The organism is Bacteroides sp. 4_1_36 (assembly GCF_003466325.1).
GTDB lineage: Bacteria > Bacteroidota > Bacteroidia > Bacteroidales > Bacteroidaceae > Bacteroides > Bacteroides uniformis.
The window spans coordinates 57,672-115,342 of record NZ_QSOX01000011.1; the positions used below are offsets into that span (position 1 = coordinate 57,672).

Annotated in this window: 53 protein-coding genes (2 of these 53 cut by a window edge); 13 read left to right on the top strand and 40 right to left on the bottom strand. The window is 46.1% G+C overall.

The features are described 5' to 3' along the window. The 9 genes from DXD65_RS11980 to dnaK form a co-directional block, all read right to left on the bottom strand. Positions 1–118 carry the beginning of a hypothetical protein gene (locus tag DXD65_RS11980; RefSeq protein ID WP_032570071.1) on the bottom strand. It extends 545 nt beyond the left edge of the window, so only the first 118 of its 663 coding nucleotides appear in the window; its start codon is at positions 116–118; its stop codon lies beyond the left edge, outside the window. After that, positions 118–1,017, bottom strand: coding sequence for a relaxase/mobilization nuclease domain-containing protein (locus tag DXD65_RS11985; RefSeq protein WP_032572205.1), 900 nt, complete (start codon positions 1,015–1,017; stop codon positions 118–120). The genes DXD65_RS11980 and DXD65_RS11985 overlap by 1 nt, the downstream gene beginning before the upstream one ends. Continuing rightward, the gene (locus DXD65_RS11990) at positions 1,001–1,369 is read right to left on the bottom strand and encodes a MobC family plasmid mobilization relaxosome protein (RefSeq protein WP_032570105.1); all 369 of its coding nucleotides are present in this window, start codon (positions 1,367–1,369) and stop codon (positions 1,001–1,003) included. The genes DXD65_RS11985 and DXD65_RS11990 overlap by 17 nt, the downstream gene beginning before the upstream one ends. 101 nt (positions 1,370–1,470) lie before the next feature. Next, the gene (locus DXD65_RS11995; protein WP_117887669.1) at positions 1,471–3,273 is read right to left on the bottom strand and encodes a DUF3987 domain-containing protein; all 1,803 of its coding nucleotides are present in this window, start codon (positions 3,271–3,273) and stop codon (positions 1,471–1,473) included. Beyond that, positions 3,224–3,823, bottom strand: coding sequence for a BT4734/BF3469 family protein (locus DXD65_RS12000; RefSeq protein ID WP_032570066.1), 600 nt, complete (start codon positions 3,821–3,823; stop codon positions 3,224–3,226). The genes DXD65_RS11995 and DXD65_RS12000 overlap by 50 nt, the downstream gene beginning before the upstream one ends. Further along, entirely contained in the window at positions 3,820–4,173 is a 354-nt protein-coding gene (gene mads1 / locus DXD65_RS12005) for a methylation-associated defense system helix-turn-helix domain-containing protein MAD1 (protein WP_032570065.1), read from the bottom strand. The genes DXD65_RS12000 and mads1 overlap by 4 nt, the downstream gene beginning before the upstream one ends. Positions 4,174–4,484: 311 nt before the next feature. Further along, a complete protein-coding gene (locus DXD65_RS12010; protein WP_117740244.1) occupies positions 4,485–5,747 on the bottom strand; it encodes a site-specific integrase in 1,263 nt (420 codons plus the stop codon). After that, the gene (locus DXD65_RS12015) at positions 5,744–6,289 is read right to left on the bottom strand and encodes a helix-turn-helix domain-containing protein (protein ID WP_117740245.1); all 546 of its coding nucleotides are present in this window, start codon (positions 6,287–6,289) and stop codon (positions 5,744–5,746) included. The genes DXD65_RS12010 and DXD65_RS12015 overlap by 4 nt, the downstream gene beginning before the upstream one ends. A 203-nt stretch (positions 6,290–6,492) precedes the next feature. Beyond that, positions 6,493–8,412 carry a molecular chaperone DnaK gene (gene dnaK, locus DXD65_RS12025; RefSeq protein WP_005831748.1) on the bottom strand — a complete coding sequence of 640 codons (1,920 nt, stop codon included), beginning with the start codon at positions 8,410–8,412 and terminating at the stop codon, positions 6,493–6,495. Between the two features lie 445 nt (positions 8,413–8,857). Here dnaK and DXD65_RS12030 point away from each other — a divergent pair, with 445 nt between their 5' ends. Both DXD65_RS12030 and DXD65_RS12035 read left to right on the top strand, forming a co-directional pair. Then, complete coding sequence (locus tag DXD65_RS12030) at positions 8,858–10,258, top strand: MATE family efflux transporter (protein ID WP_057089578.1); 1,401 nt, start codon at positions 8,858–8,860, stop codon at positions 10,256–10,258. 53 nt (positions 10,259–10,311) lie between these two features. Continuing rightward, positions 10,312–10,887: a Crp/Fnr family transcriptional regulator gene (locus DXD65_RS12035; RefSeq protein ID WP_005831755.1), complete on the top strand. Its 576-nt coding sequence runs from the start codon at positions 10,312–10,314 to the stop codon at positions 10,885–10,887. A gap of 81 nt (positions 10,888–10,968) precedes the next feature. Here DXD65_RS12035 and DXD65_RS12040 read toward each other — a convergent pair whose 3' ends face one another. Then, the gene (locus DXD65_RS12040) at positions 10,969–11,760 is read right to left on the bottom strand and encodes an META domain-containing protein (protein ID WP_005831757.1); all 792 of its coding nucleotides are present in this window, start codon (positions 11,758–11,760) and stop codon (positions 10,969–10,971) included. A gap of 195 nt (positions 11,761–11,955) precedes the next feature. Here DXD65_RS12040 and DXD65_RS12045 point away from each other — a divergent pair, with 195 nt between their 5' ends. From DXD65_RS12045 to recA, 3 genes are read left to right on the top strand one after another with little or no spacing between them, the layout of a single operon-like run. Next, on the top strand, positions 11,956–13,149 hold the full coding sequence (locus tag DXD65_RS12045) for a saccharopine dehydrogenase family protein (RefSeq protein ID WP_005831761.1): 1,194 nt from the start codon (positions 11,956–11,958) through the stop codon (positions 13,147–13,149). Between the two features lie 52 nt (positions 13,150–13,201). Next, positions 13,202–13,648, top strand: a complete 447-nt coding sequence (gene bcp, locus DXD65_RS12050; RefSeq protein ID WP_005831763.1) for a thioredoxin-dependent thiol peroxidase — start codon at positions 13,202–13,204, stop codon at positions 13,646–13,648. 18 nt (positions 13,649–13,666) lie between these two features. After that, complete coding sequence (gene recA / locus DXD65_RS12055) at positions 13,667–14,704, top strand: recombinase RecA (RefSeq protein ID WP_005831765.1); 1,038 nt, start codon at positions 13,667–13,669, stop codon at positions 14,702–14,704. 67 nt (positions 14,705–14,771) lie between these two features. On the opposite strand, the gene DXD65_RS12060 is transcribed toward recA, so the two are convergent. From DXD65_RS12060 to DXD65_RS12075, 4 genes are all read right to left on the bottom strand, one after another. Next, positions 14,772–15,482: a DUF4252 domain-containing protein gene (locus DXD65_RS12060; RefSeq protein WP_005832692.1), complete on the bottom strand. Its 711-nt coding sequence runs from the start codon at positions 15,480–15,482 to the stop codon at positions 14,772–14,774. A 6-nt stretch (positions 15,483–15,488) separates the two neighbouring features. After that, positions 15,489–16,013, bottom strand: coding sequence for a hypothetical protein (locus DXD65_RS12065; protein ID WP_005832693.1), 525 nt, complete (start codon positions 16,011–16,013; stop codon positions 15,489–15,491). Beyond that, on the bottom strand, positions 15,994–16,509 hold the full coding sequence (locus DXD65_RS12070) for an RNA polymerase sigma factor (RefSeq protein WP_055288525.1): 516 nt from the start codon (positions 16,507–16,509) through the stop codon (positions 15,994–15,996). The genes DXD65_RS12065 and DXD65_RS12070 overlap by 20 nt, the downstream gene beginning before the upstream one ends. 128 nt (positions 16,510–16,637) lie before the next feature. Then, positions 16,638–16,982 carry a hypothetical protein gene (locus DXD65_RS12075; protein WP_008665423.1) on the bottom strand — a complete coding sequence of 115 codons (345 nt, stop codon included), beginning with the start codon at positions 16,980–16,982 and terminating at the stop codon, positions 16,638–16,640. Positions 16,983–17,142: 160 nt separating this feature from the next. Between DXD65_RS12075 and DXD65_RS12080 the strand changes: the two genes are divergently transcribed. Further along, positions 17,143–17,736 carry a hypothetical protein gene (locus tag DXD65_RS12080; RefSeq protein ID WP_117887670.1) on the top strand — a complete coding sequence of 198 codons (594 nt, stop codon included), beginning with the start codon at positions 17,143–17,145 and terminating at the stop codon, positions 17,734–17,736. A gap of 140 nt (positions 17,737–17,876) precedes the next feature. Here the strand turns inward: DXD65_RS12080 and DXD65_RS12090 are convergent, their stop codons facing one another. The 3 genes from DXD65_RS12090 to DXD65_RS12100 all read right to left on the bottom strand — a co-directional run bounded on the left by DXD65_RS12090 (position 17,877) and on the right by DXD65_RS12100 (position 20,511). Further along, positions 17,877–18,899: a YeiH family protein gene (locus tag DXD65_RS12090; RefSeq protein WP_117887671.1), complete on the bottom strand. Its 1,023-nt coding sequence runs from the start codon at positions 18,897–18,899 to the stop codon at positions 17,877–17,879. Between the two features lie 113 nt (positions 18,900–19,012). Beyond that, a complete protein-coding gene (locus DXD65_RS12095) occupies positions 19,013–19,900 on the bottom strand; it encodes a LysR family transcriptional regulator (protein ID WP_035448955.1) in 888 nt (295 codons plus the stop codon). Positions 19,901–19,914: 14 nt separating this feature from the next. Continuing rightward, the gene (locus DXD65_RS12100) at positions 19,915–20,511 is read right to left on the bottom strand and encodes a DUF6621 family protein (protein WP_008665415.1); all 597 of its coding nucleotides are present in this window, start codon (positions 20,509–20,511) and stop codon (positions 19,915–19,917) included. Between the two features lie 543 nt (positions 20,512–21,054). Between DXD65_RS12100 and clpB the strand changes: the two genes are divergently transcribed. After that, on the top strand, positions 21,055–23,649 hold the full coding sequence (gene clpB, locus DXD65_RS12105; RefSeq protein ID WP_117887672.1) for an ATP-dependent chaperone ClpB: 2,595 nt from the start codon (positions 21,055–21,057) through the stop codon (positions 23,647–23,649). A gap of 85 nt (positions 23,650–23,734) precedes the next feature. Here the strand turns inward: clpB and DXD65_RS12110 are convergent, their stop codons facing one another. The 5 genes from DXD65_RS12110 to nusB form a co-directional block, all read right to left on the bottom strand. Continuing rightward, entirely contained in the window at positions 23,735–24,166 is a 432-nt protein-coding gene (locus DXD65_RS12110) for a DUF5606 domain-containing protein (protein ID WP_005832700.1), read from the bottom strand. Between the two features lie 109 nt (positions 24,167–24,275). Continuing rightward, positions 24,276–24,884 carry a dephospho-CoA kinase gene (gene coaE / locus DXD65_RS12115; RefSeq protein ID WP_044469102.1) on the bottom strand — a complete coding sequence of 203 codons (609 nt, stop codon included), beginning with the start codon at positions 24,882–24,884 and terminating at the stop codon, positions 24,276–24,278. Then, entirely contained in the window at positions 24,874–25,890 is a 1,017-nt protein-coding gene (locus tag DXD65_RS12120; RefSeq protein WP_005831792.1) for a YbbR-like domain-containing protein, read from the bottom strand. Before DXD65_RS12120 ends, coaE begins: the two co-directional genes overlap by 11 nt. Before the next feature lie 15 nt (positions 25,891–25,905). Next, entirely contained in the window at positions 25,906–26,241 is a 336-nt protein-coding gene (gene yajC / locus DXD65_RS12125; RefSeq protein WP_005831794.1) for a preprotein translocase subunit YajC, read from the bottom strand. 38 nt (positions 26,242–26,279) lie between these two features. Continuing rightward, positions 26,280–27,206, bottom strand: coding sequence for a transcription antitermination factor NusB (gene nusB, locus DXD65_RS12130; RefSeq protein ID WP_005831796.1), 927 nt, complete (start codon positions 27,204–27,206; stop codon positions 26,280–26,282). A gap of 219 nt (positions 27,207–27,425) precedes the next feature. Here nusB and DXD65_RS12135 point away from each other — a divergent pair, with 219 nt between their 5' ends. From DXD65_RS12135 to DXD65_RS12155, 5 genes are all read left to right on the top strand, one after another. Continuing rightward, complete coding sequence (locus DXD65_RS12135; protein WP_005831798.1) at positions 27,426–27,833, top strand: PUR family DNA/RNA-binding protein; 408 nt, start codon at positions 27,426–27,428, stop codon at positions 27,831–27,833. A gap of 138 nt (positions 27,834–27,971) precedes the next feature. Then, positions 27,972–28,562, top strand: a complete 591-nt coding sequence (locus DXD65_RS12140; protein ID WP_005831799.1) for a 50S ribosomal protein L25/general stress protein Ctc — start codon at positions 27,972–27,974, stop codon at positions 28,560–28,562. A 261-nt stretch (positions 28,563–28,823) separates the two neighbouring features. Next, entirely contained in the window at positions 28,824–29,387 is a 564-nt protein-coding gene (pth, locus tag DXD65_RS12145) for an aminoacyl-tRNA hydrolase (protein ID WP_117887673.1), read from the top strand. After that, positions 29,384–29,803 carry an RNA-binding S4 domain-containing protein gene (locus DXD65_RS12150; protein ID WP_008665410.1) on the top strand — a complete coding sequence of 140 codons (420 nt, stop codon included), beginning with the start codon at positions 29,384–29,386 and terminating at the stop codon, positions 29,801–29,803. Before pth ends, DXD65_RS12150 begins: the two co-directional genes overlap by 4 nt. 16 nt (positions 29,804–29,819) lie before the next feature. After that, positions 29,820–30,806: a Gfo/Idh/MocA family protein gene (locus DXD65_RS12155; protein WP_117887674.1), complete on the top strand. Its 987-nt coding sequence runs from the start codon at positions 29,820–29,822 to the stop codon at positions 30,804–30,806. A 58-nt stretch (positions 30,807–30,864) separates the two neighbouring features. On the opposite strand, the gene DXD65_RS12160 is transcribed toward DXD65_RS12155, so the two are convergent. The 6 genes from DXD65_RS12160 to DXD65_RS12185 form a co-directional block, all read right to left on the bottom strand. Beyond that, the gene (locus DXD65_RS12160) at positions 30,865–33,138 is read right to left on the bottom strand and encodes a cation:proton antiporter (RefSeq protein WP_117887675.1); all 2,274 of its coding nucleotides are present in this window, start codon (positions 33,136–33,138) and stop codon (positions 30,865–30,867) included. A 154-nt stretch (positions 33,139–33,292) separates the two neighbouring features. After that, entirely contained in the window at positions 33,293–34,441 is a 1,149-nt protein-coding gene (hisB, locus tag DXD65_RS12165) for a bifunctional histidinol-phosphatase/imidazoleglycerol-phosphate dehydratase HisB (protein ID WP_117887676.1), read from the bottom strand. Positions 34,442–34,625: 184 nt separating this feature from the next. Then, a complete protein-coding gene (gene hisC, locus DXD65_RS12170) occupies positions 34,626–35,666 on the bottom strand; it encodes a histidinol-phosphate transaminase (protein WP_117887677.1) in 1,041 nt (346 codons plus the stop codon). Positions 35,667–35,711: 45 nt separating this feature from the next. Beyond that, entirely contained in the window at positions 35,712–37,025 is a 1,314-nt protein-coding gene (gene hisD / locus DXD65_RS12175; RefSeq protein WP_044467624.1) for a histidinol dehydrogenase, read from the bottom strand. Positions 37,026–37,226: 201 nt separating this feature from the next. Continuing rightward, positions 37,227–38,078 carry an ATP phosphoribosyltransferase gene (gene hisG, locus DXD65_RS12180; protein WP_044467625.1) on the bottom strand — a complete coding sequence of 284 codons (852 nt, stop codon included), beginning with the start codon at positions 38,076–38,078 and terminating at the stop codon, positions 37,227–37,229. A gap of 362 nt (positions 38,079–38,440) precedes the next feature. Beyond that, positions 38,441–38,932: a PaaI family thioesterase gene (locus tag DXD65_RS12185; RefSeq protein ID WP_005832726.1), complete on the bottom strand. Its 492-nt coding sequence runs from the start codon at positions 38,930–38,932 to the stop codon at positions 38,441–38,443. A gap of 160 nt (positions 38,933–39,092) precedes the next feature. Here DXD65_RS12185 and DXD65_RS12190 point away from each other — a divergent pair, with 160 nt between their 5' ends. Then, positions 39,093–40,196, top strand: a complete 1,104-nt coding sequence (locus DXD65_RS12190) for a DUF4421 domain-containing protein (protein WP_394810581.1) — start codon at positions 39,093–39,095, stop codon at positions 40,194–40,196. 21 nt (positions 40,197–40,217) lie between these two features. Here DXD65_RS12190 and DXD65_RS12195 read toward each other — a convergent pair whose 3' ends face one another. The 12 genes from DXD65_RS12195 to DXD65_RS12250 form a co-directional block, all read right to left on the bottom strand. Further along, complete coding sequence (locus DXD65_RS12195; protein WP_005832731.1) at positions 40,218–40,880, bottom strand: DUF2490 domain-containing protein; 663 nt, start codon at positions 40,878–40,880, stop codon at positions 40,218–40,220. Between the two features lie 258 nt (positions 40,881–41,138). Next, entirely contained in the window at positions 41,139–43,211 is a 2,073-nt protein-coding gene (locus DXD65_RS12200) for a family 20 glycosylhydrolase (RefSeq protein ID WP_117887693.1), read from the bottom strand. Positions 43,212–43,223: 12 nt separating this feature from the next. Next, a complete protein-coding gene (locus DXD65_RS12205) occupies positions 43,224–44,954 on the bottom strand; it encodes a DUF4091 domain-containing protein (protein ID WP_057281731.1) in 1,731 nt (576 codons plus the stop codon). A 5-nt stretch (positions 44,955–44,959) separates the two neighbouring features. Beyond that, complete coding sequence (locus DXD65_RS12210) at positions 44,960–46,009, bottom strand: hypothetical protein (RefSeq protein ID WP_057089556.1); 1,050 nt, start codon at positions 46,007–46,009, stop codon at positions 44,960–44,962. A gap of 25 nt (positions 46,010–46,034) precedes the next feature. Further along, positions 46,035–47,495, bottom strand: coding sequence for a RagB/SusD family nutrient uptake outer membrane protein (locus DXD65_RS12215; protein ID WP_117887678.1), 1,461 nt, complete (start codon positions 47,493–47,495; stop codon positions 46,035–46,037). A gap of 33 nt (positions 47,496–47,528) precedes the next feature. Then, complete coding sequence (locus DXD65_RS12220) at positions 47,529–50,816, bottom strand: SusC/RagA family TonB-linked outer membrane protein (protein ID WP_117887679.1); 3,288 nt, start codon at positions 50,814–50,816, stop codon at positions 47,529–47,531. Positions 50,817–50,902: 86 nt separating this feature from the next. Then, on the bottom strand, positions 50,903–51,817 hold the full coding sequence (locus DXD65_RS12225) for a FecR family protein (protein ID WP_117887680.1): 915 nt from the start codon (positions 51,815–51,817) through the stop codon (positions 50,903–50,905). Positions 51,818–51,879: 62 nt separating this feature from the next. Continuing rightward, complete coding sequence (locus DXD65_RS12230; RefSeq protein WP_034523224.1) at positions 51,880–52,476, bottom strand: RNA polymerase sigma-70 factor; 597 nt, start codon at positions 52,474–52,476, stop codon at positions 51,880–51,882. Between the two features lie 408 nt (positions 52,477–52,884). Further along, on the bottom strand, positions 52,885–54,237 hold the full coding sequence (locus tag DXD65_RS12235) for an MFS transporter (RefSeq protein WP_005832748.1): 1,353 nt from the start codon (positions 54,235–54,237) through the stop codon (positions 52,885–52,887). Between the two features lie 190 nt (positions 54,238–54,427). Then, on the bottom strand, positions 54,428–55,324 hold the full coding sequence (locus tag DXD65_RS12240) for a glycerophosphodiester phosphodiesterase family protein (protein WP_005832750.1): 897 nt from the start codon (positions 55,322–55,324) through the stop codon (positions 54,428–54,430). A gap of 23 nt (positions 55,325–55,347) precedes the next feature. Beyond that, a complete protein-coding gene (locus DXD65_RS12245; RefSeq protein ID WP_057089558.1) occupies positions 55,348–56,718 on the bottom strand; it encodes a RagB/SusD family nutrient uptake outer membrane protein in 1,371 nt (456 codons plus the stop codon). A gap of 18 nt (positions 56,719–56,736) precedes the next feature. Next, on the bottom strand, positions 56,737–57,671 hold the end of the coding sequence (locus DXD65_RS12250; protein WP_117887681.1) for a TonB-dependent receptor. 2,623 nt of this gene lie beyond the right edge of the window; only the last 935 of its 3,558 coding nucleotides appear in the window; the start codon falls outside the window, past its right edge; its stop codon occupies positions 56,737–56,739.

The following is a 57,671-nucleotide window of genomic DNA, read 5'->3' on the forward strand; positions in this document are numbered from 1 at the left end:
TTTTTACAGATTGCTTTGGTTTAGGAACTGTAGTATTCTGTTTTTCAATACACTCTTTTAGCTCGTTGATACTTTGGCGCAAATTCGCGAGATTTGCTGCTACTACATCTTCTTTCATTATCTTCTACGTTTTGAGGGTTTATAAAAAGGTTCGTTTCTTTGGTTATCCTTGTCTTTGTCGTCTCGCCATCCTTGTTCATTATTTGTTCCTCCAGCTCCAACGGAAGTTATGGCTTGATGAGGTTGAACAATCAGCTCCGTTGCCACATTGCCCAACGTAACGCAAAGGCTGCTAAAACTCAAATCACGGTCAAGTTTAGAACCGGCTATGCTATATTCATCTTGACAAAATGATATACCACGAATTTTATCAGAGTTATCTGCACTATTAAAACGCATATCTATACCTTGACCTTTGAGAATGTCCAAAAAGTCATGCCATGAGCGAGATGCCGCCAACGCATCAAGAGTTGAGGAACGAAGATTATACTTCCGTAATTGATGAGGGCGCAAACGGCTCTTATTTCTCGCTTTGCTGTTTTTAGGAGCAAAGTAAAGTTTATACTCTTTGGTTAAAGCACGACAGACTTTTGCATTTCGTATCCGTTCGTTGCTATCAGAAATGAGATTACCGTCATTGTCTATCCGATTGAACACCAAATGACAATGAGGATGTTTCGTGTCGTGATGTCGGGCTATGATATATTGAGTATTGCGAATCCCCATCTGCTCCATCCATTTCTTGGCTATCTCCACCATCAGCGCATCTCCTTCTTCGTTATCGAGGAAACGGCTAATGTCTTGCGAAGAAAAAGCAAGTGATACGTGTTTCACCGGACTTTTTACTTTCGGGCGTATGGACGCTTGTATCTGAAACGAATCAGCTATGGTTTTATTGCTGATGGCACAGACACCTTCATGTGCTAAAAGTGTGGCACATTTCTTCTTGTTCTTCTGGTCATTGGCGTAATTCACTATTCCTCCGAAATCTGCTCTTGTTTTAATCTTTGCTATCATGATTGTTATTCTTTACTTGGGTGATAATTCTACTGACTTCTGATATGATTGAAAAGCATTGTTGCTTGACTGCTTCCAAACCATAAGTGTGCATCTGATGGGCTATCTGATTGACATTATTGGCGATTCCGGAAAGGTCACGGATTGCCGATGCCATTTCAGGACTGATGCGTTGACAGACTTGACAATCCATTGCTGCCTGATGGCAAAATTCATTGACAGACAAGCCTGCCTGCTCCGCTTTGGATTGGATATAAATGTAGTCGTTCTCGGTAAACATAACCCGGAAACATTTCGTGCGTTTCTGGTAACTCGCCAACTTAGGGCGACCACCAAGTTTCTTTTCCTTCATACTTATCTTAACTTTGATGTTCATAAATTGATTTTTTGAGAGTGGCAGTTCTATCCGCTTGCCGCATAGGTTTTAGTGACACTAAAACACAAACTTGCCACTCAAAAAATCTTCCTATATTTCCCTTGTTCTATTCGGCTTAGTTTTTCATCTTTGATAAAGGCTTCTATCCACTTGTTTGCCGTACTTCCATTTTCGCCCAAAGATGAAACCAGTGTATCATAATCCTTCTTTGTGAAAGTATCGGGTAACATATTATAAAGGATGTTCCTTCGTGCATAAACGCCTGTCTCTTGCGAAACGGTATTGAATCGTTTAAACTGATTTCCTGACAAATTCTGATAAATGAATACGGCATGATAAAGCAGGGTGTCGCAAATACTCATGGCTATGGAATAGTCAAACTCATGGCAAACCAATTGTACAGTCTCGTCAGAAGAAGATTTGTGAATCACATTATCCAAATGTCGGACAGCGGTCAACACCATCATTATACGATAAGCAATCAGTCCCATCCGTCTGACTACTCCTTGCATCTTGTTATCCACTTCGTCACAACATTCCTCATTCACACGACTGAGATATTCAATAAACTGTTCCTGCAAATCAGAGGGAAGAGAAAAGGAATAATTACCCTGCCGTACAAATTCCTCATGCAAATGACAGAATTTATCTCCCAACAGTTTGAACATGGCATTCTTGGATTGGGAAATGTCGCTTGTGGCAAACACATTTCTTATACCTCGTTTGAAGCGGATAATATAGAAACAAAAGCGACTCATCAATCCGTTCTCCGCATCAGGTATCAATCGTCGTACTTGTTCTGGAGTTCCAGCCAAAGCTACCGAAACTCTCGGATTAGCTACTTCGCAATACTCCCTGTCTTTGCGCCGACTCAAACTTACCAACTCATGGTGAAATGCCTTTCGCAACACATCGGAATAGTTACCATAGTCAGACTTCAAAGTCTGGCTTAACGTGTCACCCTCCGATTCAAATAACAATCCGATTCCGTCATTATCTCCCAATATCTTCAGGAAAGAACTTGCGCTGCTATTGGCAGGAATGACAAGCATTCGCATGGGCGGTTCGGCAGGCATAGACAGTCTGCTATCTTTCTTGCCTTTGATATAAGTATTCATCGCTTCTTTGTATTCCTGTTCCAATCGTTTGGAAAGTTCATGCAAATTACGGTTGATGGGAGCTACAAGCTCTCGGCACAAGGCCAATGCTCCTTTTCCCATACCGGCATCTGCCACCACGAACAGATATAGATTCGGATAAACAATACGTTCATCGTACACGCCACAAACATTATGAAAGCAGACCGACAAACACACAATAGCCCCAATCAGTATCGTATCACGGTCATCTACTGAAATGGAATTATTGACAACCTCATTTAGAAAAGGAGGAAGATGCTCAAACACACATTCAGGAAATACAGGAAGTTCTTCTTCTGATTTTATCCATTTACCCGTTTTACCATTTTGGATATTTGGTAAAATGGATAAATACTCTTTACTGAACGGAGCCAATGAGATTCCGGCTTGATTTGCCAAATGGAAGAAAGAACGGATAGTAATGCCTTGCCCTTTGGAGTGCAGACAATACGTATATTGTTTATCCGTTTCTTCCCTTTGATAGGTAGGGTAAAACCTGCTGATGCGGTGGTAATACTCCCGCCCGTTCTCTCCCAATCCATCTACAAGCGCAAAACCCAACTCCACCCAATCTTTATAATGAGGAGCTATATCAATGGCACACTGTTCTATCTCCCGAACAACACTTTCCACATCATCCTCCACCTTATTATATATAGGGGCAATACGTGGCGTATGTATTTGCTGTATTTCAGAAGGGACATTTTCCCAATCTTGGGCGGAAAATATTTTCTTCGACATCATCTTTGTATTTATGGTTAATATATGCTTGTGGGTCGTAAGGTAAGAAGCATGAACGAGCCACATCACTGCCAGACATATCCACTAATGGCAAACCTGTCGCTTTGATGTAGTTGGCAACAGCCTTGAAGTACCGGGAATGTTCCCAGCCTTTCAAGTCAACAGGTATTATCCACTTCAATCCATTACCGGATGGACTGACAAATAACAGTTCTGTATCAAAATACTCATGGTTGAGTAGTTGCTGTTTTAACTCCCCTATGTTATCCACATGATCGAAATCCAAACACATCAATCCTGAGTGCATAATCAGTTCCTTCTCATTACGCTTGCGGAATAATCCCGAAAAGGTACAATAGTCAAAATGAGTGGCTTTGTATCTTTTAGCTTCGGAAGAAGACATCATCAAACGCAGGGCTTCAGTTTGTGGTTGGGCATAATGCCCGATGATATAACGATACACATCCACAATACCTACCGCCCTTATCGGTTCGATGTTTTGAATGGGCTTGCGAAAGAATGAAAAACAATAGTCTGTCGTCTCCATCATCTGATAATCTTTTTAGATTCGACAAATCGTTTGGCTTCTTCCATTAAATCATCTTGTGTCTTATGCGATTTGTTCTTCAACCAATCGTCAATCTCAGATTGCAGAAAAGCCAACGCTTTATTTATTTTATGTACGGGAATCTGTTTGGTTGATACCCATCCATAAACCGTTTGCTTGGCTGGATGCGATGGCAGATAAGCGCAAAGCTCGTCTATATCCATCCACTTGGGTGAATTACTTGCTTGCTTATGCTGCAAGGCATTTACTTTGGTTTGTAGTGCTTCTACAGACTCAATCAGGTAGGACAACGCATTTGGCATCTCCTCCAACGAATTTACTTTATAAGCCATTTTCTTCGTATTTAAGTTGATGCCGCAAAAGTATAGGGATGCTTATAGGTGCTAAATAGGTGCTTGACCGCCACCAATCAACCGCTCATTTACCACTAACAGATTTAAGTTTCATTAATACGAGAATTTATTGGAAGACATAATAAAAGGGGAATAAACCACTATTGGGACCAACACATTCCTTATCGAAAGCTTCAATCTACAAAATACCCCTCAAAAAGCCGATGCTTCATGAGGGGTAAACGGTGGTAAGTATATGATTGGAATTACATAAGTCATTGGTGCTCAATGGTGGATACAACCACCACAATCTATAAATCCAAATTTTCTATATGCAGTGTATTGGCGGCTTTCTCTTTTTGTTCGTTTACGATGTGCGTATAAATCTGCGTGGTTTTGACGTTTGTATGTCCCATCAAAGACTTGATGGTGTATATGTCAACGCCATTTTCCAGCAACAGCGAAGCATAGCTATGACGTCCACAATGGAAGGTGATGTGCTTCTTGATACCGGATGCTTCTATCCAGACTTTCAACGGACGAGAAATCCAAGAGGCATCAGTCAATCCTTCAAAAACAAGTGCTTCATCATCGTCTGGACGTATGCCGCATAGTTGAAGTGCTTGTTGAATGACAGGCTTGTAATCGGGCCTTTTTGTCTTTTGCTGAATTACGACTGCTTGCCATGTGCCCTTGCTTGTTTGCTGAATTTGTTTCCATTTCAAAGTTTGAATATCACTATGCCGCAATCCAGTGAGAATAGAGAACAAGAACGCACGTTTCAAAACATCATCCTTGCAAGGAGTATCAACCAACATTTGCACTTCATCCATGGTAAGCGCAACGCGAGGTTTCTCAATGTTTGTTATTCCCTTTACTTTCGCGCTTATATCAACGGTCAGGTATTCATCAATGAACGCCTGTTTCAGTCCAGCTTTAAGTATGGAAAAATAGGTTGATGCCGTGTTTTGTGAGATAGTACCTTTCTTATTCCCTCCCATTGGAGCACGGAGAAGGAACATCTTTATATCTTCAAGCAGTTTAACGGAAATCGCCTTGAATGGAATTGGTTGCCCTTGTGAATACATTTTCAATAATTCACCTACACGCCTCCAGTTGACTATAATCGAATCGGAACTATTGGGATGACGTGTGCTTATAATACGATTGAAATACTTGATAAAATCCTGTTCGCTCCGCTCATTCTGTGCAGCGATTTCGTTTTCCTTATCAGTGTATAGGATGGCACTATCGTATTCATGCTGCCGTAACTTCCGCACATTGTCGGCATAGATGCAAGCCTCTTGGTCTATCGTTGAACGGCATTGGATAATTCCATTCAAATCACGTTTAGGCTTATAGTTGAATGTTCCATCCGGCAAGATTCGTGCTATGGATGACTTATCCCAAATGGGTGTGGATATAGTTCTGTTGATAGATTCCACCACACGGCTTGCTCGTTTAGAACCTCGCTTATACACTGGGTATGACTCTATAATCAGATACCACTCTTCTTTATAATTCGACCTTCTGAGTTTGACGGTCACTTTGGTATTGGGTAATGCTTTCTTCATAACGACTTATACAATTTATCAATTTCAGATTTGGGAACATAAACATAGTTACCGATTTGGCGTGTAGGAATAGAATGACGGCGTATGTGCTTAAACACACTGCTGTCATTGATATGGAACTTCTTTGCGATCTCTCCGATGGTGTAACAATCTTTGGGTTCAAAGGACAATGCCTCCTTTTTTCTCTTTCTACTCCCTGCCTTTGTTTTGAAGTGTTCATCCATATACTGCCGACTAAGGCGTATCAGACGCTGACCAAAATTGTATGACGGTATCAAGCCTTGCCGTATCATACGATAAAGAACGTCTTTACTAATTCCGTAAATCAGCATAGCTTCCTTTACGGTTAGATACCCCTTACTGGATGGTATTCGTCTAATCAGTGCTTGGCGTATCGCTTCTTTCTCTTTTGCGATTTGTCTTTTCTTATACGCCCTCTTGGAACAAGCAGGGCAACAATACTTCGACACTAATGTCGGAGGAGTAAAGATTTTACCGCACTCCTCGCAACTTCTTTGAATGATGTAATTTCCTCTTGGCATATTCTTCTCGTTTTAAATGGTTTATATCAATTTAAGTTGTACCTTATCGCCAAATAAGACGTGTCGCAAACATGTCGCAAATAAGAGATAAAAAAGCCCATAGAAAACACATAGCAACCATGAACCCCATAAACGCAAAAAGCGTGCAACTCATTGAGCTGCACGCTTTTGCTTATCGTTTATTATCTGTTTACTTATCGGAATCATTTGACTTCCTCAAAGTCAGCATCCTGCACATTATCGCCATGCTTTGTATTATCCTGAGCACCGCCTTGTTGCCCTGCATTCATATCAGGACCAGCTTGTGCACCACCCTGAGCACCGCTCTGGGCATACATTTCAGCACTTGCAGCCTGGAATGCCGTATTCAATTCGGCCATGGCAGAGTCTACGGTAGCCAGGTCTTGAGCCTTATGGGCATCTTTCAGCTTCTGCAAAGCAGCTTCAATCGGAGCCTTCTTGTCGGCAGGGAGCTTGTCGCCGAGTTCCTTCAACTGATTTTCGGTTTGGAAAATCATAGAGTCGGCCTGGTTCAACTTGTCTACTTTCTCACGCTCTTTCTTATCTGCTTCGGCATTGGCTTCGGCTTCGGCTTTCATCTTTTCGATTTCTTCCTTGCTCAAACCGCTGGAAGCTTCGATACGGATAGCCTGTTCCTTACCGGTAGCCTTATCTTTGGCAGACACCTTCAAGATACCGTTGGCGTCGATATCGAACGTTACCTCAATCTGAGGAATACCGCGACGTGCCGGAGCAATACCTGTCAGGTTGAACTGGCCGATTGACTTGTTCTGCGCAGCCATCGGACGCTCACCCTGCAATACATGGATGGTAACCTCCGTCTGGTTGTCGGCAGCAGTAGAGAATGTCTCGCTCTTCTTGCAGGGGATGGTAGTGTTGGCATCAATCAGCTTCGTCATCACACCGCCCATAGTTTCGATACCCATAGAAAGCGGAGTAACATCCAACAATACAACGCCCTTGATTTCGTCCGTCAAAACGGCACCTTGCACGGCAGCACCTACGGCCACCACCTCATCCGGATTCACACCCTTGGAAGGAACTTTACCGAAGAAATCTTCTACCAACTTCTGTACTGCCGGAATACGTGAAGAACCACCTACAAGGATTACTTCATCGATGTCCGCATTGTTCAGACCAGCATCGCTCATAGCCTTCTTACATGGCTCCAAACAAGCTTGAATCAAGTTGTGAGCCAGAGCCTCGAACTTGGCACGGGTCAACGTCTTCACCAAGTGCTTGGGCACACCGCCTACGGGCATGATGTACGGCAAGTTGATTTCAGTGCTTGTAGAAGAGGACAGCTCTATCTTAGCCTTCTCGGCAGCTTCCTTCAGACGTTGCATAGCCATCGGGTCTTGAGTCAGGTCGGCACCTTCGTCGTTCTTGAACTCCTGAACCAGCCAGTCGATGATTACCTGGTCGAAGTCGTCACCACCCAGGTGAGTGTCACCGTTGGTTGACAATACTTCGAACACACCGCCACCGAATTCGAGGATAGAGATATCGAATGTACCACCACCAAGGTCGAATACGGCAACCTTCATGTCCTTGTGAGACTTGTCAATACCGTAAGCAAGAGCTGCGGCAGTCGGCTCGTTCACAATACGCTTCACTTCAAGACCTGCAATCTGACCGGCTTCCTTCGTAGCCTGGCGTTGGGAGTCTGAGAAGTATGCGGGGACGGTAATTACAGCTTCTGTCACTTCTTGTCCCAGATAATCCTCGGCAGTCTTTTTCATTTTCTGCAGAATCATTGCAGAGATTTCCTGCGGGGTATAGAGACGTCCGTCGATGTCTACACGCGGAGTATTGTTGTCACCCTTTACTACTTTATAAGGCATACGGCCGATTTCTTTCTGTACCTGGTCCCAGTTTTCGCCCATGAAACGTTTGATGGAGAAAACCGTACGGGTGGGGTTCGTGATAGCCTGACGCTTGGCAGGATCACCGATTTTACGTTCGCCACCATCAACAAATGCTACTACTGAAGGAGTGGTGCGCTTGCCTTCACTGTTTGCAATTACTACAGGTTCGTTACCTTCGAATACTGCAACGCAAGAGTTTGTTGTTCCTAAGTCAATACCAATAATTTTTCCCATGATCGTTATTTTTTTATTTGTTATTATTCTGTTTCGACGTCCGCCTCAGTGGCAGACGCCAATAAAAAGACAAACGTTGTGCCAAATTGTTCAGAGCAGCCGCAGATTTATACTTGTGGCAGTTTATCTGTCAGTTTGGCAGAATTAAAATCATTTTTTCTGTCGGAAATTACCATTTGTTAATTTCCATTCCATTCAAAAGCTCTACTTTTGTCGCCCGAATCAGAGATGATAAAACATGAACAACATTAATCATTTCCCTTGCATACCTTTAACCGTTCCTCCATGGAGGAAATATTGTTCCACCGTGGAGAAAATATCATTCCACCACGAGGGAAATATCGTTCCACCATAGTGGAACGATTAAGGATTAGTTAACATTGGGCTTAATCGTAGCAACGGAAATGATTGGTTTTCACATATTAAAGAAATAAATAAGATGAGTATGGAAAAAATGAGAGACAGTATCGACTTCAAGAACACGGACATCAAGACATTGTTCCGCAAACTATTGCTCCCTACTGTACTGGGGATGATTTTCTCCGCACTATTCGTTATCACCGACGGCATCTTTGTCGGAAAAGGAATCGGCAGTGATGCTTTGGCGGCGGTCAACATTGTGGCACCGCTATGGTTGTTTTCTACGGGTGTGGGACTTATGTTCGGCGTCGGCGCCTCTGTGGTAGCCTCCATTCATCTGTCACACGGAAAGGTCAAGGTGGCACGCATCAATATCACGCAGTCGGTAGTCATATCTTCCTTGTTGCTGATGTGCACCTCCGCCCTATTCTGTTCATTTGCCCCACAGGTGGTAAAGCTGCTCGGAGGGTCTGAACGGCTCACGCCATTGGCTGTGGAATACATGCTTTGGTTTGTGCCTTTCTCTCTGTTCACGGCATTGCTCAATTCGGGTATGTTTTTTCTGAGGCTGGACGGTTCGCCCAACTTCGCCATGATGTGCAATGTGGTGGCTGCCGTTCTGAACATCCTATTGGATTATCTGTTCATCTTCCCCTTTGATTGGGGAATGTTCGGTGCCGCATTGGCAAGTGCTATAGGCACTACGGTAGGCGCATTGATGGTAGTATTCTATCTACTGCGCCGCCAGTGCACACTGCGCTTCCACCCCATTAAGATGAGCCGGAAAAGCATGCAACTGATGCGCCGCAACATTGGCTATATGTGCCGATTGGGTTCCTCCGCCTTCTTGTGCGAGGTGGCGATTGCCTGCATGATGTTTGTCGGCAACCAGGTGTTCATTCATTATCTGAAGGAAGACGGAGTGGCGGCATTCAGCATTGCCTGCTATTTCTTTCCTATTATATTTATGGTATATAATGCCATTGCGCAGTCGGCACAGCCGATTATCAGTTATAACTACGGCCTGAACGAGAGCCAACGTGTCCGCCGCGCCTACTTGCTGGCACTGAAAACGGCCATAGGCTGCGGGGTATGTTTTGCCCTGACCACAATATTCTGCAGCCCTGAAATTGTCGGCATGTTCATAGACCGCAGTTATCCGGCTTATGACATAGCGGTAAAAGGGTTGCCTTTGTATGCCACCGGCTTCGTGTTCTTTGCCGTCAACATCGTATCCATCGGCTATTTCCAGAGTGTGGAGCGTGCCAAGTATGCCACAGTTATCACCCTGCTGCGTGGTTTTATCCTGCTGACAGCCTGCTTTTTCGGACTGCCCCTGCTATTGGGAGACCGGGGAATCTGGCTTGCCACTCCTCTTGCAGAAATGCTGACAACCCTCTTTATCCTCGTGATTTACATATCCGGGAAAAAGGAGCATAAAGAAAAATCCGTATCTTTAGACAAGATGGGCTGTACCCCAACATAACTTTTTCATGCAAGCATAAAAGTCCTGTCTTCGGTTTACACTATCTTTGCAGCATGGAAACTATGATAAAGAAATTCTGCAAGAAGTATAAACTACCGGAAAACACTTTGCACGAACTTCTGTCACACATGGCAGAAGTTCGTTTCAGCAAGGGAGAACTCATTATCAGCGAAGGGGAAAGGAACAGCAACTTCTATCTTTTGAAGAAAGGCATCTGGCGCGCCTACTACCTGACAGACGGCACGGAAAACTCCCTTTGGTTCGCCGCACCGGGCGACACAGCTTTCTCATCGTGGGGATATGTGGACAGCGAGGTTTCCCTCATCAACATCGAATCGGTGAATGAAAGCATCGCCTATTGTATCAGTAAGCCTGAGCTGGAAGCCCTTTTTTCGCATTCCATAGACATGGCCAACTTCGGCAGAAGAATCTTTGAGCGGGAAATTCTGTCGGTAGACAGTTCCACAGTAGCCTACGGCACCCCTCCCACTGCCAAAGAAAGGTACATGACGCTGATGGAAGAGAATCCGGAACTGCTGCAGGATGTACCGCTCAAGTATCTGGCTTCTTATCTCTACATCACTCCGCAATCCCTGAGCCGGATACGCGCAGGATTAAAGAAAAAGTAAAAGACCTTTTTATGTCAAGATGCAAAAAAGGCTCTTAGCAGATTATTTCTGTAAGAGCCTTTTTTATTTCAACCTATCTTGTCAGTTCTTCACCAACACCATCACCAGGTTATTGTCAGCATCGTACAGCCCGATGCCTCCGCCTGCCAGCTTGCCAAAAGACTGAACGGAATTCAAGGCTTTCAGCACACGGCCTTCCACCTCCATATCAGGGCATGCCATCATGGTACTGATAACTTGCGGGAAAGAGATTGCCGACGGGTTTTCATCATCAACCTGGAAAGCGCCGTTAATCAGATTGCAACCCGCATTGCCGTGCAAGCGCTTTTCTGCAATATTAAATTCAATGAACGGCTGCTTCTCCATTCCGTCGGGAATAGCCTCGCCCGCAGCCTCACTAATTATCCACTTTCCTTCCAAATCAGACAACTTGGAAACGGATTCTTTCTTCTGCAACACGACTATGGGACGATTGGAAGCACCGCATAAAGCTATATTTTCCTTTCCCAGCTTCTTATACTTTTTCACTTTGTTCAAAGCCGACAACACATTATTTTCTACAGTCATATCCGGACAAGCCATACGGGTACTTGCCAAAGCGCCAAGGTCAATCGTGCCGGGCTTGGCATTCACGTCAAACGAACCCATCATACGGTTGCAACCACTGTTGCCAAATACTTTTCCTGTCTTTGTGTCAAAACCGATATAGGGAAATTCCTGACCCGGAGCAGGGACTACGGCAGTACCATTCACTTCAATAATATTCCACTCACCGCTGATGGAAGAAAGAGTTGCGGCATTTTTGGTTGATGCACAAGAAGACAAGCCCATCAACACGCTTGCCATGCATAGGGAAACAAATACTTTTTTCATTGTTATTCGTTGTTTAAGTTAATTTATTCAAGGGGCAAATATATAGAAAATAACCCAAATGCAAGTAATTTGTTTAATATTTGAAGCATTTGCCCCAAAGTATTTAGCAGGATTTTAATGTTTATCTAAGAATTAACCCTTATATTTGCTCTCCGTATTTTTTATAAACCTAATATAATAATATAGTACAAAGAAATGGGTAAAGTTCTTATTATCGGTGCAGGCGGTGTAGGTACCGTTGTTGCGCACAAAGTGGCTCAAAATCCTGATGTGTTTACAGAAATCATGATAGCCAGCCGCACCAAGTCCAAATGTGACGCTGTTGTCAAGGCAATCGGTAACCCGAACATCAAAACCGCCCAGGTAGATGCCGACAGCGTGGACGAACTGGTAGCACTCTTCAATAGTTTCAAACCCGAAATCGTCATCAACGTAGCCCTCCCCTACCAAGACCTCACCATCATGGAGGCTTGTCTGCAAAGTGGAGTCAACTATCTGGATACCGCCAATTATGAGCCGAAAGATGTTGCCCACTTTGAATACAGTTGGCAATGGGCCTATAAGAAACGCTTCGAAGATGCCGGACTGACCGCCATCCTCGGTTGCGGTTTCGACCCGGGAGTGAGCGGCATCTATACTGCATACGCCGCCAAACATCATTTTGACGAAATACAATATCTGGACATCGTAGACTGCAATGCCGGAAATCATCATAAAGCATTCGCCACCAACTTCAATCCGGAAATCAATATCCGTGAGATTACACAGAACGGCCGCTATTATGAAAACGGAGAATGGGTGACAACCAAGCCGCTGGAAATCCACAAAGACCTGACTTATCCGAACATCGGTCCACGCGACTCCTACCTGCTTTATCACGAAGAACTGGAGTCTCTGGTGAAGAATTTCCCCACCATCAAGCGTGCACGCTTCTGGATGACGTTTGGCCAGGAATACCTCACACACCTGCGTGTCATCCAGAATATCGGTATGGCCCGCATAGACGAAGTGGAATATAACGGCATGAAGATTGTTCCGCTGCAATTCCTGAAAGCCGTACTCCCCAACCCGCAAGACCTGGGCGAAAACTACGAAGGCGAAACATCCATCGGTTGCCGCATCCGCGGACTAAAGGATGGCAAAGAGCGTACCTACTATGTATATAACAACTGTAGCCACCAGGAGGCCTACAAGGAAACCGGTATGCAGGGCGTAAGCTATACCACCGGTGTGCCCGCCATGATTGGTGCCATGATGTTCCTCAAGGGATTGTGGAAAAAACCGGGTGTATGGAATGTTGAAGAATTCAATCCGGACCCGTTCATGGAACAGCTCAACAAACAAGGCCTGCCTTGGCATGAGATTATCGACGGAGACTTGGAAGTTTGAAATTAATGATTAAACATTAATCATTATCCACTAATCATTAAACATTAACAAAGTGAATATAGGAGATAAAGCACCCGAAGTATTGGGTATCAACGAAAAAGGTGTAGAAATCCGCTTGAGCGACTATAAGGGAAAGAAGATTGTACTTTACTTCTACCCCAAAGACATGACATCCGGCTGCACGGCACAAGCCTGCAACCTGCGGGATAATTATGCCGACCTGCGCAAAGCCGGTTATGAAGTCATCGGCGTCAGTGTGGACAGCGAAAAGTCACACCAGAAATTTATTGAGAAAAACAATCTGCCTTTTACCCTGATTGCAGACACCGACAAGAAGCTGGTAGAACAATTCGGAGTATGGGGCGAAAAAAGCATGTATGGCCGCAAATATATGGGAACGTTCCGCACAACTTTCATCATTAATGAAGAAGGTATTGTAGAGCGTATCATCACTCCGAAAGAAGTGAAGACCAAAGACCATGCGGCACAAATTTTATAATCATTAAACATTAACAACGTGGCAAAAAAAGACGAACTGAATTTTGAAAATGGCAGCAATCTGGCATCGGGCGAAAAACTGAAAGCCTTGCAGGCTGCCATGGACAAGATAGAAAAGAGCTTTGGTAAAGGCTCTATCATGAAAATGGGCGACGAAAGCGTCGAACAAGTAGAAGTTATTCCCACAGGTTCCATCGGCCTCAATGTGGCTCTTGGCGTGGGAGGATATCCCCGCGGACGTATCATCGAGATTTACGGCCCGGAATCTTCCGGTAAGACAACCCTTGCCATTCATGCCATCGCTGAAGCGCAAAAGGCAGGAGGCATTGCCGCATTCATTGATGCAGAACATGCTTTCGACCGCTTCTATGCAGCAAAACTGGGTGTGGATGTGGACAATCTGCTGATATCACAGCCGGACAATGGCGAACAAGCACTGGAAATCGCAGAGCAACTGATCCGTTCCTCCGCTATTGACATCATTGTAGTGGACTCTGTGGCTGCATTGACCCCGAAAGCTGAAATTGAAGGCGATATGGGTGACAACAAAGTAGGTCTGCAAGCCCGGCTCATGTCACAAGCCTTGCGTAAACTGACGGCAGCTGTCAGCAAAACACGCACCACTTGTATCTTCATCAACCAGTTGCGCGAAAAAATCGGTGTCATGTTCGGCAATCCCGAAACAACTACCGGCGGTAATGCACTGAAGTTCTATGCCTCCGTACGTCTTGACATCCGTGGAAGCCAAGCCATCAAGAACGGCGATGAAGTAATCGGCAAGCAGACCAAAGTGAAAGTTGTGAAGAACAAGGTAGCTCCTCCTTTCCGTAGAGCGGAATTCGACATCATGTTCGGTGAAGGCATCTCCCGTGCAGGCGAAATCATTGACTTGGGTGCAGAGCTTGGCATCATCAAGAAAAGCGGCTCATGGTTCAGCTATAACGAGACGAAAATAGCCCAGGGACGCGATGCCGCCAAGCAGGTCATCCTTGACAATCCGGAACTGGCAGAAGAGCTGGAAGGGCTTATCTTTGCAGAATTGAGAAAAGACAAATAACAAAAAAACTTGCCAATAGAAAAACAAAACATTCTATTGGCAAGTTTCCCTAAAAGGTTACCGCTTCCTATTCCATCTTTTCCAAACGTTCTTCCAAAGCCTCCATACTTTTTTCAAAACGTTTCCATGTATCGGTATCCATTTGTTCTTTCAGATACTTGTTGTCTTTCAGCTTGGCTACATTTTCCAGCCCTTTCAATGCCAGTTCTTGCGAATGCTTCAATTCTCCAAGCCAATCGCGGTTCTTCAGCTTCTCTATCTCAGCCCAGTTTATATCCGGAAGCTGTATATTCACATTGTTCCCATTCCAGCTGGTATTCTGATACATCATGATATTCTGTATATCCTTCAAAGTCATATCACCTTCCAGATAAACAAATTTCAGAGTGGCTGCACCATCTACAATCATAATCAGCTCCTTCACCTTTTCCCCTTTACGGCTCATGTAGAATTCAGAACTGGAGACTGTTCCCTTCTGCTTCATCAGCAATTCATATCTGGAAGACTGCACCAAAGAACGAAGATCCTTACGCATTTCTTTCTTTACATTATTATCCATTGTAGAAAGTACCTGCACAGAGTTCAACTGTCCGGACACTTTCCCAATATAAACATCTTTAGTAAACAAGTTGGGATTCGTTTCTATCATTGCCTTGGATATGTAGACGGACGACACGCCTTTCATATCTCCATACTTGTTGAATAGGTTCTTCTGTGCCTGGCAAAGCAAAGGCAACATCAGCAGTACACCTGCCAAAATCATTTTCATTGTTTTCATATCAGATTATTGTTGAATTTCTTTTCTTACTTCCTGGTTCACCTTCGTTACGTCTATCCGCGTTTCCTCTATCTGTTCAATTCCCTTGTTCAGATTCGCAGACACCTCGATTAAAGTGGCCTGCAATGCCTTATAAGCAGCTTCCGGATCAGAGAAAGTGTCCTGAGGTGTAGGAGGACGCATATCCTCTCCCATGTTCGTAATGCCATAACCTACACCTACAAGAACCAGAATGGTGGCAGCAATACCTCCTATCCAGCGCCAATTACGTTTGGCCTTGTTCCGGTGGAAAAAACGTTGTTCCTCTTCAGCCTTTTCATCAATCATCCGGCTCAGTTTATCCTCCAATCCGGCGGGAACATTATCCACCACTTCCCCGGGAAAAAAGCTGAGAAAGAGTTTCTTGTCCTTCTGCAAGTGCTCGGGCACTTCTTCGGTTCTGAAAGCTTCCTTCAACAACTCTTCTTCCTGCTCGTTGGTATTCCCTTCATAAAATTCGGCGAGCAGCCTTTCAATTTCCTCGACTTTCATAGTTACTCCATTTATTAAATTCCTCACGTATCTTTTTTCTTGCCCGGGACAACAGTACACGGACATTGGTAGCATTCAATCCCGTGACCTGCTCTATCTCTTCATAAGAACATCCCTTGACATCACGCAACGTTACTATTTTCTGCTGTTGCACCGGCAGACGGGCAATGATGTGCCTTACCTGCTGCGCTTCGTCCCGCACTTCAAAGTTATCTGCTTGAGACACATTATGCACTTCGGCCAACTCCACGCTCTGTCTGCTCAAAGTATACTTTCCTGAACGAAGCAAATCAAAGCACATATTTTTCACCAGAGTAACGCTGAATGCTTCCGGATTACTGATAATGGCCAGTCCTTCCCGCTTGTCCCACAACTTCAGATAAGCTTCCTGCACCAAATCTTCAGCGTCGGCAGCATTCTCCAACAGCCTATAAGCTATGCAGTACAGCTTGCGATGATATGGCAGAAACTCTTTTTTAAAACTTTCAGCGTCCATGGGCTATTTATCAATAGTAGATTTCTGTTTATACCCTTCAGACGTAGGGGGAAAGGATTTTGTTACACGACCAGGAAGAAAAAATGGGAAAAAATGAAAACACCAATAGCACCAGCCCAAGAATGCGTTTATTTCAAGACATCAGCAATCCGCTTTTTGAGATTCAATTTTGCAATGTCTTCAGGCTTCAGCTCAAGCTCCACCAACACTTTCGCCGTGGAGAGCCTATATTCCTGCTCTAACGTATCATAATTTATCTGTTCCTTATGAATGGAATACAACAAAGCAAAATCGTAGTTCAAGGCACATGAAACATTATACAACGTATCCGTATCAATACTTTTTCTCGTAAGCATATAGTCTACACTTTGAGGCTTAACTTTCAGTCTTCGTGCAAGTTCTGCCTTGGTAACTTGCTGTTCAAGCATCACGTTCTTGATTATCTCTCCGATGTATATATTACTTTTTTCCATTTATATGAAGATACAAATTAATCATTCATATTATAAGGAACACCAATACCAATTTGTCTGTATACGCCACTCTTTTTATTCATAATTTGTTTGTTTTATCAAATATTTTATGATACTTTTGCAACATATTCATATAAACAAACAAATAATATCTGCTATCATGAATTTACTGACATGTATTCTCATAACCATCCCTATCGGCATTATTTTTATTATGCTATGGATATACAATGACTACCGGAAATATAAGAAGAAAAATAAGCTTGTCATTCTGCTGTTTCTCCTGTTCCCAACCACTTTATCTGCACAATACGTTGATACAGGATGCCAAGTATCCTTTAAATGGCTGGAGAACCAAAAAGGAAAATTAGAGTATACAAAAGATGGGGTTACTTATAAGTTCATTCCAAATGACTCCCAATGGGAAATTATAATTCGCAACAACTCTTCAGAAGATATCCGAATAAACTGGAAAAATATGCAATTCATTGTGGATGGAAGAAGCTCAGAAGTCAAATACCCCATACTGGCAGAAGCGGAAACGCCCTTGGCAATTATAAAAAGTCAAGCAGAAACAAGCCAAAAGATTGGCGTGACAACTTATACGGCAAATAAAGCAAACTCTCGAATATACAACAAGAAAGAGATTCGGAAAGGGAGGAATTCCTCCATTACCATTATTCTTCCCATATCTATCGGTAAGCACCCTCAATTCTTCACCTCTTTCGACTTTATCATCAAAAAAGTAAACTAACTGTCAAAAGAAATACACACCCCGGTCATCCCGAGATGTGTATTCGTCTATATATCCAATGAGGAAAGAAATACATTACAAAAATCCTACCGTCTTCTTCAACCGGAAGTTATACTTCAAGAACTGCCGGACCGATGTAATCAGAACAAGTAGATATATGCCAACGTGCTCACACTAATCACTATCCACAACAAGGTGCCTTGTATCAAGGGCTTGATGCCTACTGCCTTCAGTACATCACGTGACAGAGAGGCACCGATAAAGAACAGAGTGATAGTCAGCGTCTTGCGAGCCAAAGAATTGATTCCCTCCCCAATCATGGCACCCGTTTCGGTAGTGCCCAGCACATAAGTATTGAAAATCATAGCCAGCACAAAGAAGAAGATGAACCAGGGAATACTGATTTTCTGTCCTTTACTCTTAAAGATGAACGAAGTTACCAAAGCCAAAGGAATAATCCATAAGGCACGTGTCAGCTTTATAGTCGTTGCCACCTGTAATGCCTCTTCCCCATAGGCGGCACCTGCCCCCACTACCGAACTCGTATCATGTATGGCAATGGCCGCCCATGTGCCGAACTCATGCTGGCTCATGTTCAAAGCGTGGCCTATCATCGGAAAAACAAACAATGCAATGGCATTCAATATAAAGATGGTGCCCAATGCCACAGACATCTCGCTATCCTTTGCCTTCAACACCGACCCCACAGCTGCAATGGCACTGCCTCCGCAGATAGCCGTACCGGAGCTGATAAGATAGGAAGTGTCACGGTCTACTTTCAGGAACTTACGTCCTATGAGCCAGCCTATGAGCAATGTCCCCACAACAGAAATAATCGTGAACTCCATTCCCTCCTTGCCCGAAGCCAGGGAAGCCTGCAGATTCATTCCAAATCCTAACCCTACAACAGAGTATTGCAATAGATACTTTGAAGTCTTCTTATTGAACTTCGGATGTGCCTGCCCACACAGCAACGCAAAGGCCAACCCCAAGAACAACGCCAACGGCGGAGTGACCCACGCCGAATAGGCATGCATACCGGGCACATAATCCAGCAGCAGAAAGAAGGAGAGGACAACCAGAAGAGATACATAAATAAATTTATTATTACTTTGAAGAAAAGGCATATTAATGCTTTTAGCCAAAACTCGATTTGAAGCCATACTGTTTATTTTACTATTATTACTAATGTTTATTCCTTAATTTTCCGGGTGCAAAGGTAGTTCTATTTTAGTACACCCGCCAATCGTTTCTACTTATAGACTATAACTTATTGTTATCGGGACATAAACATATAGTTCATAAAGGCTTGTGACAATCCTCCTTCCTGCCCTTGCAATTGGACAAAGCAGAAGTCGCGAAGCATGGGCATATCCTTTATCTCGACCACGCGGAAAGTGCCTGCCGCCAGTTCCTTGCAGATGGAACGGATAGACACGATTCCCATGCAATCGGAGTTTTCAAGAAAGAGCTTGATGCTTTCGGTACTACCCAGGTACATCAGTACATGGAGTGAGGAAAGCTTGACGCCGTGCTTCTGGAGTGAGCGTTCTATCACGTCCAGCGTACCCGAACCGCGCTCACGGAGCACTAAAGGAATAGCGGGCAAATCCTGGGGAGTAATCTCTTCGGGCAACTGCAAACGGCTTTTGGAATGGACTACCGCTACCAGTTCATCCTCAAGAAAAGTAGTGTACTTCAGATTGGGAAGGCGGAAAACCCCTTCCACCAATCCCAAGTCAATGCGGTGTTCCTGCAAAGCGGCTTCTATTTCCCGGGAGTTTCCATTGAGCAAGGACAAGTTGACCTGCGGAAACTTGCCGATAAAACTGCCCAGCAACGGAGGAAGCACATACTGCGCAATGGTAGTGCTGGCTCCCAACTTGAGTTCGCCAATATATTCGTTATGTAACAAGTGCATTTCATATTCCAGCCGTTTATAGTCCTCCAATATCCGTTCGCAATGCTCCAAAAGCAGCCGGCCTGACTCGGTCAAACTGATTTTACTTCCCTGCCGGTCGAAAAGCCTCGTCTGATAAGTGGCCTCCAGCTCCTGGATATGCTTGGTTATAGCCGGCTGACTAACAAACAACTCTTGCGAAGCCTTTGTAAAACTCAAGTTCTTGGCAACAGACTGAAACACTTTTAAACGGAAATCACTCATATACTTCTTATATCCTATAACTCGTCAGACTTGATGCCGAAAGCATGCGCCAAAGAATAAAACACCGGCTCCAGGCGGCAATACACCGGGCTCAGAGGTTCCTCCGTAATGAAATACACAGCTTTGCCCCGTTCTTCTTCATTCTTGTCTTTGAAGAAACCCGCCAGCTTTTCCTCCACTCTATTACCATATACCTGATGGAAAGGCAACAACATCAAACACTTCACATCTGCAGAATCAAGCGCCAGGTTCATCAGGTCAAGAAACAACTCTTCGGTAGAGACTAAACCAGAAGAGGTGACGGAAGAAAATGTAAATTCGCCCAACGGCGTACGGCATGCCTGGTGATTCAGTTTATTCACATCGGATGGTTCACAACACTTCAGCACGTCCGCTGCCGGAGTATGCACCAGCAACACTTCCACCTCATTTTCTTGTTCTCTCAAGCCGGCGTCCAATGCCAGATAGCTCAACCATGCCGGCAGGTCAACATCGGGTAGCTTCCGTCCCAACTTACCTTCCAAAAAGTTCTTTGCACCATATACCACTTCATTCAGAAATGCAACATCTATCAATATCACATTTGCCGGAAACTTTATCTTATCCTCCATTATCTTCTATTTTAATACGTGATTATACATAATGCTCCTCTGCAAGCGGAGCTCCGAAAACCTACCACACAGAAAGCACAAAACTTTGAAGCAGTAAAAGTACGACAAATTTATCAATAACTTGTATCATCCCAAGCAATTAATCTATATCTCCGAAGCGGAAAGAGAATATCCTTCCCCCGCAACACGGAAACCTTGGAGCTGGAACACGAAGACTTAGCTACTAAAACATATAGGCCCTCACTACATAAGATGTGCATCTCGTACTACATGAGATGTACACCTCGTACTACATGAGATGCACATCTCATGCATGACATCCTTATTTGCCCTTCTCTTTAACCAATAGAGTTTAATACGAAAAGGAACTTTGCTCCAACTTCTTATCTAAAGAAGTAGAAAGAAACAAAACGACTGGTTTACAGACAATTTGTCATTTTACATATTTTATATGCAGACAATTTGTCCGAAATGTGCCAATGGCAAATCTTTTGCGCCTTCCCAAGTGTTATGAAACTGATAAAATAGAAAGGAGAACAAAATATGAACTTTAACAACTTTACCATTAAAGCGCAAGAAGCGGTGCAGGAGGCTGTGAACCTGGTACAAAGCCGTGGACAGCAAGCCATCGAGCCCGTGCATGTGCTTCAAAGCGTGATGAAAGTGGGTGAAAATGTCACCAACTTCATCTTCCAGAAGCTGGGCATGAACGGTCAGCAGATAGCACTTGTACTGGACAAGCAAATTGATTCTCTGCCCAAGGTATCCGGCGGAGAGCCATACCTGAGCCGTGAAACGAACGAAGTGTTCCAGAAGGCCACCCAATATTCCAAGGAAATGGGTGATGAATTCGTCTCCCTGGAACCGGTACTGCTGGCTTTGCTGAATGTGAAAAGCACTGCATCCACCATTCTGAAAGATGCCGGGATGACGGAACGCGAACTGCGGGAAGCCATCAACGAACTGCGAAAAGGAGAAAAAGTAACTTCACAATCCAGCGAAGACACTTACCAGTCATTGGAAAAGTATGCCATCAATCTGAACGAAGCAGCCCGCAGCGGCAAACTGGATCCCGTCATCGGCCGTGACGAAGAGATACGGCGTGTCCTGCAGATTCTGAGTCGGCGTACCAAGAACAACCCGATTCTTATCGGTGAACCGGGTACCGGTAAAACAGCTATCGTAGAGGGACTTGCCCACCGTATCTTGCGTGGAGACGTCCCCGAGAACTTGAAGAACAAACAAGTCTACTCCCTGGATATGGGTGCACTGGTGGCTGGCGCCAAGTACAAAGGCGAATTTGAAGAACGTCTGAAGGCCGTTATCAACGAAGTGAAGAAGTCGGAAGGAGACATTATCCTCTTCATTGATGAAATCCATACCTTGGTGGGTGCCGGCAAGGGCGAAGGTGCCATGGATGCCGCCAACATCTTGAAACCCGCCTTGGCACGCGGTGAACTGAGGAGCATCGGGGCCACTACCCTCGATGAATATCAGAAGTATTTCGAAAAGGACAAAGCGTTGGAGCGCCGCTTCCAGATTGTCATGGTGAACGAACCGGACACGCTGAGCACCATCTCCATTCTGCGTGGTCTGAAGGAACGTTATGAGAACCATCACCACGTACGGATTAAGGACGATGCCATCATCGCCGCCGTAGAGTTGAGCAACCGTTACATCACCGACCGTTTCTTGCCGGACAAGGCTATCGACCTGATGGACGAAGCCGCCGCCAAGCTGCGTATGGAGGTCGATTCCGTACCGGAAGAGCTGGACGAGATTTCGCGTAAGATAAAGCAGCTGGAGATTGAACGTGAAGCCATCAAGCGCGAAAACGACAAGCCCAAACTGGAACAAATCGGCAAAGAACTTGCCGAGCTGAAAGAGCAGGAAAACTCGTACAAGGCGAAATGGCAAAGTGAAAAGACCCTTGTCAACAAAATCCAGCAGAATAAGGTGGAAATAGAGAACCTGAAGTTCGAGGCCGACAAAGCAGAACGGGAAGGCGACTATGGCCGGGTGGCCGAAATCCGTTACGGCAAACTGCAAGCGCTGAACCAGGAGATTGAAGAAACGCAGCAAAAACTGCACGAAATGCAGGGTGACAAGGCCATGATTAAAGAGGAAGTGGACGCTGAAGACATCGCCGACGTAGTATCCCGCTGGACCGGCATACCGGTAAGCAAGATGCTGCAAAGCGAAAAGGACAAACTGTTGCATCTGGAGGCGGAACTGCACCAGCGGGTTATCGGGCAGGACGAAGCCATCGAGGCCGTATCCGATGCCGTACGCCGCAGCCGTGCCGGACTGCAAGACCCGAAACGTCCTATCGGCTCATTCCTTTTCCTGGGAACCACCGGTGTAGGTAAGACGGAATTGGCAAAGGCGCTGGCGGAGTTCCTCTTTGACGACGAGACGATGATGACCCGTATCGACATGAGCGAGTATCAGGAGAAACACAGCGTTTCCCGTCTGGTAGGAGCGCCTCCGGGATATGTGGGCTACGATGAAGGTGGACAACTGACAGAAGTCGTAAGGCGGAAACCGTATTCTGTCGTCCTATTCGACGAAATCGAGAAAGCGCATCCGGACGTATTCAACATCTTGCTGCAAGTGCTGGATGACGGACGTCTGACGGACAACAAAGGGCGTACGGTCAACTTCAAGAATACGATTATCATCATGACCTCCAACATGGGCAGCGGCTATATCCAAAGCCAGATGGAGAAGCTCAACAGTAGCAATAAGGAGCAAATCGTAGAGGAAACCAAAAAGGAAGTGATGAATATGCTGAAAAAGACCATCCGCCCGGAATTCCTGAACCGTATCGACGAGACCATCATGTTCCTGCCACTGACAGAGCCCGAAATCAAGCAAATTGTGGTGCTCCAAATCAAGAGTGTGCAGAAGATGCTTTCCGGTAACGGTGTGGAACTTGTTCTGACAAATGCCGCCATAGACTTCCTTGCCAATGCAGGGTATGACCCTGAATTCGGCGCCCGTCCGGTGAAACGTGCCATCCAGCACTATTTGCTGAACGACTTGTCGAAGAAGCTGCTGGCTCAGGAAGTAGACCGCAGCAAGCCTATTACAGTGGATGCCAATACCACTGACGACGGACTGGTTTTCAGAAATTAAAAGCAATCCGTATCCCCCAATAAAAGAGGCGATTCCCGACTATTGAGAATCGCCTCTTTTATTTTGTATTTCAATCCTTCTCCGATTACTCGGCCTTGCTTTCCTCCTTCGTTTCTGCCGCAGGAGTTTCTTCAAAATCCGTCATACCGCTTGCCACCAGCAAATTATACCAAACAATCAATTTCTTGATGTCGGACGGATATACGCGGTCGCGATCGAAGGTAGGCAATACCTCTGCCAGGTAAGCACGCAAGTCGTCAGCAGTAGCTTTCTTCAAATCCAGCACTACGGCAGCACCATTTTCCTTTTTCTTCATGGAAAGAAACACTTCCTTCAAAGGAACATCTTCCGTATCTGTATACATGGCGATATCGCCCAAAGAAATAATCTTCTCATTACCATAAGCAGGGAAACGCTTCTTGTCTGCAAGCGACTCTACAATCAACATATTTTTTCCCTGAGAAACAAGCTTATACAATCCCGGTTTACCGGAAATGGACAAAATAGTCTTCAACATAATATATTCTGTTTTGATGATTAGTAGTTATTTTTTTCGGGGGGCAAAGATAATGTAAGCCGAAGACAATACAAAATAAGCTTGCTTATTTTTATTGTTAAGGAGATGCCTATTTGCGTAACAGATAGTGCATTTTTTCAGATAGCGAACCGATTAGCTCTAAAACTTGCGGAATCAATGGGGTTTCGCCATCATTTACAATGACAAAATCTGCATATTTACGCTTTTCTTCGTCATTCATCTGGCTACGGATACGCTTTTCTATCAATTCGCGCGAGGAAGCATCCCGCCGGACGGCACGTAAAATGCGCACCTCTTCGGGCGCATAGACCATAACAATAGCATCCACTTCACCCGCAAACCCCGCTTCGACCAGAATGGCCGATTCTATACCGACAATGGGAAAAGCGGTGCGGCATTGTGTCCACCGCCTGAAATCCTCCTTTACACGAGGATGCACAATACAGTTGATTTCTTTGGCATGCTCCGGACTACCGAAAAGATAAGACGCCAACAAAGGCTTGTTCAGCGTGCCACCGGCATACACTTCCGCACCAAGCAAAGCTGACAATTCCTCGCGGATCAATGAATCGGATGCCATCAGCCTTTTCGTTTCCAAGTCCGAGATATAGACGGGAACACCCAGCACTTCCAACAGCCGGGATACCATACTCTTTCCACTACCGATACCACCGGTTATACCTATCTTAATCGCCATAATCAGGAGAAACTTGCTCTATCAGAAAATCCACTTGTGCCGGATTGAAGCGTACCTGGCTCACCCCTTTCGGCAGATTCTTAATCTTTACCGTATACTTGTCGGAACCCAGACGGAGCAGTTCCTCATAGGACACGTAAATATGAAAATCATCAGCGTTAATCTGCCTGAAATGACTCAGACCAACCTGAAACGTGACCTGCACCTTGGAAGGGAAAGCGCGCAGCACCTTGTCGGCAGGAAAGTTAACGCCACGCAACGGCACCTCCACTGTCTTTTCCGTATAAATATCCACCGGAAGCATCATCTCAATGGAAGAAGGCACAAACTTCACACCTTTCTGGATACGCAGGGGGACTTGCTGCCTCAAGGTATCCGATATATCTTCCAGCTTCACCGGTTGCGTATAGGCAACAGCAATCGTATCCAGCACGCCTTGCGGCGCATACACCAATACGGAATCGGGACTGAATATCGTATCCGAAAGATAATACTCACGTCCGGCACTCAGCGTGCCGCGCAGCTTCACCGGCACCAGTTTGGAGGCTCCCGTCGAATAGATGTACTCCAATGTATCCGGCTTCATGGAAAGCAGGCGGGTAGAGGCATTCAGCTGGTTCAGCACTTTCTTTTCAAACTGCGAGGGATATATCCTTACTTGATTATCCACGCCCTTATAATCGGCATAATCGAGAATAACGGGATAAAAGCTCTTTCCCAACATATAGTTGAGCAGTACCGTTCCCTTATCCTTTACCTTGATACGGAGTTCTGAAGCAGGTTCAGAGGTAATCACCACATTATTGGGCACTCCCTTCAGCCGCACCGGTATAGAAAAGTCCGCCTCATAGTCGTTGTTCAAGGTCTGCAAGAGCCAGAAGCCACCGGCTACAAAGAAAAAAAACAAAAAAATGAAGAACTCCCTGCTTTTATCGCTAAGCAGAAAGTCCTTCACTTCTCTTGATATCTTCAGATATGTACGTTGTATGTTCCTACGTTCAAACATAGGCTCACATTTCTATTATTTAGATGCCTGACTGCTGTTCGCATCAGCAGCTGCAGCAAAAATAGAATTCTTGTCTATACGAATCTTAACGTTAGAAGCGATTTCAAGCACCACATCATTGTCGTTGATTTCCTTGATAACACCATGGATACCACCAGCTGTGATTACTTTCTGATTCACTTGAAGCGATTTACGGAAGTTTGCTATTTCCTTTTGCTTCTTGTTTTGAGGACGAATCATAAAGAAATACATAATAACGAACATGGCTATCAGCATAATCCACATCATGCTACCACCACCGGCAGGGCCTGCAGCGGGAGCCTGCAGGAAGAATACAGTCATTAAGTTCATAAATACTCAGTTTTGGTTTCTATTATTAAACAAAGGTATTAGTTTTTCGTTAACTTACCTTCTTTTTTTAATTGATTAACTATTCCATCCAATGTACCGTTCACGAAGCTGCCACTTTTGGCCGTGCTGTAAACTTTGGCAATATCGACATATTCGTTCAACGAAACACTCACCGGAATGTTCGGGAAACTTAATATTTCGGCCAAGGCACACTGCATGATTACAACATCCATAAAGGCCACACGGTCCAAGTCCCAATTACGCGTATTCTCGCTGATGAGGTGACGGTAATAGTCACAGTTCAAGATGGCACGGCGGAACAAACGGCGTGCAAATTCCTGGTCTTCCTCATCCTTGAACTCTGGTAGAAGTTCCTGATTGGCACCATTCTTCTCTTCAAAGCGCTTGATGGTTTTCAGTACGAAAGTATCCACAATCTCCTTGTCGTCATTCCAGTAGAGGCTCTGGTCTTCGAGCACATTGTCCAAGGCTTCGTTGTTGAAGACAAAAGTCTTATACAGCTTTCTCCACAATTCACGGTCGTATTCGTAAGAATTGTCCGAAGAAGCCATATATTCCTTATATATATCTGATTCCACAATTTTCTCATACAATCCCTTGACAAAGTCTTCATCATTGGCCCACGTGCGCTTTTGGTTGGCAATGAATTCCGTCAATTGTTTGTTCACTTCCAACTGGGCTATGAACTTGTTTTCCACAAATTTCATGTTGGGATACAGCTCCTCGGCAGTGGGAGCCAGCTTAGCTTTTGCCGCATCAATACGTTTTTGTGCGTAGTTCGTCAAAGCTATCATCAGCATCAGCAGGTAGTTGTAGAGGTCGTATGCCTTTGAAAGGCTAAAGAACAATTCTTTCTCCGCTGAGTCTAAATTTTTACTGCCATTCTGATAATAAGCATATACAATCTGTATAATCTTAAGACGAATAAGAACTCTGTTGATCATAATTCTAAAGTAAATACTAGTGTTTTAACAAGGCGCAAAAGTAGGCATTTTTAATGAGTTTACATAAATAAATCACATTTTTTAATGCAGATATTGATTATCCGGTCTTTTTCTTTTGACAGTTTAAAAAAAATCGTCAATTTTGAGCCCGATAAAGAGCTAAAAGCTACGAGATACAAGTTTTAAGGTGATAATATCAAAATTGAGACCTATTATAATATGGAAGACTTTAAGAAGAAAAACGCAGCGGACATGAACGACAAGGAGATTGTATTCTCCCAATCCATCAAAGCAGGTAAGCGCATCTACTATTTAGACGTCAAGAAAAACAGAAAAGACGAAATGTTTCTCGCCATCACGGAAAGCAAGAAGATTGTGATGGGCGAAGGAGACGACTCGCAGGTAAGTTTCGAAAAGCACAAAATCTTTCTATACAAAGAGGATTTTGAAAAGTTCATGAACGGACTTCAGCAAGCCATCGGCTTCATCCAGGAACAGCAAGGCTGCTATACAAGACATACCACTGACGAAGAGGCTGAAAGTCCCGAAACGGGAAAAGAAGAACTGCCGAAAGAGGAAAAAGCGTCTTCATTGGAAGGAGAAATCAAGATAGACATTGAATTTTAAGTTATAACCTTTTGATAATTCAAAAAGAAGCTGTACTTTTGCACCGCTTTTTTGCAACATCGTGTGGCAAGCCACATCGTGTGATGGTGAATTAAGCAAAAAATTTACTTAATTTAGAGTAACACAAAAATTTTTAAAATGAAATCAATTGAAGTAAAAGGAACTGCAAGAACTATTGCAGAACGTTCTTCGGAACAAGCAAGAGCTTTGAAAGCTATTCGTAAAAACAACGGTGTACCTTGCGTACTTTATGGTGCAGGTGAAAATGTTCACTTCACTGTACCTGCAGAGGGTCTGCGTAACTTGGTTTACACTCCGCACATCTACGTAGTTGACTTGGTGATTGATGGCAAGAAAGTAAACGCTATCATGAAAGATATCCAATTCCACCCCGTAAAGGATACTATCCTGCACGTTGACTTCTATCAAATTGACGAGGCTAAGCCTATCGTTATGGAAGTTCCGGTACAGATGGAAGGTTTGGCAGAAGGTGTTAAGGCCGGTGGTAAGCTGGTACTCCAGATGCGTAAGCTGAAAGTAAGAGCTTTGTATAACGTAATTCCTGAAAGACTGATTATCAACGTTGCCCACTTGGGACTTGGTAAGACTGTTAAAGTTGGCGAATTGCAATACGAAGGATTGGAATTGCTGAATGCCAAAGAAGCTGTTGTATGCGCCGTTAAGCTGACTCGTGCTGCAAGAGGTGCCGCTGCTGCTGCAGGCAACTAATCGATTCTTTCCAAGAAAGACTAAATATTCGGGAACGCGGATTAACGCAGCCAACGCAGATTTCATACTGATTTCCGCGGAAAGTTGCGATAATCCGCGTTCTTTTTACGGCTCACGAGAGTGTATAATTCACCACAGATTACACAGATTTGCACAGATAGACATCTTTGATTATCGGTACATTAAATTCATTCTGTGTTAATCTGTGTAATCTGTGGTGAATACTAGTTTTAACACCCTCATAAACAGGAAGCACTGACTATGAAATATTTAATTGTAGGATTGGGCAATATCGGCCCCGAATATCACGAAACCCGCCATAACATCGGATTCATGGCAGTAGATGCTCTGGCCAAAGCAGCGGGTGCCACTTTTACCGACGGACGTTATGGTTTCACCACAACACTGTCAGTCAAGGGACGCCAACTGTTACTGCTGAAGCCTTCCACCTTTATGAACCTCAGCGGCAACGCCGTACGCTACTGGATGCAAAAGGAAAACATTCCATTGGAGAATGTGTTGGTAGTGGTAGATGACCTGGCACTGCCTTTCGGCACACTGCGCCTGAAAGGTAAGGGAAGCGATGCGGGACATAACGGCCTTAAGCATATTGCATCAACGCTGGGCACCCAGAATTATGCACGCCTGCGTTTCGGCATCGGCAATGACTTTCCCCGTGGTGGGCAGATTGACTATGTGCTGGGACATTTTACCGATGAAGATTGGAAAACAATGGATGAGAGATTGGAGACAGCCGGAGAAATCATCAAAAGTTTCTGCCTGGCAGGAATAGCTATCACCATGAATCAATATAACAAGAAATGAACGAAGCCAGAATTGACAAATGGATGTGGGCAGTACGTATCTTCAAGACGCGTACCATAGCCGCCGAAGCCTGCAAAAAAGGGCGCATCAGCATCAACGGCGCACTGGCAAAGGCTGCCCGTACGGTGAAGCCGGGAGATGTCATCCAGGTGCGCAAGCCCCCCGTCACCTATTCCTTCAAAGTACTGCAAACCATCGAAAAGCGTGTCGGCGCAAAGCTTGTTGCCGAAATGATGGAGAATGTAACGACTCCGGAACAGTATGAACTGCTGGAGATGAGCCGTGTTAGCGGTTTCGTCAACCGTGCCAAGGGTACCGGACGACCAACGAAAAAAGACCGCCGGAGTCTGGAAGAATTTACAGAACCGGAATTTCTGGATGATTTCGACTTTGAATTCGATTTTGAGGAAGAGTAAAAATAAGGGAAAGATTATGAGCGAGAGAATAATTAAATGGGGATTCATCGGCTGCGGAGAAGTGACCAAATACAAAAGCGGACCGGCATTCCAGAAAATAGAGAACTCCGAAGTAGTGGCCGTCATGAGCCGAAATGGCGACAAGGCCAAGACCTACGCCAAGGAAAGAGGGATTCCTAAATGGTACGACGATGCCCAGGAGCTGATTGACGACGAAGAGGTGAACGCCGTGTACATTGCCACTCCTCCTTCTTCACATGCTACGTACGCCATCATGTCCATGAAGGCAGGTAAACCGGTCTACATAGAGAAACCGATGGCCGTTACCTACGAAGAGTGCTGCCGCATCAACCGCATTTCCCAAGAAACGGGTATTCCATGTTTTGTCGCGTATTACCGCCGCTATCTGCCCTACTTCCTGAAGGTAAAGTCACTGGTAGAGGAGGGACATATTGGCAATGTCATCAACATTCAAATCCGCTTCGCCCAGCCTCCCCGCGACCTCGACCATAACAAGGAAAACCTGCCGTGGCGCGTGCAGCCGGACATTGCCGGCGGAGGATACTTCTATGACCTTGCGCCCCACCAGATAGACTTGCTGCAGGAAATCTTCGGATGTATCCTCGAAGCTAGCGGCTACAAGAGCAACCGTGGCAGACTATATCCTGCCGAAGACACCCTAAGCGCATGTTTCCAGTTTGACAGCGGACTAGTAGGCAGCGGCTCCTGGTGTTTCGTCGCCCACGAATCCGCCCGCGAAGACCGTATAGAAATCATTGGAGACAAAGGCATGATTTGTTTCTCCGTATTCACCTATGACCCCATTGCGCTGCATACGGAAAGAGGACGTGAAGAAATCATCGTCGAAAACCCCACCTACGTCCAGCAACCGCTTATACAGGCAGTGGTAGACCACCTGCTGGGCAAGTCCGTCTGCAGCTGTGACGGCGAAAGCGCCACTCTCACAAACTGGGTGATGGACAAAATACTGAACAAGCTCTGATTAACGACTATGAAGGTGTGCCTAAAAACTATCAAGAAGTAAGATGCCTTTTGTTTTGTCACACCTCCATGTCGAAACCTTCGCCTTTCTGACTGACTAATTCGTACACATCGGCACTCTCGCCTACAACCCATACCACATCGCCTTCTACAAAAGGTTCATGCGGGTCGGGAGCATGCAGGGTCTCCCCTCCCCGCTCCACACCGGCAATCAGGCAGTGATACTTCTCGCGTATCCCTGCTTCCTTCAAGGTCTTGTTCAGGAAAGGAGACTGCCCGTCCACACAGAACTGGCGCAGAATCATCTCACTCTTCTCTATCACATCCGTATTCATGGCAGACACCTTATCCATCTCCTTGCCGAAGACGTTCAGTTCCTCGTCCGTAGCAATCACTTGTATCTTGTCCTGCGGGAAAAGGCGGACAGACGCTCCGGGAATATTAATCCGTTTCTTGCCCCGAAGGATGGAGACCACATGGATGCCGTATTTCTTTCCGAAATTCAGCTCCGCCAATGTCCTGCCCACCCATGCCGACTCGCCGGGGATTTCAAAATCCGTCAGGTGCAGGTCGCGCGACAGCAGACGTCCCGCATACTCCGGTTTCTTCTCTCCCATATACTCGGCACGCATGTCGCGGTACCGCAGATTCTGGAAGAATGTCCTCTCTATCATGATGGACTGCTTCTTCAACTGGCGGGAGAGTATCATTAAAGTCACCAGCAACACCGCCACTCCAAATACCAGTCCCACAGACATCTTGAATAAACCGGCTATAACGAACATGACAAACGAAACACCCAGCAGCAGACGCAGTACAATGGTAGCCACCAACGGCGCCCGGTTTCCACGGTTATCCTTCCATAAAGTCACGAACTCCTCCGAATGATTCTTTTTAATCATGATAGCACGCAGAAACGGAGCTATACACAGAATGATGATAAAGGCAGCCAACAAAGAGCCCCATACCCCGGGCAGACTGTCGTGCACGAAAGGCACCAGAAAACGGAACGCCAAAGCTATCACCGCCACGCAAATGATAGAATATACAACCGTAATCCTGACTAGTGCAAATATCAGTTTCTTCCACAGACTTTCATGGTTCATCGTCTGCGAACCTGAAGCATAACGGGTCAAGAACTTTCTCCATTTTTCCGGCAAATGCGTATCCACAAGATTGGAAGCGGGGTCTGCCAAACGAATCATATAAGGAGTGAGGAAAGTGGTGATGACAGACACCGCCACCACAATAGGATATAAGAAATGGCTGGTGACATGCAGCGACACGCCCAGCGAAGCTATGATAAAGGCAAACTCACCGATTTGCGTCAAGCTGAAACCGCACTGCATGGCTGTCTTTAGCGGTTGCCCTGCCAGCAGCACACCCAGCGTCCCGAAAAGGGATTGCCCGAGGATAACCGCCAGAGTAATCACGACAATAGGTCCCGCATACTCCACAATCATGGCTGGGTCTACCATCATGCCGACCGATACGAAGAAGATGGCGCCAAACAAGTCCTTGACCGGCTTCACCAGCCGTTCTATGCTCTCTGCCTCTACCGTTTCGGCAAGAATGGAACCCATGATGAAGGCACCGAAAGCAGCCGAGAACCCCGTATGTGCAGCCATCACCACCATGCCGAAACAGAGTCCGAGAGAGACTATCAGCAAGGTTTCCTCGCTCATCAGCTTCCGGCACCGCTTCAGCAATCCGGGGATGAGGTAAATACCCACCACGAACCAAAGTATCAGGAAGAACAGCAGTTTGGCAATGCTCCCCAGCATCTCCGTACCCTCGAAGTTATGGCTGACTGCCATCGTGGAGAGCATCACCATCAATACGATGGCAAGAATATCCTCCAGGATAAGCACACTGAGCACCAGCCCCGTGAACTGTTTCTTGCGCATCCCCAAATCATCAAACGCCTTATAGATAATGGTAGTGGACGACATGGCAATCATACCGCCCAGGAAGATACAGTCCATCCGTTGCCAGCCGAACCCGGTACCTACCGCCACTCCCAACAATATCATACAAAAGATGATGGTACACGCAGCAATAATCGCCGCGCCTCCCACCTTCACAATCTTCTTGAAGCTGAATTCCAATCCCAGTGCAAACAGCAGGAAGATAACGCCTATATCCGCCCAGGTCTGTATATTAGCCGTGTCCATCACCGACGGTGTATAGGCCATGTGAGGGCTGGCAAGGAATCCTGCGACTACATATCCTAACACCAGCGGTTGCTTCAATTTCTTAAAAAGCAGGGTCATAATCCCCGCACAAATCAATATCAGAGCTAAATCAGCTATCAAAGGGGCTAAATGTGACATAACACTACTTATCTATTAATCAGAGACATACAACTGCAAAACTCTGCAATACATCTGCAGTGGCTCTGCAAAAGCCTTGCAGCGTCACTGCAACTGCTTTGCAGCAGCACTGCAAAAGGTATGCAGTAACTTTGCAGCAGTTGTCTGCACGATTCTACAACACTCCTTTCGAGCTTGGCAGTTCAAAGTGATAAATATCCCTCTTCACCGCCATCTTCAGCGCACGTGCCAACGCCTTGAAGATGCCCTCTATCTTATGATGTTCGTTCTGTCCTTCGGCTTTTACATTAAGATTCATCCGGGCAGCATCGCTCAAGGACTTGAAGAAATGCAGGAACATTTCCGTCGGCATATCTCCTACCTTCTCGCGCTTGAACTCGGCATCCCATACCAGCCACGGGCGTCCGCCAAAGTCAAGGCACACTTGGCAAAGACAATCGTCCATAGGAAGGGCATAGCCATAGCGTTCAATGCCCCGCTTACTTCCTAAGGCCTGATAAAGGCAGTCGCCCAGAGCAAGGGCGGTATCTTCGATGGTGTGATGCTCGTCCACTTCAAGGTCACCTTTCACACGGATGGTGAGGTCCATGCCGCCGTGCTTGCCTATCTGTTCCAACATGTGGTCGAAGAAGCCCAGTCCGGTCGCGATGTCACAATGCCCGTTACCATCCAGATTCAAGGATACGTATATATCTGTCTCCTTGGTAGTGCGACGTACTTCCGCCGTACGCTCACCGGCAAAGAGGAATTCGGCAACCTTATCCCAATCCCTGGTGGCGAGGGCGCAGTAATCTTCAAGTCCGTCACAAGCGGCACCGCCACCTTCGGAAACGGGTTTCAATGATGCCGTGTCATCTTGCAGAAGAATGGCACGGCAGCCCAGATTCTTTGCCAGTTCCACATCCGTAGGCCGGTCGCCAATGACGAAACTGTGGGACAAATCGTAGTCCGGGTTATCGAGGTATTTGGCAAGCATTCCGGTACGCGGCTTGCGGGTCGGTGCATTGTCGTCGGGCATGCTGCGGTCTATGCAGATGTCGTCGAAGGTGATGCCTTCGCCTTCCAATGTCTTCATCATCAGGTTGTGTGCCGGCCAGAAGGTCTCTTCCGGAAAGGAGGCGGTGCCGAGACCGTCCTGATTGGTCACCATTACAAAATCAAAATCCAGCTTGCTGCGGATGAAGCCAAGATTGCGCATCACTTTCGGATAGAACTCCAGCTTCTCCAGGGAGTCCAGCTGATAATCAATGGGCGGCTCAATGACTAAAGTCCCGTCACGGTCTATAAAAAGTAGTTTCTTCATTTTAAAGGATATTTTTTTTGAGGGAATAAAGGGAGTTATCGGGAGTTAGAAGGAGGTAGAAGGAGTTAGAGGAGTTAGAGCCGGTAGTTCTGCTTGCATAAGCATTACTTGTATAGAACAGCAGTATCGGCCTTTAACTCCCTTTTAATCCCTTTACCCCCCCTTTTACTCCCTTTAACTCCTTCTACATATATTCCTTCAGCGCTTCAATCAATTTTTCATTCTCTCCTCTCGTTCCCACCGTCACCCGCAGGCAATTTCCGCAGAGTGACACGGAGTTACGGTTGCGGACAATGATACCCTTGCCTACCAGATAATTGTAAATCTTCACGGCATCCGTCACACGGGCCAGGAAGAAATTGGCATGGGAAGGGAACATCTTCACCGTACATGGCAGTGCGGCGAACTCGGCTTCCAGATTCTCCCGTTCTTCTTTCAGTGTCTTTACCCAACGTTCTATTTCATAATAGCGGTGAAGCATTTCCACTGCCTGCTTCTGTGTCAGCAGGTTCACGTTATAGGGATATTTTATCTTACTGAGGATGCCGATAATATCCGGTGAGGCAAATGCCATACCCAGACGGATGGCAGCACATCCCCATGCTTTGGAAAAGGTTTGCAGTACAATGAGATTCGGATATTGATTCAAATTTTCAAGGAAGGAAGGTGCCTCGGAGAAGTCATTGTATGCCTCGTCCAGTATCACTAACCCATCAAACCGGCGAATCAGCGTTTCAATTTCGCTACGGAGCAGGTCATTGCCGGTAGGATTGTTGGGAGAGCAGATAAAAATCAGTTTGGTATGCTCATCCGCAGCAGCCAGAAGCTTGTCGGCAGAGAACTGGAAATCCTCATCGAGCAGCACTTTACGGTACTCCACATCATTAACGTCAGCACAGACTTGATACATGCCGTAGGTAGGGTCGATGGCCACTACATTATCCACACGGGGTTCACAAAAAGCACGGAACACCAAATCGATAGCTTCATCACTGCCATTCCCTAAGAAGATGGAATCGGGACTCACCTTTTTAATTTTAGACAATTCTGTCTTTAACTCCCGCTGCATGGGGTCGGGATAACGGTTGTGCGGCATGTTATAAGGATTCTCGTTTGCATCGAGAAAAACGGATGCCGCAGCACCATTATATTCATCACGTGCTGAAGAATAAGGCTTCAGACGCCAGATATTCGGACGGGTAAGTTCTTGTAATGTTTTCACCATGTTATTTATGATTTGACAATTTACGATTAAAATTACTTTAAGCCATCAGCTCTCAATTTTCAACTTTCCATTTCCATTTTCCAACTGCCCCAGTCTCACACTCACAGCATTCTTATGCGCATCCAGCTGTTCATTGGCAGCCATCAGCTCGATGGCAGGGCCGATGATATTTAATCCTTCCGGCTTTATCTCCTGAAAAGTTATCTTGCGGATAAAGCTGTCGAGGCTGACACCGCTGTATGCTTTAGCATAGCCGTTTGTCGGCAGGGTATGGTTTGTGCCCGAAGCATAATCTCCCGCACTCTCCGGAGTAAGAGAACCCAGGAATACGGAACCGGCATTCACGATACGTTCTGCCACGGAAAGATAATCCTCGGTTTCTATGATAAGATGTTCGGGAGCATACGCGTTGGTCAATTCAATGGCTTCTGCCATGCTGTCCACTACAATCAGTTTGCTATTGGCAAGAGACTTTTCGGCAATCTCTTTACGTGGCAGTAAGGCCAGTTGGCGTTCCACTTCCACCTTTACAGCTTGTTGCAATTCGACAGAGGTCGTAATTAATATAGCCTGACTGTCCACTCCGTGTTCTGCCTGGCTCAACAAGTCGGCGGCGACAAAAATCGGATTAGCTGTTTCGTCAGCCAAAACTTCTACTTCCGAAGGTCCTGCCGGCATATCTATCGCCACATCACGCAAGCTCACAAGCTGTTTGGCAGCCGTGACATACTGATTTCCCGGACCGAATATCTTGTAAACCTTAGGCACACTTTCCGTTCCGTATGCCATAGCGGCAATGGCTTGTATGCCGCCAGCTTTGAAAATCCGGTTGACACCTGCCACTTTTGCGGCAAACAGCACAGCGGGATGTACCTTTCCGTCACGTCCCGGAGGGGTGCAGAGAACAATCTCCTTGCATCCGGCAATCCTGGCGGGAACGGCCAGCATCAGTACCGTAGAAAACAGCGGAGCCGTTCCTCCGGGGATATACAATCCCACCTTTTCTATGGCAACCGCTTTCTGCCAGCAGGTCACCCCCGGCTGAGTCTGCACTTTCTTGCCCTCAAAGCGTTGTGCGGCGTGGAAAGTCTCGATGTTCTGCTTTGCCAGGCGAATAGCTGCTTTCAAGTCTTCACTCACCAGGTTTTCCGCTTCCTGCTGTTCCTCTTCCGACACTGCCAGCGAGGCCAACACCACTTTATCAAATTTTTCTTCATAATCCAGCACAGCACGGTCTCCCTCCTCCTTCACACGGTCAATAACACTCCGCACCGTATCAAACAGATTCTCCGTATTCATCACCGGACGTTTCAGAATCTCTTGCCACTGGGATTTATCGGGATTACTAATCAATATCATAATGACATGTTTTTAAAGATTTATGCATAAACCATGATATTATTGGAGGTGTGTCAAAACTCTCTGAAGACTTTCTATTAGGCGCTGATTACGCGGATTTCACGGATTCATTTTACCGATTCCGCGCTATTTCGCGTAATTCGTACCTAATGTCGTAACATAAAGAAAGCGTTTATATACTTTTGACACATCCTCGAGGCTTTAAATTATCATTTTCTCAATCGGCAGCACCAGAATGCCTTCTGCCCCCAGCGCTTTCAGCTTTCCGATAATCTCCCAGAAACACTTCTCGTCGAGCACCGTATGTACCGAGCACCAGCCTTCTTGTGCCAAAGGCATTACCGTGGGGCTCTTCATGCCCGGAAGTACAGAGACAATCTCATCCAGTTTCTCTTTCGGGGCATTCATCAGCACATATTTCTTATCTTCGGCTGTCTTCACGGCATCCATACGGAACAACAGCTCCCTCAATATCTCTTGCTTTTCCTCGCTCATGTTCTTGTTGCCAATCAGTAGCGCTTCGGACTTCATCACAACCTCCACTTCCTTCAAACGGTTGCTCACCAGCGTAGAACCGGAACTTACAATATCGAAAATAGCATCTGCCAGACCGATGCCCGGCGCCACTTCTACCGACCCCGTAATGACGTGTATCTCCGCATTCACCCCATTCTCTTTCAAAAAGCCGGAAAGGATACCCGGATAAGATGTCGCAATCTTCTTTCCGTGAAACCACTTCACCCCCGGATACTCAATATCCTTCGGCATGGCAAGAGACAGACGGCATTTGCTGAATCCCAGACGCTTGATTATCTCCGCATCCTCATTCTTCTCAACAAATTCATTCTCACCCACAATGCCTATATCAGCCACCCCAGTAGCCACAGACTGCGGAATGTCGTCATCCCTCAGAAACAACACTTCAAGAGGAAAGTTTGACGACTGCACCAACAACGAGCGCTTCATGGCACTCAACTTTATATCCGATTCTCCCAAAAACGACATGGTCTCGTCATACAGACGACCCTTAGCTTGTACTGCAATTCTTAACATAAGGTTATTTACTATTTTACGATTTACTATTTACTATTTTGAATGAGATGACAGAAAACAAAACGAGGCTTACCAATATTCGGTAAGCCTCGTCTGTTATGTCATCTGTTGTACATATACACTCATACGCCCACCGAGTTATTCGTTAGGATGATGATGGTGATGATGTGCAACGATATTCTTCATATTTTTTGGATTTTAATGCGACAAAAGTAAACTAAAAGTTTGAAACTCCAAAAGATTTATCACAAAAAGTTTATTTTTTCTTTCAAATTCATCTTAGTTCACCACAGATTACACAGATTTGCACAAATTATTTTTATTCCAATCTATGCAAATCTGTGTAATCTGTGGTGAAACAATTAAATCAACGGCAATATTTCCTCCTGCTCTACTTCGCAGCTATGGAAATGCATTTCCGCTTCCGCCTTCTCCTTCGGAAAGGTAAAGTAGGTGCAAGTGGCTTCTGTGCAAAGTTCGCCCATGCTATTATACAGGCGTGCTTCTATGATAGCAATATTCCGCTTCTGCTCGCGAAGCGAAGCCCGCAGCACCACATGCGTGTCGTTGGTCGATATGGATTTGCGGAAGCGGGTTTCCATTTTCGATGTCACCCCGCCGGTCTGCAGCTTGCGGAACACGACCCAGCCGCAGATTTCGTCCAGCAATACGGACTGGATGCCTCCATGCAACGTATTCAGCCACCCTTGATACTCCGGACGCGGCTTCCAGATGCTCACCACCTCGTCACCGTCCTCATAAAACTCCATTCTCACACCGGCTTCATTGTCGGGAGAGCAACCGAAACAGTTGTAGCCCTCCATATCTTTCCACGGATTGATAATCTTCTTCATATCGTATTCTTCTTTATCTGGTTTTGATTCATAAAGTCTCTCAATAAGACGTTCAATATTAGTCATTCCGATTGAGAACTACAAATTATTGATGCCTTTTTCAGAGAAAAATTAGCGGGATACTGTTCAAAAACCGGTTATTTTATTTAGCTTTGTATAAATGAGAGAGAACAACAAGATGCAAAGAGGGGCCTTTTTCTGCTTATGGATATTATTTACATTCTCATTGTTTGCGCAAAACAAGGAGAACGGTTCTGTCGCATGCGACAGCATCGTATATAAAAATACCTTCAGAAAAGCATTGAAGAAATTCCTCAACTTCAGCGACTTCGACACTACCTATATCAGTCCCAACCGATACAATTACGCCCTGATGCTCGACCATTTCACCAATTACGAATACTACTCTGTGGGCAATGACGACCAGCGGCTCCGTTTCTCGCCCAACCCTCACAACAAGATAGGCGCTTACTTCGGATGGCGTTGGATATTCCTGGGATGGGCTGTCGACACGGACTGGCTCTACGGAAAGAAAAGCAAGAAAAAGCGCGGCACGGAGTTTGACCTCAGCCTTTACAGTTCCAAACTGGGAGTGGACATTTTCTACCGTAGCACCGGAAACGACTACAAGATACACAAGGTATCCGGCTTTTCCGACGAGATTCCCTCCAATTATTCCGAAGACTTCAACGGATTGAAAGTAAAGATGAAGGGATTGAATCTGTATTACATTTTCAACAATCGGCGTTTCTCCTATCCAGCCGCCTTCAGCCAGTCCACCAACCAGCGCCGCAATGCAGGTTCTTTCATTGCCGGATTCTCCGTATCCACCCACAATCTGGACTTCGACTATACCAAGCTGCCCCAAATCATTCAGGAAAACATGAATCCGGGCATGAAGGTGAAGCACATCAAATACACGAACATCAGCCTCAACGTCGGCTATGCCTACAATTGGGTGTTTGCCCGCAACTGTCTCGCCTGCCTGTCGTTCAATCCGGCGGTCGCCTACAAGACATCGCGCATAGAGAAGACCGAAGAACGGGAAGCGGACGACTGGTACAAGAACTTCAATATCGACTTCATCCTGCGTGCAGGCGTGGTATACAACAACAGCAAATACTTCGTGGGTACCTCATTCGTAGGCAGGACATACGACTACTACAAGAACAGTTTCTCCCTGAACAACGGGTTCGGCATCCTCCAAGTATACGCCGGATTCAACTTCTATCTGAAAAAGGAACACCGGAAAAGTAAGAAATAGGATAACCGGACTTCACCCCTCTCAGAAGCTGTAAGCACACTCCACCCCTACTATATTCTTCCGCTTATCCTGCTCCCACTGCCTGCAATAAAAGAGGTCCGCCTCCCAGCGCCCGGACAGAGGCAACGTGATTCCCCCGCGATAACGCATCCGTTTCACCCCGAAATGCTCGGTCCTGTTCAGACCATTATACATCTCGACCGAAGCATACGGCTCCAGCTTGCACTTCGGAATGTCATAGGCAAACTTCGCACGCGAACGCAAGCGGAACTCATCCCTATGCCCATCGAACGTATGCTGAAAGCGCTCACGCAAAGACAGTTTCACCCTTTGCACACGGGCAGACAGAGTGCCTTCCAAACGGTAGCGGTGCCGGAACTTCCAGCCATCCGCCCCCCGGTTGCGGTAATGCGTCTCATACCCGGCTCCAAGCTTCAGGAAAGGCAACAGCTTATAGCTTCCCCCCACCTTCAGCCCCCACCGGTCTGTCTTTCCCAAATCATCCTTTGTACGCCACTCCAGCCCACCGGAAACAGTAAATGCCGGCTTCAACTTATATTCGAAACCGACATTCGCCCAAGTGGCAAAATCCTTCTCCTGCGCCCGCAGGGAAAAAGACGAAACACCCAGCAACGAAATCAGCAAAACGAGTGCTTTCGTGCACGAAGATATATTACTTACCATAAGCCGTTTTTTGTTAAAGCGCCAAAGGTAAGGATAAATTCTGTAACAATTCTGTAATACTACAAATCTTGTCTGCACATTTCCGATACTTCAATAATACTTAAAAACAGAAACCGAGATATAAAGTTTCTCCGTTCATCCATACAAAAGTTCCGGGAATCAGCAAAGCGCATTTTCCCGGAACAACAATACCTATTGAAAACTTTCCGGTCTGTATCCGACAGACCACGAGACTTAGTCTAAGGTTAATCAGTTTCTCTATTCATCCAAAGTCTTCATCCACGACTCTATTTTTTCCACCATCGGAAGTTCATAAAGATACAGCCAATCGCTGTTATTGGTCATTGCAGCAAGATGGCGGTGGTGATTCTGGTCGGCAATATACCCCTCGGGATTGCTCATGAAGCGGGTTTGCGAATATACAGATTCAAGCTCCGCACGCATCTCCTTAAAATAAGAACACACCTTTTTAATCTGCCTCAGACTTGCCGCACGCTCATCCTCTCCGTTCGCTTTATCATAGTTTTCCAAAGCCATCAATAACCGTACCGGATAGTTCAGCAAACGTCCGGTCTGCTCATAAATATCCAATGTATAACGATTGCGCAAAGCATGGGATTCTGCGTCCTGCAATCCTTTGGTTATTCTTTCATAGCGCGCGGCTTCAATACGGGCAGAATCCAATCTATTCTCGTACTTCCTGCTCCACTTTCCCGGCGCCCCGGCATCAGGCAGTTCTATCAAGGTAAAAGCCTCGGTCACTCCCCAAGCCGGATTCCTCGAACCGGAAACAACCAGCACTCCGTCAAAGAAAAAGGCGGCTTTCTCCATCTCTGCCAGAAAATCCATCTGTTTCCGTTGCAAACCAAACTCACGCCGGGCATGCGCTGTGATGAAATCTTCTATCGTCCTCCCGCCGGGATGCCAGCCATACTCCCCTTGCGCTATGAAACCGCGCATAACAGTTTCCAGATGGGCCGAGCCGTCATCCCATGCCGTGGTCAAAATTCCCTCCAACTGATTTTCGGCAACCAAAGCGCAAAAATCCTTGATATACTGTACCCTGGAATTATTACGCGGTATAAACGGAGTTTCCCCGGTAGACGCGGAAGTAGCTCCCATCACCTTCAGACCTTTCTTATGATACCAATTAAGCAGCATCCGATGTGGCAGAATGGTAGGGTCTTCGTAATGCCAGCGCATGTAGATGCAGTTCTTGGGAAACATATCTATCGCTTTATCCAATTCCGCCGTATTCCAGTTCTTCATGACTTCATCGTCCGGCACATTGCGGTGCAGAAGCCACCACAGATTGGCATATTTCAACGGCATATCGTCCCAGAATATAGGAGTCCGCCCGTGTGCCACCGCAAAATCGCATACCTTTTTAAGCCACTCCATCTGCAACTGAAAAGCCGTTTTGCCGGTTGCCTTACAACGCTCATCAATGCCGATGGCCGATATTTCATCGCCGCCTATATGGAGGTATTTGCTTTGTGGCATCGCTTCCATCGCATCCCGATAGAGGTCGAACAGAACTTCGTATGTGCGGGGATTGGAAGGACAGAATTCCCAATCACTCTTTTCACTCTCGCGCAGCTCCCAGTGGTGCTTCAAGATGAAACTGGCGTGTCCCAACCCTTGCACCAGAGGGCTGATGTTGATGTTCCGTTCTTCGGCATAGCGGCAGATGGCTTGCATTTCCTGCTTGCCGATGGCGTTTGGCGCACCCACTTCGGGACGACGGGTATAGCGCAGCTTGTCCTCCAGCTCCCATATCACGGCATTCACTTTATACCTTGCCAGTTTGTCAATCATGCGATAATAGTATTCCGTCCGGTCCAGATGATGTTTTGTATCCAGATGTACGGCGCGATAGGCTATAGCCGGATAATCCGTAATTTTCATCGCCGGTATCTCCAATGAAAACTGATGGCTGTCTTCCATCAGCTGCTCCAAGGTCTGGCAACCATAAAACAGTCCGGCATGAGAACGGGCACGGATGGCAACCCCTTTGGAAGAGACTTCCAATACATACCCTTCGGGAGATGCGGGCACATCCTTTCCGGTCATTGAGAGTGTCACGCCTTTTACCCCTTTCACCGCATATCGCGGAAGCGCATCCAGCATATTTCCCAGAACCGGGATTTCTCCTTCCCCTTTCATGGTGACAAAAGAGAGTTCACCGGCACTTATGCCTTTCCCTTTCTGAATTTCCATCTGCTGCGGCAGAGGCAGTATCTGAAATCGTTTATCCAGACCGACAGCACTCATCCTTACTGACAATCCCAGCAAAAAGAGCAATACAAATATTTTTTCAAGTTTAATCATAATCATCCTTTTTTAATATTCAGCAGAAATCTTTTTCAACATACCTTGTGCTTCCGTCACTATTTCCCCTGCGAATCTTCCCGAAGTCAACGTAAACTTCTGCACAACGGGATTCATCAGATTGGTGGAGAGGATGCGCATTTTTTCATAATCCTGTATACCTTCGCGAAGCAATTCAAGACGAATGCTCGACAAGGGGACTGAAGACAAAGAGTTGTCACTGCGATAAATCAGGCTGAAATCCCCCGCCGTGTTATTTCCATCCCTCACATCCTGCGGGTCGGCCTTGGTCCAATAATCGTAAGCCCATCTCAAGAATCCGTTCAATCCTTTGGCTTTGGCATACCAAGCCACCCACACCATCTCTGCCGGATTGTTATCCAGACTTACATAGGCATTGGGGATGCTCTGCGCGCAACTGGTATAGAAAGTGGCAACAGCATTCGTCGATGTGCGGTCATATCCCAAAATGGTGCTGTAGTCATAAAAAGCACTCTCCACATCGGAGGAGACGGCACTACCGGCAAGTCCTATTTTCCAATCCGGATTGTGCTGCTTTATGAAAGATACCACCTGCCGCATTTCATCTTCCCTGATTTCGTCCATATAAAGAACAGTCTTTTCAAACCAACCCTTCGTTTTAAGATGACGCTCAAAGGAATCCAGAAACTCATTCCAAACAGTCCGGTATTCGTCACTCCCCACTGTCAGCTTCAACGTCCGGGCTTCGCCCGAAGCATCGGTATATCCGATGGAAGTGTTCCATCCCACCAGAGAAAAACAACTGATTTGTCTGCCAATCCCCCACGACATCATCTGAGCGACAAACTTGTCGAAACCGGTATAGTCGAAGCTCCATTTCCCATCAGCAGCCTCATGCCACTTAACCATGGTTTGACCTTTGTTGAAAGCGCCGTCCTTGATATAGGCAGTGATAACCTTTTGTCCGGCATCAGCCAGCAACTGATAGAATGGTTTCACCAGAGTGAAATACTCACTCGAAAAAGGAGTAACTTTTTGCCCATTATCAGCACACAAGCCGGACAGCTGGAAAGGGAACTGCCATAAATCCAAATGGAAAGCCCATTCGCTCACCGGAGGCAAGGCATGATTGACAACCAGCAACCTTACCGTGAACGTCAGTTGCACCTCACCACCCGATTTTACGGTGACCGTGCCTTCGTACTCTCCAGGCGCGGTGCCCGCAGGAATGTCGGCAGTCAGCCAAAGTTTTACCGGTTCCGAAGCAGTCACTGTTCTGACTGCCTCTTCGGACAACTTATCCGCAATCTGTACCGAAGTATGCGTGCGGTATTCATTGCAAACAAGAGCCTTTTCATCTCCCAACACATAGGATGGAAAACGCAAATGCAGATTGGAAGAAGCAATACGGTTGCCGCCGGACAGCAGGTCGCCGATTTCGTACGTCAAGTCATCATACCGTTTTGATTCCGTCCAAAGCACAATCTGCTTATGCACGCGCTCATTCTGCCATACGGTGTCTTTCCATACCGTAGTCACCAGCCTATCATCCTCCTGCCCGGTGAACTTCTGTCCTTTAGCATATCTCACAAACTTACTTTCAAACGAGCCTTTCAAAGTCTCCGAAGGGGTAACGGGCGGCTCGGGATTGACCGGCAGTTCCGGTTTTTCAGTGTTTCCGGATGGCGCCTCGTCCGAACAAGCACTCGTTCCAAGGGAGAAAAAGAACAAAGAAGACAATAATAATGTAATTTTTTTCATAAGTGTCATCCGTTTTTCTTGATTGAATAGTCATAATACGGCGGCTGACTCAAATTCAGTGTAATCGTATAATTCCCAGCCGTCCCGATTTCTATGTCCGTACCCTCTTCCGACAGTTTGGAAAGTCCTTCGGACGCTCCATATACAATTATCGGGTCGCCATAACCGACAGCAATGGTGGTAAACTTCAGCGTTCCTGGCGACAAATCCGTATCCAGGCTCCAGAGACGCGTTTCCGAAGAATAGGTCATAGCCTTCAAGGAACTGATGGCAGAGCCTGTAACCGCCCATTGCGTGTGGAGCAGCGTCATCACCTGAGTCGCCGCATCGAAATTAATCTTCCATACGCCCGGAGAAGTAATTTCGGGGGTTCCGTTATTGGAAGTCCAGTTTCCCCAAGGACCATCGCAAGCAAAAACATTTCCACCGGCAGACTCTTTCTTCACCATCTCGAACGAGCAGCTTGAACCGTCGGCTCCACCGGAGAAGTCGTAGTAGGAAGACAAATCCGAAGCAACAAGACCGATATTATCCCAATTCGTTCCGGTCAAATCAATATATCCCTCAAACTTGGTATCATAGTTGATGGAAGCAATCTTTTGCGATTTGTCCGGATTGACATAATATCTTTCTCCTTCCGGTCCATAGTCTCCGGTTTTGACGAAGTACATAAACGGCGGTTCATTGTAGACCATCTCAACAAAATAGCTTCCGGTTTCCATGCCGCGTTTCAAGACAAGCTCCCATCTGTTGCCGGTAAAAGTCACCTCGTCACCTACGGCAACGTTAGCCTCAGCCGAGGCATCTGCAAGAACGATTGATTTCACAACGGCCTTTGTCGAAGCCTTTCTGACCTCAAGGGTCAATACATTATCCAGCGTCTTGTCTTCCTTCAACCTGGGCACCGCCACATAGTCCATACCCTCGACCGACAACACCAGAGAAGATACCGGAGACACTATCGTGGGATTGGCAGGCAGTTCTTCGCTGCTGCAAGACACTCCACCAACCAAGGTACTTAAAAGTACCCAAAACAAAAATATATTCTTTTTCATCTTGTTCGTTTTTTTAAGGTTATTGTCAATATCCGGGGTTCTGCTTTACTCCGGTCATAATCATTAACTGGTCATTCGGTTTCGGCAGCAGATAGTTATGGTCGTCTATCGTTGATTCCGGATACCAAGGAGACAATTTCTCTTTCAACAGATAACGGCGGCAGAGGTCGAACCAGCGGTTACATTCAAACGCCAGCTCCCAATTTCGCTCGTCAAGAACCGCGTCATCAAACTGTTTCGCCGTCAAGCCGGAAAGTTCGGGCAAGCCTGCCCTTCTGCGAACTTCATTCAGTGCATCATAAGCCTTTTGCGAAGGGCTTCCTTCTGCAAGATTGGCAGCCTCGGCATATATAAGCAATATATCAGAATAACGCAACATGCAGTAAAAGCCATCCGCATTCTGCCCGCTCCCGATGGGCGCATTGTAATATCCGCCGCTTGCAGGACCGGCATCGCGCAGTTTCCCTACGTAGGGCTGAGCCGTGTTTGTCTGCTCCCACGGGGTTCCGTCTATCATAGTCAGATAAAAAGTACCTTTCACACGGCTGCCATCTCCTTTAGGAAACATATCAAAGAAGCGGCTGTCGCTTGTCCAGTCGGCCCAACCTCCTTCACCATTGGCATCGGGACGAGTGGCACGGAATTGATAACCGCCCGTCCTGCTGATGGAATTGCCATAAAGGGTGAAAATAAATTCGGAATTAGTCTGTCTGTTATCATACAGCCACAAGTCGAAGAAATTTCTCTCCAACGAATAAACTTTCTCATTGATAACTTCTCCAGCCTTATCACGTGCCAGCGCATAACATGAAGCGTCGTTCAACGGGAAGCCTGCCATAGTGAGATATACCTTTGCCAGCAAGGACTTTGCCGTCCAGCATGTGGGACGGGTACGGTCTTCCCGCTTCGAAGGCAGTGTCGTTTCCGCCGACTGCAAATCCACAACAATCTGTTTATAAATATCAGCTATGGCAGCCTGCGGTTCCACCGACGCATTCTTCTGATTGGCCTCCGTCAGCAAAGGAATCTCACCAAACCAGCGAACCAGCTGAAAGTAACCGAAAGCACGGAGGAATTTGGCTTCGCCGTCAATGGGGCTCAACTCCTCTGCCGTGAGATTCGTATTCTGTGCAACCAGTTCTATCGTAGTATTACATGCACTGATGCTCGAATAACAATTGTTCCATAAAATATCCGTCACTTCTTCCGGATTGCCTACTGTGTTAATGTTAACCTGCTCGAATCCTTTCCATCTGACTACCGGGGTACATACATCTTCCGCACCGGCACACGCAACGTAGGGTGCATCTTCTCCATAGAGCTTGACAAGGGGGGTATAAGCTCCGGAAATATAACTGTTGAAATCGACAATTGTCTTAAAGAACTTGTCAGATGTGGGCTGTCCGGTCAAATCTTCCGATAAATCGGCACATCCACAACAGATGGTAACGGCCATCAATCCCACTACCATTCTTTTTATATTCATCTTTATTTTCATAATATATCCTTAATTTATCAGTTAAAATGTAATATCCAAACCCACCAAGAAGCTCTTGGCCGAGGGATAGATGCCACGGTCTACCCCGGCAGCAGTAGCGTCGGTTCCCATACTGGCTTCGGGGTCATATCCGGTATAGTTCGTTATCGTCCAAAGATTGTTGGCACTCACATAAATACGGGCAGCATTGAACCCTGCCTTCGACAATAGTTGCCGGGGCAGACGATAGCCCAAAGTGATATTCTTCAACCGCAGATAAGCGCCTTTTTCAACCCAACGGGAAGAGTTGACGTATTCTGTTCCCGAAAATGACGGAATGTCCGTTTCGTTCTCCGGCGTCCAACGCTCTTTTATAACCGGATTGGTAGGAAAAGCATCCGAAGAATAGACTTCACGACGCACACGGTTCTGATTATAAACATCATTGCCCGCTACTCCCTGCCAAAAGATGTTCAAGTCGAAATTGTAGATGGTAAATGTATTGTTGAAGCCAAAGCTCCATGTGGGCTGCGCATTGCCTATGATGCCGATATCGTCTTTATCTATTTTTCCATCCTTGTTGAGATCTGCATATTTGGCATCTCCCGGCTTAGCACCATACAAGGCAGCAGTAGTCGCTTCATTCTGTTTCCACACTCCGGCAAAGGTGTAGCCCAGGAATGTACCCATCGGCTGTCCTACCATCTGCACGTAAGAGCCTACCAATCCGGGAAAGTCGGCATTGCTGGTGTAAATCATCATATCGGAAAGGCCATCCAGTTCCAGAATTTTGTTCTTATTATAGTTCACCGTATAGTTTATATCCCATTTGAAGTTTTTTGTCGATACGGGAATACCACCGAATGTCAAGTCAAAACCCCGATTGGATACCGCGCCTACATTTGTCAGGATAGATTCTACTCCCAATGCCGTGGGCACCTTCTGCCACATCAACAAATCGGTTGTCTTCTTCTTGTAATACTCGGCAGAAAAACTCAGCCTGCCGCCCCACCAACGGCTGTCGATACCTACATTCAGCTCATTCGTACGTTCCCACTTCAGGTTTTCATTACTCAACTGGGAAATGGCAAGGGTAGGATTGTTGTTGGCATCCAAGCCGGGAGTAAACTTCAACTGGGAGGCAAACGACGGAACAGCCGCATTGCCCACCGTTCCGTAGCTGGCCCTTAACTTGAATTCGGGGACAACATGACGGAATCTCTCCATAAAAGCCTCTTCCATCAAATTCCATCCTACGGAAAAGGCTGTGAAACCGTCGTATTTATGCCCTTCGGCCAATTGGCTGGCACCGTCGTAACGAACGGAAGCCGACAACATATACCGCTTCTGATAACTGTAATTGACGCGTCCCATGAACGACTGCATGGTTGTTTTGGAAGTTTCCGCCCAAGGCTGCTGCAAGATAGAACCAAACTGTATTCCATTGTATCCCAATCCCACGGGGATGCCTTTGGCTGATGCTGTCGTGCCATCATAGCTATCTTTCAGCACTTCGTAAACACCGGTTGCCTGCACATTGTGCTTACCGAAAGATTTGTCGAAAGTAAGGATTGAGGTACTTTGCAATGCAATATAATTAGACTGCGTTTTGCTTCCGCTTACTTCCGTAGTCGGACCGTTGTTCACTACCTGATTGTCGAAATAGCCTGAAGTCCGGCTATTGGTCTTGTATGAAAACAAGGTCGAAAATTTCAGGAAATCCCAAAACTTATATTCACCCGTGACAGCAACATTAAACACGGAAGCAGAGTTATCATTTACAAACTCCTTGGCATATCCTACCGGATTGAACGAAGTAGGCCCTACACCGCCCGGCTGCGTATAGCCGCCTTCGCTTTCGGAATCATAAACCTTCTTGGTGGGCGACCATTGCAATGCCGAACTTATAGCTTGTTCATATTCACCTTTCTGTGATTTGTTATAGGAAGCAAAGGTGTTCAGTATAAAGCTCAAACGCTTGTTGGCTTGTATCTTAAAATTTGAGCGGAAAGTATATTCCCTGAAATCCGTATTCAAGACAACCCCTTGCTTGTCAACATATCCCCCCGCCAGAAAATAAGATATACCTTCCTTTCCACCGCTCACACTGACATTATGCGTATGGGATATGGCTTCTTTGAATATTTCATTCTGCCAATTGGTTCCTTCTCCTAAAGCGGCAATTTCATCCTGCATAAAAATCGGATTCTGCCCGTTTTCAATTCTCGCTTCATTCAGCAAAGTTGCATAGTCTGTCGCATTCAGAGAAGGTAACTTCTTCCTTACCTGGTCAAATGAAACAAATCCATTATAAGAGATGCGTGCTTTGCCGGTTGTACCGTTCTTGGTTGTTACAAGAATGACGCCATTGGCACCTTTAGAACCGTATACAGACAAGGCCGCTGCATCTTTCAGAACCTCTATGGATTGAATCTGGTTAGGATTCAAGCTACCGATGTTTCCATCTTGTACACCATCGATAATCACCAAAGGGTCGTTGCCGTAGGTCAGAGAGTTTGAGCCGCGAATACGGATAGAGACAGCTCCAGCAGGGTCACCACTGGTGTTTTGTACTACAACACCCGATACGCGTCCCTGAAGAGCCTGCGCCGTACTTGTATTGGGAGCAGAGAGCAATTCTTCTGATTTCACGGAAGATACGGAACCGGTTATATCGCTCTTCTTCTGTACTCCATAGCCTACAACCACAACTTCATCAAGCATTTCCGTATCCTCTTTCAAAGTCACTCTTGCCAGCGATTTATCCGTTACCTTAATATCTACGGTCTTATATCCGACATAGGAAATTGAAATCATGGCATCTCCAGGCACATCCATGAGAGAATATGTACCATCCATATCGGTAATTCCTCCATTGGACGTTCCTTTCACCATGACAGTAGCGCCGATAATGGGTTCACCATTGACATCTACAACAATTCCGGTTATTTTCTTTGCAGATGAAGCGTTTTGCGTGGGTTTGCGAATAAGAGCAATTACATTTCCTTCCTCTTGCTTGTACGAAAGAGCCGTTTTTGCCAGAAGCTGCTGCATAGTCTGGTCAATCGTTACATCCTGCACATTCAACGATACTTTCCGGTCCAAATCCGGCAGGCTCTCATTGTAAAAGAACTTATAGACACTCACCTGCTCTATCTGCTTCAGGGCAGACCTCAACGGTTGCTCCTTGAAGCTGATTGTGATTTGGGAATAAGCACTAAAGGAAATACTTAGAAACAATGCCAGACAGACAGTCCGCACTGCGTTCCGATTACCACTTCTCCCGACAAAAAAGCGGAGGAGTCTTAAAAAGGCTAACTTGTGTTTCATACATCAAAACTTTTATAGGTTTGATAAGTATACAGCCACCCCTATGTCTTCGTCCAAGCCGCCTTCCGTTTTTAACTCCCGTTAACCTATTTGCTTTTTATCACGATGACAGAGCCGTCCATTTCGTACGTAAAATCGGCAGTAAGCATCAGCATGTTCAAAGCATTCCGGATGCCATTGCCGGGGATGGTTCCGGTGAAACGTTCGTTCAAAAGCTTATCCGACTCAAAGCGTATCTCTACATTATAAATGCGCGAAAGAGTACTCATGATATTCTTCAACGATTCTTTGTCGAAATACAGATTTCCCTTTATCCACTCAATGTAATCTTCGGAATTCACTTTTGTGGTAGTCAGCTTTTGGGTAAGCTTATTGTATTCCAGCTTGTCGCCGGGAATCATGGTGTGCGACATTCCTTGGGCGTACACCCCTACTTTACCTTCTTGCAACACAACAACGATGTCCTCGTCGTCTTCGTAAGCCGAAACATTAAAAGAAGTTCCCAGAACTTTCACTTCCAGCTCACCGACTTGCACTATGAAAGTACGACTTTCATCATGAGCAACCTTAAAAAAAGCTTCTCCATTGAGTTGCACACACCTGTTTTTTTTACCAAAATCATTCAAATAACTCATTTGAGATGCTGAATTCAGAACAACATTCGTCCCATCCGGCAACTCAATCCTTGCCTTGTCACCCTTATCGGCCTTCACAACGAAAGGCATTCCGGGTGTTTGCGACATGTCTATCAAGTAATAAGTGAAGAAAGCGAGGCAAACGGGCAGACAAATCATGGCAGCCCATCTCAGAATATTCATACGGATAACCCGCGCAGAGCGTGACTTGCCAACCGTCTCTTCCTTGATACGGACAAACATCTTGTTGCGCAATGCAGAATCAATCTCTGCATCCGATTTGGCGAATTCCTCCTCCCACCAGTTTTGCAGGTGGCAGTCGTTCTTCATCCAGTCCATTAGTTTTCTATACTGTGCCTTATCCATCTTTTTGTTATTTAAAAGTATACACTTTCATCCCGCTTATTATCCAAAAGCCCTTGTCACATTTACACTTCATTAACAAAGAATACAAATAAAAGGGCAAGAACAGCGTCGTAATTCTGCATTAACTGCGTGCGCATGAATTTTACGGCAAGAGACAACTGCGTGGCAACCGTGCTCTCGGATATTCCCAATTGTTCTGCTATCTCCTTATTGGTGTAATGCTGCCTTTTGCTCAGGATGAATATCTTTTTGCGTTGTTCGGGAAGCTTGTCTGCCAATGAGTCTATGTACTCATGCAGAAAGTGCAGGTCGATGCCTTCTTCCGTCCGGAAATCACGGTCTACGCCGCTTTTCATCAGATACTCGTTATAGACAAACTCTACAGTCTGCCTTTGGTACATATTCATCAGCAGATTCTTGGCAATGGTGCAGAGGAAAGATATGAATGATGATTCCGGGTCTACTGTTCCGCGTACCTCCCATATACGGATAAAGGTGGACTGCACCACTTCTTCAGCCATATACCGGTTGCCCGCGGAAATACGCATGATGAAGTTATACAGCTTACCGCTATATCTGTGATAGAGCTTCTCGAATGCCTGGAAAGAGCCTGCACCCAATTCGGCCAATAAGCGTTTTTCATCTGTAGAATCGACCATATCCTTAGATTTTTGCAACAAAAGCATATCCTTTACGGACATAAAGAGATGGCAATATTATCAATATTTTCGCAAATAAAGGCAGATAAAAGGAAATATTATGTGAAAAAAGAATTCAAAGTGATTTTGGTGCGGCAGGAACTTCATACTTTTTGAGTGTTTTTAAATGAAAGACAACTCCACATTCTGAAAATCAAAAGGATGTTTGTTTTCCAAAACACATTTGTTATCTAAGTTTGCCCTAAATACACAAACTATGAGAATTATAGCCAGGAGCATTTGGGAAGTACAGCAAATCAAATCCCATAAAAGAGGCATCACTATGATGCCTCGAATTTTAGTTGCAAACTCCCCTTATTCTATTCATTTGCCGATGTAAGGATAGAATTAAGCTGCTTTGGCAATGTGCTATGCTTCTTCTTCATTCCGCGCATTCCACACAAACAAAGCCAGCAATGTAGATAGCAATGCCGCCCCTATCCAGAACCAGTTGATGTAGGTAAAGTCGTACACCTCCACGCCATCCACCAACTGCTTGTTCCCTTCTATCAGCACGCCGCTCATTACGTCTTGCAATCCTGCACCTATATAGCTGGCTATACCTACAACGCCCAATGCTGCGCCCGAAGCATTGCGCGGAGCAATATCTACAGCCATCAGCCCTCCGAGAAAGCAAATCAGCACACCGATGCCAAGGCCGAAAAGTATCATGGCCAAAGCGTCCACCCAGAAATGAACACCGGGAACCAGCAGGAACAAGCAGAGTGCAACCACATTCATCAGTCCGAAGATAAGGGCGGGCACATTACGGCGGCCGCCGAACAGCTTGTCCGAAATGACACCGGAAAACATCGTACCCACAATGCCACAGACCGAACTGATGGAAATGATGAAACTGGCATCCAGTGTAGAATAGCCCTTCTGCGCTTCCAGATAGAATACGCCCCAACTGTTCACCGCATAACGGCTGATATACATAAAAGCACTACTGAGTGCCAATATCCAGATGGCAGGATTGCGAAGTACGGCTTTCTGCGCACGGCTGAATTCCTCGCTTTCCAACACACTCATTTTTTTCTTCGCCTTAGGCATATTGACAATGGGCAACCCTTTGCTTTGCGGTGTATCGTGGAAGAAACGCCAGGCAATCAATGCACCTGCCAGCCCCACAAGTCCTGCTCCAAAGAAACCATACCGCCAGCCGAAAGCACTGACAATGGAGGCAATGATGATAAATGTCATCGCCTCGCCGATGTTGTGGCTCGCACTCCAGAAGCCGTAGAAAGAACCGCGCTGTTTGTCGGTGAACCAGCGTGACAAGCCTACCACGCAAGAAGCGGCCCCCATCGACTGGAACCAGCCACTGATGCCCCAAAGGATGGCAAACAAGATGAATGAATGGACAAAGCCGAGACAAAGGTTCACCAATGCCGTGACCAAGAGTCCGGTAGTCATGAAACGGTTGATGTTGCTGCGGTCGGCCAGGAAACCGTTTGTAAACTTACCTATGGCATAAGTGAAGAAAAGTACGGAACCGATAATACCCAGTTCTGTTTCGGAGAAAATACCTTCCTCCACTATCGGTTTCTTCACTACATTCAAGCTGAGACGGCATACATAATACATGCCGTAGCCAAGCGTTGCCGCAAGAAAAGTAGACCATTGCAGCCGCTTCAAGCGCCGTTGACAGGCGGACACAGAAAGGTCGGTACAAGGTTTATCGGAAGAAACCTTGTAGAAATTTATAAGATGTTTCAACATTGTATTTTGTTATTGGATTTAAGTTTCGCAAGCTCAATCGCAACCATCCGGCGGATGTATAGCGAGGAAAGGAGATATTCCGTCGCTACACTCCGCTGAATGACAGAGATTACTGAATATAAATTTGTATTATGCCAGAGCCTTTGCAACCAAGCTTGCGGAACTCGAACGGATAGTGAACCAAATTGCTTTATTCGTGCATTTTTTTCGTTCTCAGATACTCCAGCAAATAAGCCGGACGGTCAGTCTGTAGGATGCGGCATCCCAATGTGTCAATCAAATAGCCATAGCCCTCATCGGGGTTTTGCAAAGACATGTCATCGTCGTGTCCGCCTGCCATCGTATCCCACAAAGTGTTGTACCAGATAAGGGAGCGGTCGGCTAAAGTCGTTGCCAGCTTCTTGGGAAGCGGGTTGGAGTCCTTTACATACAGCAGTTCAAAAGCTACGGGAGACATCTCCTTGACAAACGTCTCTATCTGTTCCTCGGCCCCCGGCTTGTCGAGGTCGACAATGGGCATATAGATTACGTCATTCAGATAATCGCCGAATTGTTTCTTGACTTCGGCTGCTGTTTTGCGCCCTTTCATTATAATCTGCTTGGTGGTTCCGGTCTTCTTCATCAGCTCATAAATCTGGTCGAAATAGAGGTCGGCCTGGTCCAGATTTATCATTATCTTGCCTTTGGCATGCAGCAAGGCCTCTTCCAAAGTAGGAACTTTGTGGATGGTACGTATGTTGCAGCCGTTTTTCAACTTCAACCCACGTATGTAGTCGAGAGTGGCTTCCGAAACCAGCCCCTTGCCGGTAGTTGTGCGGTCCAGTGCCCGGTCGTGCATCAGTATCAGTTCACCATCCTTTGTCTTCTTTACATCCAGTTCCACAATATCCACACCCATTCTAACGGCATTGTCTATTGCCTCTAAAGAGTTTTCCGGAAAATTGCGCCAGTCGCCGCGATGGGCTACCACAATTACTGAACTCTGGTCGCGATTCATCAGTTTTTCACGAATCTGCGTCACTCGGTCTTGAGCCGAAAGCTGCAATACTGCCAAAACAGCAAACAGCAATAAATATATCTTTTTCATCATTTCATGGATTATAAATTCAATCATTCCAATGCATAGCCTTCGTTCTGCCAACCGGCTTTGTCATTGACATTCTCTATTTCGGTTTGAGGAACCGGATAGAGCTGCCGGTAAGCATCAATACCGGGAAATATGGCAGCCATTTGTCCGGTGCGAACAATGTCGAACCAACGGTCGCACTCCAGAGCAAGCTCCAAACGGCGTTCCTTATATACTGCCTGGCGGAAGAGTGTTTTTGTGGACAGTTCGGCCAATGTTTTCCCTTCAAGACCTGCATTTGTGCGTACGGCATTCAGAGCATCCAAAGCATCTTGTGTAGGAACAGCGGCAAGCTCATTGGCAGCTTCGGCATACATCAGCATCACTTCGGCACAACGCATTACCGGAAAGTCGGCACTGGTCTCATTGTTCGTTGCCGGAGCATTGAACTTGCCCGGACGCTGTCCGCTGCCCGTAGGTTCTACCAGGGCCTTACGGTTATCCTTGTCGCTTTCAAACTCCGCTTGCTCCAATGAGATGATATTGCCATTGTCATTGTTACGATAGCGGTTGTTCTGATGTACCGACTCGCCTACTCCACCTTTCAGATATTGAACGGCAAAAATAATGTCCTTGCTCGTCTTCAAGTCGTTGGGAAAAGTTTGCGGCATGGGCACCAGCATCAAGTCTTTTCCGGCATGAATGGCTGCTACCACCGGAGCAAGTTCATTGACCACTTCCTGATAGTTCTTCCTATATAAATAAACCTTTGCCAGCAATGCATGCGCCGCATACGAAGTGGCACGGCCTCTTTCCGATTCGGGCCAAACCGCGGGTAAACCTTTGGCTACAGCCAAGTCGCTGATTATCTGCCCATAGACTTCATCAATGGGAGCACGCTTGTTGTTACGCGCTTCGGCCACGGTCTGCGTTTTTGTAATGATGGGCACCTCGCCCCACAAGCGAACCAGGTTAAAGTAACAAAGAGCACGTATAAACGAAGCTTGTCCGGCAATGCGAGAGCGCTGTTCGTCGGACATCGGCACTTCTTCCACATTCTGCAACACCAGGTTGCAACGATAAATAGTCTTGTACAACGAAAGCCATGCCCCCGACAAGTTGGAGTTTGCCGGAGTTTCCGTGAAAACTTCTATCTGATAAGTGATGCCGCCACTGGCACCGGAATTGTCATTCTTCACATTGTCACCACGTACTTCCATCAAAGTCATGAACTTCGCTCCATACTGGTCGCTGGATTGCAACTCATCATAGATACCTATAACGGCTCCTTCCAAACCCTTCACATCCTTATAAAAGGTTTCCTCCGTAGGAAAATCAATAGGTTTCAAGTCTATAAAATCACTACAGCTTGAAAGAACCATTGCTGTAAGAACAAACATTATTACTTTTTTCATATTACTGTCTTTTTAAGATTAAAACGTAAGATTAACACCTATCGAAGTGGTTCTTGCCAACGGGTATACACCATAGTCTTCGCCATTGGTAGTAGCGGCACTGCGATTTGAAACTTCCGGATTATAGCCTTCATAGTTGGTAAAGGTAAACGGATTTTGGATGGAACAGTATACGCGCGCCGACTTCAGATACACCTTTTTGAGCCAGTTTTCGGGCAAGGTATATCCCAACGAAATATTCTTGATGCGCAGGTAAGACCCGTCTTCCACGTGCCATGTAGAGGTGGTGCCGTTCTGCCCCTTACTGACGCGGTTGGCACGTACATTCATTCCACTACCAGGATTGTCTTCCGACTTCCAGCGGTTCAAAGCTCCTTTGTAGTTATTCATATTCCCTTCGTGGTTATAGAAATACCGGCGAGACAAGTTCAGGATTTCATTGCCCTGCACACCTTGAAACACAATGCCGAAGTCAATGCCTTTCCAAGCCAGTGTAGCACCGAAGCCATAAGTAAAGTCGGGCATATAGTTGCCCACGATGGCGCGGTCGGTATCCGAAATATCAAGTATCCCGTCTCCATTGACGTCCTTGAACTTGAAGTCGCCCGGCTTCGTGTCGGCCAGTCCGTAGTTGGTGGGAGAATCCTTGTAGTGCAAAGCTGCATCCACTTCGGCCTGATTCTTATAGACACCTTCTACCACTGGAAGATAATAGCTTCCGATGGCCTCACCCACGCGGGTTATGAAATAGGCATTGCTCACCGAACCGGAAGAAATAATATCGGCATTGCCCGGTCCAAGTTCTTTCACTTCGTTGATGTTCTTCGAGATATTGAAGTAAACACTCCAGTTGAAATCGCCCATCTTCTGATTGGTGGCGATATTGAATTCCACACCTTTGTTGTTCACCTTGCCGATGTTCTCGAGGCGAGTGTTGTAACCGGTTGTCATGG

Coding starts and splice junctions, on each gene's coding strand:
- DXD65_RS11985 (WP_032572205.1), bottom strand. CDS start 1,017: ATGATAGCAAAGATTAAAACAAGAGCAGATTTCGGAGGAATAGTGAAT.
- DXD65_RS11990 (WP_032570105.1), bottom strand. CDS start 1,369: ATGAAGGAAAAGAAACTTGGTGGTCGCCCTAAGTTGGCGAGTTACCAG.
- DXD65_RS11995 (WP_117887669.1), bottom strand. CDS start 3,273: ATGTCGAAGAAAATATTTTCCGCCCAAGATTGGGAAAATGTCCCTTCT.
- DXD65_RS12000 (WP_032570066.1), bottom strand. CDS start 3,823: ATGATGGAGACGACAGACTATTGTTTTTCATTCTTTCGCAAGCCCATT.
- mads1 (WP_032570065.1), bottom strand. CDS start 4,173: ATGGCTTATAAAGTAAATTCGTTGGAGGAGATGCCAAATGCGTTGTCC.
- DXD65_RS12010 (WP_117740244.1), bottom strand. CDS start 5,747: ATGAAGAAAGCATTACCCAATACCAAAGTGACCGTCAAACTCAGAAGG.
- DXD65_RS12015 (WP_117740245.1), bottom strand. CDS start 6,289: ATGCCAAGAGGAAATTACATCATTCAAAGAAGTTGCGAGGAGTGCGGT.
- dnaK (WP_005831748.1), bottom strand. CDS start 8,412: ATGGGAAAAATTATTGGTATTGACTTAGGAACAACAAACTCTTGCGTT.
- DXD65_RS12030 (WP_057089578.1), top strand. CDS start 8,858: ATGGAAAAAATGAGAGACAGTATCGACTTCAAGAACACGGACATCAAG.
- DXD65_RS12035 (WP_005831755.1), top strand. CDS start 10,312: ATGGAAACTATGATAAAGAAATTCTGCAAGAAGTATAAACTACCGGAA.
- DXD65_RS12040 (WP_005831757.1), bottom strand. CDS start 11,760: ATGAAAAAAGTATTTGTTTCCCTATGCATGGCAAGCGTGTTGATGGGC.
- DXD65_RS12045 (WP_005831761.1), top strand. CDS start 11,956: ATGGGTAAAGTTCTTATTATCGGTGCAGGCGGTGTAGGTACCGTTGTT.
- DXD65_RS12060 (WP_005832692.1), bottom strand. CDS start 15,482: ATGAAAACAATGAAAATGATTTTGGCAGGTGTACTGCTGATGTTGCCT.
- DXD65_RS12065 (WP_005832693.1), bottom strand. CDS start 16,013: ATGAAAGTCGAGGAAATTGAAAGGCTGCTCGCCGAATTTTATGAAGGG.
- DXD65_RS12070 (WP_055288525.1), bottom strand. CDS start 16,509: ATGGACGCTGAAAGTTTTAAAAAAGAGTTTCTGCCATATCATCGCAAG.
- DXD65_RS12075 (WP_008665423.1), bottom strand. CDS start 16,982: ATGGAAAAAAGTAATATATACATCGGAGAGATAATCAAGAACGTGATG.
- DXD65_RS12080 (WP_117887670.1), top strand. CDS start 17,143: ATGAATTTACTGACATGTATTCTCATAACCATCCCTATCGGCATTATT.
- DXD65_RS12090 (WP_117887671.1), bottom strand. CDS start 18,899: ATGGCTTCAAATCGAGTTTTGGCTAAAAGCATTAATATGCCTTTTCTT.
- DXD65_RS12095 (WP_035448955.1), bottom strand. CDS start 19,900: ATGAGTGATTTCCGTTTAAAAGTGTTTCAGTCTGTTGCCAAGAACTTG.
- DXD65_RS12100 (WP_008665415.1), bottom strand. CDS start 20,511: ATGGAGGATAAGATAAAGTTTCCGGCAAATGTGATATTGATAGATGTT.
- clpB (WP_117887672.1), top strand. CDS start 21,055: ATGAACTTTAACAACTTTACCATTAAAGCGCAAGAAGCGGTGCAGGAG.
- DXD65_RS12110 (WP_005832700.1), bottom strand. CDS start 24,166: ATGTTGAAGACTATTTTGTCCATTTCCGGTAAACCGGGATTGTATAAG.
- coaE (WP_044469102.1), bottom strand. CDS start 24,884: ATGGCGATTAAGATAGGTATAACCGGTGGTATCGGTAGTGGAAAGAGT.
- DXD65_RS12120 (WP_005831792.1), bottom strand. CDS start 25,890: ATGTTTGAACGTAGGAACATACAACGTACATATCTGAAGATATCAAGA.
- yajC (WP_005831794.1), bottom strand. CDS start 26,241: ATGAACTTAATGACTGTATTCTTCCTGCAGGCTCCCGCTGCAGGCCCT.
- nusB (WP_005831796.1), bottom strand. CDS start 27,206: ATGATCAACAGAGTTCTTATTCGTCTTAAGATTATACAGATTGTATAT.
- DXD65_RS12135 (WP_005831798.1), top strand. CDS start 27,426: ATGGAAGACTTTAAGAAGAAAAACGCAGCGGACATGAACGACAAGGAG.
- DXD65_RS12140 (WP_005831799.1), top strand. CDS start 27,972: ATGAAATCAATTGAAGTAAAAGGAACTGCAAGAACTATTGCAGAACGT.
- pth (WP_117887673.1), top strand. CDS start 28,824: ATGAAATATTTAATTGTAGGATTGGGCAATATCGGCCCCGAATATCAC.
- DXD65_RS12150 (WP_008665410.1), top strand. CDS start 29,384: ATGAACGAAGCCAGAATTGACAAATGGATGTGGGCAGTACGTATCTTC.
- DXD65_RS12155 (WP_117887674.1), top strand. CDS start 29,820: ATGAGCGAGAGAATAATTAAATGGGGATTCATCGGCTGCGGAGAAGTG.
- DXD65_RS12160 (WP_117887675.1), bottom strand. CDS start 33,138: ATGTCACATTTAGCCCCTTTGATAGCTGATTTAGCTCTGATATTGATT.
- hisB (WP_117887676.1), bottom strand. CDS start 34,441: ATGAAGAAACTACTTTTTATAGACCGTGACGGGACTTTAGTCATTGAG.
- hisC (WP_117887677.1), bottom strand. CDS start 35,666: ATGGTGAAAACATTACAAGAACTTACCCGTCCGAATATCTGGCGTCTG.
- hisD (WP_044467624.1), bottom strand. CDS start 37,025: ATGATATTGATTAGTAATCCCGATAAATCCCAGTGGCAAGAGATTCTG.
- hisG (WP_044467625.1), bottom strand. CDS start 38,078: ATGTTAAGAATTGCAGTACAAGCTAAGGGTCGTCTGTATGACGAGACC.
- DXD65_RS12185 (WP_005832726.1), bottom strand. CDS start 38,932: ATGAAGAAGATTATCAATCCGTGGAAAGATATGGAGGGCTACAACTGT.
- DXD65_RS12190 (WP_394810581.1), top strand. CDS start 39,093: ATGAGAGAGAACAACAAGATGCAAAGAGGGGCCTTTTTCTGCTTATGG.
- DXD65_RS12195 (WP_005832731.1), bottom strand. CDS start 40,880: ATGGTAAGTAATATATCTTCGTGCACGAAAGCACTCGTTTTGCTGATT.
- DXD65_RS12200 (WP_117887693.1), bottom strand. CDS start 43,211: ATGATTAAACTTGAAAAAATATTTGTATTGCTCTTTTTGCTGGGATTG.
- DXD65_RS12205 (WP_057281731.1), bottom strand. CDS start 44,954: ATGAAAAAAATTACATTATTATTGTCTTCTTTGTTCTTTTTCTCCCTT.
- DXD65_RS12210 (WP_057089556.1), bottom strand. CDS start 46,009: ATGAAAAAGAATATATTTTTGTTTTGGGTACTTTTAAGTACCTTGGTT.
- DXD65_RS12215 (WP_117887678.1), bottom strand. CDS start 47,495: ATGAATATAAAAAGAATGGTAGTGGGATTGATGGCCGTTACCATCTGT.
- DXD65_RS12220 (WP_117887679.1), bottom strand. CDS start 50,816: ATGAAACACAAGTTAGCCTTTTTAAGACTCCTCCGCTTTTTTGTCGGG.
- DXD65_RS12225 (WP_117887680.1), bottom strand. CDS start 51,817: ATGGATAAGGCACAGTATAGAAAACTAATGGACTGGATGAAGAACGAC.
- DXD65_RS12230 (WP_034523224.1), bottom strand. CDS start 52,476: ATGGTCGATTCTACAGATGAAAAACGCTTATTGGCCGAATTGGGTGCA.
- DXD65_RS12235 (WP_005832748.1), bottom strand. CDS start 54,237: ATGTTGAAACATCTTATAAATTTCTACAAGGTTTCTTCCGATAAACCT.
- DXD65_RS12240 (WP_005832750.1), bottom strand. CDS start 55,324: ATGAAAAAGATATATTTATTGCTGTTTGCTGTTTTGGCAGTATTGCAG.
- DXD65_RS12245 (WP_057089558.1), bottom strand. CDS start 56,718: ATGAAAAAAGTAATAATGTTTGTTCTTACAGCAATGGTTCTTTCAAGC.